Origin of the sequence: Pseudomonas sp. NY15364 (assembly GCF_048068235.1) — a bacterium.
Taxonomy (GTDB): Bacteria; Pseudomonadota; Gammaproteobacteria; order Pseudomonadales; family Pseudomonadaceae; genus Aquipseudomonas; species Aquipseudomonas mendocina_D.
In genome coordinates this window covers 1-55,928 of the sequence record NZ_JBLUPX010000023.1, presented here as the reverse complement: position 1 = coordinate 55,928, position 55,928 = coordinate 1, and the positions used below count along the sequence as shown (strand labels likewise).

Here is a 55,928-nt window from a genome sequence, read left to right as displayed (position 1 = left end):
AGGCCTGGTGTTTTACAAGCGTGGCAAGGACGACAGCCGGCCGCGCTTGCCGGTGGAAAAGCGCCTGACCAACAATCTGATCCTGAAGAAGCTGCGCGTGGCCTTCGAGCTGCGTGACGATGATATTCAGGCCATTCTGCAAGCGGCTGACCTGCCGATGACCAAGACCGAGCTCAGCGCATTGTTCAGGGCGCCGGGGCACAAGCATTTTCGCGAGTGCGGCGACCAGATTCTGCGCAATTTCCTGCGGGGTTTGACCTTGCGTGAGCGGGGCAAAGGCGCCTAACCGCTTCGCCCGCGAAGCGTGGGGCTCAGGCTGGTCGACCTGCCAGCTCGCGCATACGCTGCAGCACGGCATTGAGACCATTGCTGCGTGATGGCGACAGTTGTCTTTGCAGCCCTAATTGGTTGAACCAGTCGACCAGATCGACACTGGCCAGCTCCGCGCGAGGCAGACCGTCGACCCGCGCCAGCAATACGGCAAGCAGGCCGCGTAGCAGGCGGGCGTCGCTACTGGCGCGAAAGTGCAGATGTTCACCGCTGCGCTCGGCGATCAGCCAGACCAGGCTCTCGCAGCCATGCACACGGTGCTCGTCGACCCGCTCGGTGTCGCTCAATGGCGCCAGGCGTTCACCCCATTGCATCAGCAGGCGCGCGCGCTGTTCCCAGCCGGGGCAGGCGGCAAAGGCTGTCAGTGCTTCCTGAGCAGCGACTGGCAGGCTCATGGCGAGAGACTCCCGTAGCATGTAGGAGCGGCTGGGCGGCATTCCGTTTCAGCCGCGATGGTCCGGGTGCCGATATTCGCGGCTGAGGCCGCTCTTGCGACGAAGCATTGGCCGCGCTTCACCGCAGCAGCTCCAGGGCGTTATCCAGGGCGCTGAAGAAGCGCTGCAGGTCCTCGCCATCGTTGTACAGACCGAGCGAGACACGTATCGCACCACTCAGGCCCCGACTTTTCATCAGTGGCATGGCGCAGTGGTGACCAGCCCGTACGGCGATGCCCTGTTCGCTGAGCAGGTGCGCCAGGTCGGCGTTATGTACGCCGTCGACGCAAAAGCTGGCCAGGGCCAATTGAGGTTGGCCCAACAGGCGAACACCGTCACGCGCCTGCAGGCCGGCCAGCAGTTCGGCATGCAGGGCCGCCTCATGACGTGCCACGGCTGCGTGATCCAGGCCGTTCAGCCAGTCCAGTGCAGCGCCCAGTGCGATGACCGCAGAAACCGCTGGTGTGCCGGCCTCGAAACCCAGTGGAGCAGGGCGAAAGCGCGCCTCATGGTAGTCGGCGTCGAGCACCATCTCGCCGCCGAATTGCCAGTGCTGCAATTGGCCCAACGCTTCGCGGCGGCCATATAGCAGGCCGACGCCATCCGGGCCGTAGAGCTTGTGCGACGAGCAGACGTAGAAGTCGCAGCCCAGCGCTTGCAGGTCATGACGACCATGCACCGCGCCCTGAGCGCCGTCGACCACAGTGAGGGCGCCTTGCGTGCGCGCCAGTGCCAGCAGCTCGTCCAGCGGCTGCCAGCGACCCAGTACGTTGGACAGTTGCGAGACTGCCAGCAGGCGGGTGCGTGGGCTGATCAGTCGGGCCGCTTGATGCAGGTCGATGCTGCCGGCGTCATCGAGCGGAAGGACCACCAGTCCCAGGCCGCGACGCTTGGCCAGTTGCTGCCAGGGCAACAGGTTGGCGTGGTGTTCCAGTGCGCTGATGACGATCTGCTCGCCCGGCTGCAGCAAGTGCTCGAGGCCGTAGGCCAGCAGGTTCAATGATTCGGTGGTGCCGCGGGTAAAGATGATCTCCTCGGCGCTGGCCGCATTCAGCCGCTGCGCCGCCTGGCTGCGTGTCGCCTCGAAGGCACGGGTGGCGCGCTCGCCTGGCAGGTGCTGGGCGCGATGCACGTTGGCCACGCCGCTGGCCAGGAAGCCGAGCAAAGCGTCCAGCACCGCCTGCGGTTTTTGCGCAGTAGCAGCGCTGTCCAGATAGGTCTGGCCTTCGGCTGCGAGGGCGAGAATGCCGGGGAAATCGGCACGCCAGGGGGAGATCAGTGACATGATTGCTTCCAGAGATCATCTGGCAGTTAAAAGTTGGGTTTAACGTGTCGCGAGCGACGGCCAGACAAGGCGCGATAAGGCGAGGAACGGTCGGAGTCGCGGGCGACTTTACTGGTCTGATGACCGATCCGAGCCTTATTGCAACGCAGTATGGGCTAGCGCAGCAGCGTTAAACCAACTTTTCAGTTGTGGGCGTGCAGGGCTTCGTTCAGCTCGATGGCCGACTTGTGGGTCTTGCACTCCACGGCGCCGGTCAGCGAGTTGCGACGGAACAGCAGATCCGGCTGGCCAGCCAGGTCGCGTGCCTTGACCACCTTGACGAGGGCGTTGCCCTCGTCGAGCAGGTTCACCTTGGTGCCGGCAGTGATGTACAGGCCGGCTTCGACGGTGTTGCGGTCACCCAGCGGGATGCCGATACCGGCGTTGGCACCGATCAGGCAGCCTTCGCCGACGCTGATAATGATGTTGCCGCCACCGGACAGGGTGCCCATGGTCGAGCAGCCGCCGCCCAGGTCCGAACCCTTGCCGACGAATACGCCAGCGGAAACGCGGCCTTCGATCATGCCCGGGCCTTCGGTGCCGCCGTTGAAGTTGACGAAGCCTTCGTGCATCACGGTGGTGCCTTCGCCGATATAGGCGCCCAGACGCACACGGGCGCTGTCAGCGATACGCACGCCGGTCGGTACCACGTAGTCGGTCATTTTCGGGAACTTGTCCACCGAGAATACTTCCAGCAGCTCGCCCTTCAGGCGCGCTTCCAGTTGGCGTTCGGCTAGTTCGCCGAGGTCGACGGCGCCCTGGCTGGTCCAGGCGACGTTGGGCAGCAGCGGGAAGATGCCGGCCAGGCTCAGACCGTGCGGCTTGACCAGGCGATGCGACAGCAGGTGCAGCTTGAGGTAGGCCTCCGGGGTGCTGGTCAGGGCGACATCTTCAGCCAGGAAGGTGGCGACCAGCGGATTGTTGCTTTCGGCCAGGCGGGTCAGCAGCGCCGCTTGAGCAGCGTCCACGCCTTTCAGGGCTTCGGCTAGATCGGCGGCTTGCGCAGTGGTAAAGGTGATGGCCTGGTTGCCGCCTTGATAGCCGAGCTTTTCGGCGGCCTTGGCCACCAGCTCGCTGGCCGGGTTGAGCAGCGGCAGGGCGTAGAAGACTTCCAGCCAGTTGCCCTGGCGGTTCTGGGTGCCAACACCAAAGGCGATGCTGTAAAGGGAGGTGCTCATTAAGATGGGTTCCTTGCAACGAAATCGGGTGAGAGTGATCAGGCCAGCGCGGCTTGGTAGTTATCCGGCTTGAAGCCGACCAGGGTCTTGTCGCCCAGGTCGAGTACCGGACGCTTGATCATCGATGGCTGGGCCAGCATCAGTTCGATGGCCTTGGCCTGGTCGAGATCGGCTTTCTGCGCATCGTCCAGCTTGCGGAAGGTGGTGCCGGCACGGTTCAGGATGGTCTGCCAGCCATGCTCGTTGCACCACTTTTCCAGGTTTGCACGGTCGATTCCGGCGCTCTTGTAGTCGTGAAAGGCATAGTCGACCTGGTGTTCATCGAGCCAGGTTCTGGCCTTTTTCATCGTGTCGCAGGCCTTGATGCCATACAGGACGTAACTCATTGATCTTCCTCTGATGAGTGGCGTGCCGGAAGGTCCGGTAAATACGGCGGGCCATTATGCCACGTCGTGTCCTTGCATGGCGGTGGCTGTCGCTGCGATGTGTTACGGCGCTAGAATCATGGCCTCCCGCTCGTTCCCGCCGGTTCCACGCCATGCAATTGCTCTACACCATTCTGACCATGTTGCTGGTGGTCAGTGGCACCCGCATTACCGCCCAGTTCATTCCCCTGCCATTGCCGCTGCTGCAGATTCTGATCGGCGCGCTGCTGGCGATTCCCGTGCTGGGGCTGCATGTGCGCCTCGAGCCTGAGCTGTTTTTGCTGCTGTTCATCCCGCCGCTGCTGTTCGTCGATGGTTGGCGCATGCCCAAGGGGCAGTTTCGCCAGTTGCGCACGCCGATCCTGCTACTGGCCTTCGCCCTGGTGTTTTTCACCATCCTTGGCGCCGGACACTTCATTCACTGGCTGTTGCCTCAGGTGCCACTCGCTGCCTGCTTCGCGCTGGCCGCCGTGTTGTCGCCGACCGACGCCGTGGCGGTGTCGGCGATCACCCATGGGCGCCTGCCGAGCACTTTGAACAATTTGCTGCAGGGCGAGGCGCTGATGAACGACGCCTCGGGCCTGGTGGCGTTCAAGTTCGCCGTGGCAGCGACCCTGACCGGTGTGTTCTCGATTACCGACGCGAGCGTGCAATTCCTGCTGGTGGCCTTCGGTGGCCTGGCCGTTGGTGTGGCCCTGAGCTACCTGCTGGGGCGTTTGCGCGCCTGGATGATCGCCCGTGGCTGGGAAGACCCAGCGCCGCACGTACTGTTGCTGTTGTTGTTGCCATTCGCCGCCTATGTCGCCGCCGAGCATCTGGGGCTGTCCGGTATTCTTTCCGCAGTAGCAGCGGGGATGATGCAGAGCCGCCTCGATCTGCTGCCCAGGCAAACCTCCACGCGCCTGCTCAATCGCAGCGTCTGGACCTTGCTGGAGTTCACGTTCAACGGCCTGATCTTCCTGCTGCTCGGCTTGCAGTTGCCTGACATTCTCGATGCCGCGCTGGGCACGCATGAGGCGCCCTGGCTGTTCGGCCTCGAGGCGCTAGGCATGGTGGTGGCGATCTACGCGATTTTGATGCTGCTGCGTTTCGTCTGGGTCTACGGTTACTGGCGGGTTTCCGGGGCGGTGCGCCGCCTACGTGGCGAGCCGACGCGTTTCGCCGGGCAGTCCCGTATCGCGCTGAGCGCAGTGCTGACCTTGGGCGGCGTGCGTGGGGCGGTAACCCTGGCTGGGGTGATGTCGCTGCCGTTGCTGCTCAACAGTGGTCAGGCGTTTCCCCAGCGTGATCTGCTGATTCTGCTCGCCGCCGGGGTGATCCTGCTCTCGCTGCTGGTGGCCAGTGTGGCTTTACCGCGAATATTGCCGCGCCTGCCTCAGGACAATGCGGCTCTGCGTGAGCGTGAACTCAATCGTCATCGTGCAGTGATACTGGAGTCGGCAATTCGCTACCTCGAATCCGAGGACGAGCGCGCGGCCAATGCCGAGGGCGCGATTTCCTCGGCGGAGGTCAAGGCCCGGCTGATGAGCGAATACCGCGACCTGCTCGAGCGTGCCCGCGACGGAGAGGAGTCGCGGGAGCAGCAGCGTGAAGTGGATCGTCTGGAATACCGCCTGCGCCTGCAGGCACTGCGCACTCAGCGGCTGGAGCTGTACCGCATGCGTAAGGACAACGAACTGGATGACGACATGCTGACCGAGATTCTGCGCGATCTGGATATCGCCGAGGCGCGTCTACACAATAGCTGAGGCGCCTGCGTTCATTCGTAGGGCGGATTCAGGTACGAAGCGAACAATCCGCCGGGCCCTGCCTCGGCAGCGGGCAGGGGGGGCGGGTTGCACCCGCCCTGCGGGCTCAGGCCCCACCCGTAGTCAGGTTGCTGTGGGAGGGGCGTTAGCCGCGACTATAGAGCGCTTCAGGCGCCGCGAATGAAGCGAGCGATGCGCTCGGCGGCTTCGATGCATTCTGCCAGGGGCGCGACCAGCGCCATACGCACGCGTCCGGCGCCCGGATTGACGCCATCGACCTCACGCGACAGGTATGAGCCCGGCACCACGGTCACGTGTTCGCTGACGAACAGGTCGCGGGTGAACAGAGTGTCGTCACCCGGCGTGCGAGCCCACAGGTAGAAACCGCCGTCCGGGCGCTGAACGTCCATCACCGGGGCCAGAATTTTCAGCACTGCATCGAACTTCTCACGATACAGATCACGGTTGGCGCGCACATGCGCCTCGTCGTTCCAGGCCGCTACGCTGGCTAGCTGGGTCTGCACCGGCATGGCGCAGCCATGGTAGGTGCGGTACAGCAGGAAATCCTTGAGGATCCCGGCGTCGCCAGCGACGAAGCCCGAGCGCAGGCCCGGCAGGTTGGAGCGCTTGGACAGGCTATGGAATACCACGCAGCGTTTGAAGTCGCTGCGGCCCAGCTCGGCGCAGGCGCTGAGCAGGCCCGGAGGCGGAGTATCTTCGTCGAAGTACAGTTCGCTGTAGCACTCGTCAGCGGCGATGACGAAGTCGTGCTCATCAGCCAGGGCGATCAGTTTCTTCAGTGTCTCGACCGGGATCAGCGCGCCGGTGGGGTTGCCGGGTGAGCAGAGGAACAGGATCTGGCAGCGTTGCCAGACCTCTGTCGGCACTGCCTCGAAATCCGGGTTGAAGCCGTGAGCTTCCAGGCACGGCAGATAGTGCGGCTCGGCACCGGCAAGGAACGCGGCACCTTCGTAGATCTGATAGAACGGATTGGGGCTGACTACCAGGCCCTTGGCATCGCGGTCGACCACCGTCTGGGTGAAGGCGAACAGCGCCTCGCGCGTACCGTTGACCGGCAGCACGTGGCGCGCGGCATCCAGCCAGCCTGCCGGCACGCCGAAACGGCGTTCGCACCAGTTGGCAATGCTCTGGCGCAGTTCGGGCAGGCCCAGGGTGGTCGGATACACAGCCAGCTTGTCGAGGTTGGCGGTCAGGGCCTGGCCGACGAATTCCGGTGAGCGGTGCTTGGGCTCGCCGATCGACAGGGCGATGGGCGAGCGGTCGGCGGCAGGTTGCACGCCGGCAAGCAGGGCGCGGAGCTTCTCGAACGGGTAGGGCTGCAACTGGGCGAGGGCGTGGTTCATGATGATCCGACGGGTCCTTTGTGAGGCGGCGACAAAGCTGGCGACACTAGCACGGCAGGCTCTTTGGGGAAATTCCCTTTGTCAGTCCGTTTTCCATCCGTTTAGGTCGCCAAACCGATGCCGGTGCAGCTCAAGACGGCACACGCTCAGCCGATAATCCTCATGTCACCCGTTCATCCCTTCTTCTGGCGAGTTCTCTCCATGCGCACCCTCAAATTCAGTCACAAGATCATGCTGGCTGCTTCCCTGGTGGTCATCACGGCTTTCGCGTCATTTGCCTTGTATAACGATTACCTGCAGCGCAATGCGATCCGCGACAATCTGTCCCACTATCTGAACGACGTCGGAATCGTCTCCACTGGCAACATCCAGCACTGGCTCGATGGGCGCATGCAGTTGCTGGATAACCTCGCCGAATCCGTCCAGGACGACAGCTCGCCCGAACCACTGCGCCGCAACCTGCAGCATCGCAGCATCGCTTCGGCCTTCCTTTATGCCTACTTCGGCCAGGCTGACGGTACCTATACCCAGTTCCCGGCCAGCGAGTTGCCTGCTGGTTACGATCCGCGTCAGCGTCCCTGGTACAAGAGTGCGGTGGGCAGCAGCGGGCCAGGCCTTACCGAGCCTTACCTGGCGGCCGATCCGCGTGACGGTCTGCTGATCACCATCACCCGACCGGTCAGCGTTGGCGGTGCCCTGCAGGGTGTGGTCGGCGGCGACCTGAAATTGCAGACGGTCGATGACATCCTCAATTCCTTCGATCTCGGCGGCATGGGCTACGCCTTCCTGGTCGACGAGAAGGGCACGGTGCTGGTGCATCCGGACAAGAGCCTGGTGCTCAAGACCCTGGCGGACCTATTCCCCAGCGGTGCACCACGTCTGCAACCTGGCCTGCAGGATGCTTCGTCCATCGAGGGTAGCGCCCGCCTGGTCACTTTCCTGCCGGTGAAGGGGCTGTCGGGCGTGCGCTGGTACGTCGGTTTATCCGTCGATGAGGGCAAGGCGTTCGCCGCGCTCAGCGAGTTTCGCGTGTCTGCGCTGATGGTCACGATCATTGGCGTGGTTGCCATCCTGATCCTGCTCGGTGGGCTGATCCGTATCCTGCTGCGTCCGCTGCACGTGATGAGCCACGCTATGGGCGGCATCGCCGACGGTGAGGGGGATCTGACCCAGCGCCTGACGATCGCCTCCGGTGACGAGTTCGGTGAGTTGGCGGGGGCCTTCAATCGCTTCGTCGAGCGTATTCACGAATCCATCCGCGAAGTGGCCTCAGCGACCCGCGAGGTGCATGCACGGGTCAGCACCGTGGTGCAGGCGTCCAATGCCTCCATGGGTAACTCCAGCGAACAGGCTGCGCGCACCGACAGCGTCGCCGCCGCGATCAACGAGCTCGGTGCAGCCGCCCAGGAGATCGCGCGCAATGCTGCCGATGCTTCTGTGCAGGCCAGTGATGCGCGCCGTGACGCCGAGGAAGGCCAGGGCATGGTGGAACGTACCCTGAGTTCGATGGGGGAGCTGTCGGAGAAGATCCAGGCTTCCGGTCGGCATATCGAACTGCTCAGCGAGAAGAGCAACGACATCGGCCAGATTCTCGATGTGATCAAGGGTATTTCCGAGCAGACCAACCTGCTGGCGCTCAACGCCGCCATCGAGGCGGCGCGTGCCGGTGAGGCCGGGCGAGGTTTTGCCGTGGTCGCCGATGAGGTGCGCAACCTGGCGCAGCGCACGCAGAGCTCGGCGCTGGAGATCCAGCAGATGATCGAGCAACTGCAGGCTGGAGCCCGTGACGCCGTGGCGACCATGGCCGAGAGTCGTCGCTTCAGTGACGACAGTGTGCGCATCGGTGGGCAGGCCGGCGAGAACCTGCGCGGCGTGACCCGGCGCATCGGTGAGATCGACGGCATGAACCAGTCAGTGGCGACCGCTACCGAGGAGCAGACCTCGGTGATCGAGAGCCTGAACATGGACATCACCGAGATCAACACGTTGAACCAGGATGGTGTAAGCAACCTGCAGTCCAGCCTCAGTGCCTGTACCGAGCTGGATCAGCAGGTCCGTCGCCTCAAGCAACTGGTGGACAGCTTCAGGATCTGAACCTGGCCCTGGATGCGGCGCCCGCCGCATCCGGGTGCTCAGAAGGTGATCTGTGTCGTGCTCGGGGCACTTGGTTCGGCGAGCTTGGCGATGATCGCTTCCTGCAGGCGGGCGCAGAACTCGGGATCGGACAGCGGCTGGCCCTTGTCGTCGGTAATGAAAAATACGTCTTCGACGCGCTCGCCTAGGGTGGCGATCTTGGCGTTCTGCAGCGACAGGTCGTATTCGAGGAAGATGCGTCCGATCCGTGCCAGCAGTCCGGGGCGGTCCGGGGCGGTAAGCTCGAGGATGGTCACCGGCCGCTGCGCGTCATTATGAATAGTCACCTGCGGGGCGAAGGCGAAGTGCTTGAGCTGGCGCGGTACGCGGCGCTGGATGATGGTCGGGTAGTCATCGGGGTTCTTCAGCGCTTCGATCAGGCCTTCGCGAATCTGCTGGATACGTGCAGGATTGTTGCCGATCGAACTGCCGTCGGCCTCTAGCACCACATAGGTATCCAGGGTGAACTGGCTGGTGGAGGTGATGATCCGTGCATCGTGGATGTTCAGGTTGAGCTGGCTCATCGCGGCCACGGTCACGGCGAAGAAGTCGTGCTGATCCTGGGCGTAGATGAAAATCTGCGTGCCGCCTTCGAACTCCTGCTGAGAGGTTTCCTTGATCAGGACCAGCGTGCCGCCGTCGTCGGGGTGCTGGAGAATGGCGTCCGTGTGCCAGGCGACGTCGCCAGGTGTGTGGCGCAGGAAATAGTCGTCGCCGAGCTGGCTCCACAGCTGTTCGGCATCGTCCGGGTCGGTGCCGCCGCGTACCAGAATGTCCAGGGCCGTGCTCTGCGTTCTGCGAATCTGCTCTTCCCTGTCCAGCGGATTTTCCAGGCCCCGGCCCAGTGCGCGCTGGGTTTCGGTATAGAGCTGGCGCAGCAGGCTGGCACGCCAGGAGTTCCACAGGTTGGGGTTGGTGGCGTTGATATCGGCCACGGTCAGCACGTAGAGGTAATCCAGGTGCGTCTGGTCGCCGACGAACTGGGCAAAATCGTGGATCACCTGCGGGTCGGAGAGGTCCTTGCGCTGCGCGGTGGTGGACATCACCAGGTGGTGCTGCACCAGCCAGACGATCAGCGCGCTGTCCCAGGCCGGCAGATGATGGCGACGGGCGAAGGCTTCGGCGTCCACCGCGCCAAGCTCGGAGTGATCGCCGCCACGGCCCTTGCCGATATCGTGGTAAAGCCCGGCGAGGTAGATCAGCTCGGGCTTGGGCAGTTTCTCGATGAGCTTGCTGGCCAGCGGGAATTTCTCTGCCAGCTCCGGCCAGCGGAACTTGCGCAGGTGCTTGATCAGGTTGAGGGTGTGCGCATCGACCGTATAAATGTGGAACAGGTCGTGCTGCATCTGCCCGACGATATGGCCGAACTCCGGCAGATAGCGGCCGAGAATGCCGTAGCGGTTCATCCGGCGCAGGTTGCGGTGGATGCCTTCCTTGCACTTGAACAGCTCGATGAACAGGCTGGTGTTGCGGATGTCCTTGCGGAAGTCCTCATCAATCAGGTGGCGGCTGTCGCGTAGCAGGCGGATGCTGTCGGCACGCACGCCTTTGATCTCCGGGTGTTGCGCCATCAGCACGAAGATTTCGATGATGGCGAACGGCGTGCGCTTGAAAACGTTCGGGTGGGTCACCTCGATATAGCCGTCGCGCACCTGGAAGCGGCTGTTCAGTGGCGTGGCCGGGCCGCTTTCGCCGGCGCGCAGGATGACTTCCTCGAAATGCTGGTTGATCAGGTCCGACAGCTCGGAAATGCCCATGACCACGCGGTAGTACTTCTGCATAAAGTGCTCGATGCTGCGCTTGCCGTCGCCGTCCTGATAGCCGAACAGCGCGGCGATTCTGGCCTGGTAATCGAACAGCAGGCGGTCTTCGGCGCGCCCGGCGAGCATGTGCAGGGCATAACGCACCTTCCACAGGAACTCCTGGCTGGAGGAGAGCAGGGCGTATTCGCTCTCCAGCAGAAAGCCCTGGCCGACCAGAGCTTGCAGATTGAGGGTGTCGAACTGGCGGCGAGCGACCCAGAGCACGGTCTGGATGTCGCGCAGGCCGCCGGGCGAGCCTTTGACGTTGGGCTCGAGGTTGTATTCGGTGTCGTTGTACTTGGCGTGGCGCGCTCTGCGCTCGTCACGTTTGGCCTGATAGAAGTGCTTGCTCGGCCACATCTGGTCTGTGCTGGTGACCTGCTGCATGCGCTGGCGCAGGCGCTCCGGGCCGGCGATGGTGCGGCTTTCCATCAGGTTGGTGATCACTGTCAGGTCGGCACGTGCCTCCTCGGCGCATTCGTCGACCGAGCGCACGCTCTGGCCGACCTCCAGGCCGATGTCCCAGAGCAGGGTGAGAAAGCCCTCGATGGGCTCGCGGAAGATTTCGTGGTCGCTGCTGTCGAGCAGGATCAGCAGGTCGATATCCGAATAGGGGTGCAGCTCGCCACGGCCGTAGCCGCCGACCGCGAGCAGGGCGATGTCGGCGTCCTCGCTCCAGGTGAAGCGCTTCCAGGCTTCCTGCAGGATCTGATCGACGAACCAGGCGCGATCTTCGACCAGGCGGCGAATGTCGCGGCCGTCGCGAAAGCGCGCATCGAGTACCTCATGCGCGCCGCGGATGGCCTTCTTGAATGCGGCGATGGGGCTGGATTTTAACGCCAGCTCGGCCTGGAACTGACCGCGGTCAAACAGTTCGGGGTCCATCTGCGGCATGCAGTTGCCTTCCTTATATAAGGGGTCGCAGGGTGCGCCGTGCGCACCGCTTCGGTTCATGGTGCGCATGGCGCACCCTACGAGTCAGTGGCCAGCCGAGGTGCGTGCGATGGTGTCATCACTGCGCAGGGTGAAAATCTCGTAGCCATCGGCGGTGACCAGCACGGTGTGCTCCCATTGCGCCGAGAGCTTGCGGTCCTTGGTGATGGCGGTCCAGCCGTCGCCGAGCAGGCGGGTTTCCGGGCGACCCTGGTTGATCATCGGCTCGATGGTGAAGGTCATGCCTTCCTTGAGCTCCATGCCGGTGCCGGCCTTGCCGTAATGCAGCACCTGCGGCTCCTCGTGGAACACGGCGCCAATGCCATGGCCGCAGTATTCGCGGACCACGGAGAAACCGTTCTTTTCCGCGTGCTTCTGGATCACTTCGCCGATATCGCCCAGGCGGGTGCCCGGCTTGACCAGTTCGATGCCTTTATACATGCACTCCTGGGTAACCTTGGCCAGGCGCTCAGCCCATTCGGCGACCTTGCCGACCATGAACATCTTGCTGGTATCGCCGTGGTAGCCGTCCTTGATCACGGTCACGTCGATGTTCAGCACGTCACCGTCTTTCAGCGGCTTGTCGTTAGGGATGCCGTGGCACACCACGTGGTTGATCGAGGTGCAGATCGACTTGGGAAAGCCCTTGTAGTTGAGCGGGGCGGGAATCGCCTGCTGCACGTTGACGATATAGTCATGGCAGATGCGATCCAGTTCTTCGGTGGTGACGCCCGGCTTGACGTGCTCGCCGATCATCTCCAGCACTTCGGCGGCCAGGCGACCAGCGACGCGCATTTTCTCGATTTCTTCGGCGGATTTGATGGTGACGGTCATATGAAGCTCTCGGGCACGAACGGAAAGGGCGATATAGTAGCAGCTTCGCCGTGCCAGCCCCAAAGGGCGGCGCAACCGCTGCAGGGCGTTACTGCGCTATTTGCCGGCTTTTGTAGCCTGAGCCGGCTTTGTGTGGTATAAAACGCGCCGCTTTACGGGCACTAAGCCCGAAAGCTTAAACCCACACACGTATCGACACGGTTTCCTGGGTGCCTTTCGACAAGTTCGAGGGTTGGAGGCTGGGATACGTGGAGGCCTAACCCGACTTATCAAGGAACTATCATGTCCCAAGTCAACATGCGCGATATGCTGAAGGCCGGTGTGCACTTCGGCCACCAGACCCGTTACTGGAACCCGAAAATGGGTAAGTACATTTTCGGCGCGCGCAACAAGATTCACATCATCAACCTCGAAAAAACCCTGCCGATGTTCAACGACGCCCTGTCGTTCGTTGAAAAGCTGGCTGCTGGCAAGAACAAGATTCTGTTTGTCGGCACCAAGCGTTCCGCTGGCAAGATCGTTCGCGAAGAAGCTGCTCGTTGCAACTCGCCGTTCGTCGATCACCGCTGGTTGGGCGGCATGTTGACCAACTACAAAACCATCCGCGCCTCGATCAAGCGTCTGCGTGAGCTGGAAGTTCAGTCCCAGGACGGTACTTTCGCCAAACTGACCAAGAAAGAAGCCCTGATGCGTTCGCGTGATCTGGAAAAACTGGATCGCAGCCTGGGCGGTATCAAGGACATGGGCGGCCTGCCGGACGCTCTGTTCGTGATCGACGTTGATCACGAGCGCATCGCTATCACCGAAGCCAACAAACTGGGCATCCCGGTTATCGGTATCGTCGATACCAACAGCAGTCCGGAAGGCGTTGACTACATCATCCCGGGTAACGACGACGCCATCCGCGCCATTCAGCTGTACATGGGTGCCATGGCTGACGCCGTGATCCGTGGTCGCAGCAACGCTGGCGGCGCGACTGAAGAGTTCGTCGAAGAAGCTGCAGCCGAGAGCGCCGAAGGCTGAGCGGTAACGCCAAGCATTTAGCGTTATGCGCTGTGCAAGAAGGGGGCTAGGCCCCCTTTTTGCCACTCAAAGATTTGATTTGGTTGAAGACCTACCGAGAGGATTTTCAAGATGGCAGAAATTACTGCAGCCCTGGTTAAAGAACTGCGCGAGCGTACCGGCCAAGGCATGATGGAATGCAAGAAGGCTCTGGTTGCCGCTGGTGGCGACATCGAGAAAGCCATTGATGACATGCGCGCTTCCGGTGCCATCAAGGCTGCAAAAAAGGCTGGCAACATCGCCGCTGAAGGCTCCATCGCAGTTCGCGTCGAGGGTGGCCGTGGCGTGATCATCGAAGTCAACTCGCAGACCGACTTCCTGGCTCTGCAGGACGACTTCAAGGCCTTCGTCAAGGAAAGCATCGACGAAGCCTTCGAAAAGAACCTGACCGACGCTGCTCCGCTGATCGCTTCCCGCGAGTCGGCTCGTGAGGCGCTGGTTGCCAAGTGCGGCGAGAATGTCAACATCCGTCGTCTGACCGCTGTTTCCGGTGAAACCGTTGGTGCCTACCTGCACGGCCACCGCATCGGTGTTCTGGTTGTCCTGAAAGGCGGCAACGACGAGCTGGCCAAGCACGTTGCCATGCACGTTGCCGCTTCCAACCCGGCTGTTGTTTCCCCGGACCAGGTTTCCGAGGAGCTGGTTGCCAAGGAAAAAGAAATCTTCCTGCAGCTGAACGCCGAGAAGATCGCCGGCAAGCCGGAAAACATCGTCGAGAACATGGTCAAAGGCCGTATCGCCAAGTTCCTGGCCGAAGCCAGCCTGGTTGAGCAAGCCTTCATCATGGATCCGGAAGTCAAGGTCGGTGATCTGGTCAAGAAAGCCGGTGCAGAAGTCGTTTCCTTCGTTCGTTACGAAGTGGGCGAGGGCATCGAGAAGGCCGAGACCGACTTCGCTGCCGAAGTTGCCGCTCAGGTTGCTGCCAGCAAGCAGTAATCGGCGGTTAGGCCAGTTGTCCCAGAGAGGCTGCCCGCTTGCGCGTGCAGCCTCTTTGCCGAATAAGGGGCGACAAATGTACAAACGGCCGTGCAACCTACGGTCGCCGGCAGGTTCGAAGTGCCGGATAATTGCAGCGCCTAGATGCGTTGCCCAAGAATTTCATATCGCCGCAGGAGAGACTTGCAATGGCTCAGCAGACAACTGGTCGCCAACCTCGCTACAAACGCATTCTGCTCAAACTTAGCGGCGAAGCCCTGATGGGCTCGGAAGATTTCGGTATCGACCCTAAGGTGCTCGACCGCATGGCGCTGGAAGTCGGCCAACTGGTCGGTATCGGCGTGCAGGTCGGCCTGGTGATCGGTGGCGGTAACCTGTTCCGCGGTGCGGCGCTTTCCGCTGCCGGCATGGATCGCGTTACCGGTGACCACATGGGCATGCTGGCGACCGTGATGAACGCGCTGGCCATGCGTGATGCGCTGGAGCGCTCGAACATCCCGGCCATCGTCATGTCGGCGATTTCCATGGTCGGCGTGACCGATCATTACGATCGCCGCAAGGCCATGCGTCACCTGAAGACGGGTGAAGTGGTGATCTTCGCCGCGGGCACCGGCAACCCCTTCTTTACCACCGATTCGGCTGCCTGCCTGCGCGCCATCGAGATCGATGCCGACGTGGTTCTGAAGGCGACCAAGGTCGATGGCGTGTACACTGCCGACCCGTTCAAGGACCCGCATGCCGAGAAGTTCGAGCGCCTGACCTATGACGAAGTGCTCGATCGCAAGCTGGGCGTGATGGATCTGACCGCCATCTGCCTGTGCCGCGATCACAACATGCCGCTGCGGGTCTTCAACATGAACAAGCCCGGCGCCCTGCTGAACGTTGTAGTGGGTGGCGCCGAAGGAACTCTGATCGAGGAGGATGCACAATGATCAACGACATCAAGAAAGACGCTCAGGAGCGCATGAGCAAGTCCCTGGAGGCTCTGGGCCGTAACCTGGCTTCCATTCGTACCGGTCGTGCCCATCCGAGCATTCTCGACAGCATCAAGGTCCCGGCATGGGGCAGCGACATGCCGCTCAATCAGGTAGCCGCGATCACCGTCGAAGATGCGCGCACCCTGAAGATCGTCGCTCACGACAAGAACCTTAGTGCCGCCATCGAGAAGGCCATCCTGACTTCCGACCTGGGCCTGAACCCGAGCAGCGCCGGCACTACCATTCGCGTGCCGATGCCAGCCCTGACCGAGGAAACCCGCAAGGGCTACACCAAGCAAGCGCGTGGGGTTGCTGAGGATGCCAAGGTCGCGGTGCGCAATGTGCGTCGTGATGCCCTGGCCGAGCTGAAGAAACTGTCCAAGGCCAAGGAAATCAGCGAAGACGAAGAGCGTCGTGCCGCTGACGAGCTGCAGAAAATCACCGACAAGTTCATCGGTGATGTAGATAAGGCGCTCGAGGTTAAAGAAGCGGACCTGATGGCCGTTTGACGGCTGGGCGCCCATACATGGACAAGAACAAGCAGGGGGCGGTGCCGCGGCATGTCGCCATTATTATGGATGGCAACAACCGCTGGGCGAAGAAGCGCCTGTTGCCTGGTGTGGCAGGGCACAAGGCCGGGGTCGATGCGGTTCGCGCGGTAATCGAAGTCTGTGCCGAGTCGGGTGTCGAGGTGCTAACCCTGTTCGCCTTTTCCAGTGAAAACTGGCAGCGCCCGGCCGAAGAGGTCGGCGCGCTGATGGAGTTGTTCCTCGGTGCGCTGCGTCGTGAGGCTAAGCGCCTATTGGATAACGACATCAGTCTGCGCATCATCGGCGACCGTTCGCGTTTCCATCCCGAGCTGCAGGCTGCCATGCGCGAAGCCGAGCTGATGACTGCCGGCAGTCGCCGTTTCATCCTGCAGGTCGCGGCCAATTATGGTGGTCAGTGGGATATCGCTCAGGCCGCTCAGCGCCTGGCGCGCGAGGTGCAGGCGGGGCATCTGCAGCCAGAGGATATCACTCCGCACTTGCTCCAGGGCTGCCTGGCTACCGGTGATCTGCCTTTGCCTGACTTGTGTATTCGCACGGGGGGCGAGCACCGCATAAGCAATTTCCTTCTGTGGCAGTTGGCTTACAGCGAACTGTACTTTTCCGACCTCTATTGGCCGGACTTCAAGCATGAGGCCATGCGCAAGGCGCTGGCCGATTTCGCTACCCGCCAGCGTCGCTTCGGCAAGACCAGCGAGCAGGTGGAAGCTGAGGCGCGCTCTTAATGCTCAAACAACGAATCATCACGGCTTTGGTGCTGTTGCCCATCGCCCTGGGCGGTTTTTTTCTGCTCGATGGCGGTGCCTTTGCCCTGTTCATCGGTGCGGTGGTCACGCTGGGTGCCTGGGAATGGGCGCGTCTGGCGGGGTTCGAGGCGCAGTCGCTGCGTGTGACCTACGCGGCTGCAGTGGCCGTTTTGCTCGGCTTGCTATACATGGTGCCAGTCGTTGCCCCTCTGCTGCTGGTGGTGGCTGTGCTGTGGTGGTTGGTCGCGACCTTTCTGGTAATGACCTACCCCGATAGCAGTCGTTTCTGGGGTGGGGTGCCGGGGCGTTTGCTGATTGGTTTGCTGATTCTGCTGCCGGCTTGGCAGGGGCTGGTTCTGCTCAAGCAGTGGCCGCAAGCCAATTCGCTGATCATCGCGGTGATGGTGCTGGTCTGGGGCGCGGATATCGGTGCTTATTTTTCCGGCAAGAATTTTGGCAAGCGCAAACTGGCGCCCAAAGTCAGCCCGGGCAAGAGCTGGGAAGGCCTCTATGGTGGTCTCGCGGCCAGTCTGTTGATCACCCTGTCGGTCGGGCTGCAACAGGGGTGGTCCGCTGTTGGGCTGCTGCTGGCTCTTGCCGGTGCTGCCGTGGTGGTGCTGATTTCCGTGGTTGGCGACCTGACCGAAAGCATGTTCAAGCGTCAGTCCGGGATCAAGGACAGCAGCAATCTGCTGCCGGGGCATGGTGGTGTGCTGGATCGCATCGACAGCCTGACGGCGGCCATTCCGCTGTTCGCTGCATTGCTCTGGCTCGCGGGTTGGGGCGCGCTGTGAGTGCAGTGCAGCAGATCACCGTACTGGGGGCAACTGGCTCCATCGGTCTCAGTACGCTGGATGTGATCGCGCGCCATCCTGAGCGCTACAGCGTCTTCGCGCTGACGGGCTTCTCGCGTCTGGCAGAGCTGCAGGTGCTGTGCGTGCAGCATCGCCCGCGCTACGCGGTGGTGTCTGATACCGATTCAGCGTTCGAACTGCAGAACAATCTGCGCGCTGCCGGGCTGGCGACCGAAGTGTTGGTCGGTGAAGCTGGGTTGAGCGCCGTATCGTCCGACGCTGCTGTCGATTGCGTGATGGCGGCCATTGTTGGCGCAGCGGGCCTCAAGCCGACCCTGGCAGCTGTGCAGGCCGGCAAGAAAGTGCTGCTGGCCAACAAGGAAGCGTTGGTGATGTCCGGCGCCTTGTTCATGCAGGCGGTCAAGCAGAGCGGGGCGGTGCTGCTGCCCATCGATAGCGAGCACAACGCGATTTTCCAATGCTTGCCGGGCGACTATTCGCGCGGTCTGCAGGCGGTTGGTGTGCGTCGCGTACTGTTGACGGCTTCCGGTGGACCTTTTCGCGAAACGCCGCTGGCCGATCTGGAGCGTGTCACGCCGGAGCAGGCGTGCGCGCATCCGAACTGGTCGATGGGGCGCAAGATCTCGGTCGATTCGGCCAGCATGATGAACAAGGGGCTCGAGTCGATCGAAGCTTGCTGGCTATTCGATGCCCGTCCCGAGCAGATCGAGGTGGTCATCCACCGGCAGAGCGTGATTCATTCGCTGGTCGATTACATCGACGGTTCAGTACTGGCCCAGCTGGGTAATCCGGACATGCGCACGCCCATCGCGCATGCGTTGGCCTGGCCGGAGCGTATCGACTCGGGCGTATCGCCTCTGGATCTGTTTACCGTCGGTCGACTGGATTTCGAACGTCCCGACGAGCAGCGTTTCCCCTGTTTGCGCCTGGCGCGTGAGGCAGCGCAGGTCGGCGGCAGTGCGCCGGCGATGCTCAACGCGGTCAATGAGGTGGCGGTCGAGGCTTTCCTGCAGCGGCGCATCCGTTTCACTGATATCGCGCTTATGATTGAGTCCGTGTTGAACGCCCAGCCTGTGCAGGCTGTCGAAGCGCTCGACGCAGTATTCGAAGCCGATGCCCGTGCGCGTGAACTGGCTGGGCAGTGGCTCGTTGGTCGTTGATCACGCCGGTGTTGGTCTTGTACTTGAGCGGCTCGTAGGGCTGGAGAAGTGAAATGAGTGGGTTGTACATGCTGGTTGGCACCCTGATCGCACTGGGTGTCCTGGTCACCTTTCACGAGTACGGACACTTCTGGGTGGCTCGCCGCTGCGGCGTCAAGGTGCTGCGCTTTTCCGTCGGCTTCGGTACGCCATTGTTGCGCTGGCACGACCGCCAGGGCACTGAGTTCGTCGTAGCAGCCATTCCTCTGGGCGGCTACGTCAAGATGCTCGATGAGCGCGAGGGCGATGTACCGCCCGAACTGGTCGAGCAATCCTTCAATCGCAAGAGTGTACGCCAGCGCATCGCCATTGTTGCCGCTGGCCCGCTGGCCAATTTCCTGCTGGCGCTGCTGTTCTTCTGGTTCGTCGCCATGCTCGGCAGTCAGCAGGTTAGGCCGGTGATCGGTGGCGTGCAGCCGGACAGCCTGGCGGAAGTGGCCGGGCTGCGTGCTGGGCAGGAGATCGTTGCAGTCAACGGCGAGGCCACCAGTGGTTGGGCGGCGGTTAATCTGCAGCTGGTAAGGCGTCTGGGCGAGAGCGGTACGCTCGATCTGCGCGTGCTCGAGCCGGGCTCCACGGTTGAAGCGCCCAAGCAGGTGCAATTGGATAACTGGTTGCGCGGCGTCGACGAGCCGGACCCGATTGGCTCGCTGGGGATTCGCCCCTGGCGGCCGGTGCTGGAGCCGGTTCTGGCTGAGGTTGACTCCAAGGGGCCTGCCTATGCAGCAGGCCTGCAAGCAGGAGACCGACTGCTGGCTCTCGATGGTGAGCCGCTTGCTGACTGGCAGGGTTTGGTTGATCGTGTAAGGGCATTGCCAGGTGAGGCGGTCACGCTGCGCTTCGAGCGAGCAGGACAGGAGCGGGACGTGCAGCTGACACTGGCGTCGCGCGGTGAAGGGGAAGCTCGCAGCGGTTACCTTGGCGCGGGTGTGCAGGGTGTCGAGTGGCCGCCAGAGATGCTCCGCGAGGTGCGCTACGGTCCGCTCGATGGCGTCGTCGAGGGCATGCGTCAAACCTGGTCCATGAGCCTGCTGACCCTCGATTCCCTCAAGAAAATGCTGTTCGGTGAGCTCTCGGTAAAAAACTTGAGTGGGCCGATAACCATTGCTAAAGTGGCGGGCGCTTCAGCTGAGTCAGGGCTGGGGGATTTCCTGAAATTCCTTGCATATCTGAGTATTAGCCTGGGGGTTCTCAATCTGCTGCCCATTCCTGTACTGGATGGTGGGCATCTGCTGTTTTATCTGGTCGAGTGGGTGCGTGGTCGCCCCTTGTCTGAGCGGGTTCAGGGTTGGGGGATGCAGATCGGCATCAGTCTGGTTATCGGGGTCATGTTGCTTGCCCTGGTCAACGACCTCAGCCGCCTGTGAGCACTGCTGAATACGTTCTTGAGATTTAAAAGAAGTGTCGCCTAAGCGGCAGTTTTTATCGTCAGTTGGAATAAGAAAGGACTTCATGAAACGTCTGCTGCTACCTGCGGTACTGTCCGCATTGATGATCGCCGAAGTTCACGCCGAGTCCTTCACTATCTCCGATATACGCGTCAACGGCCTGCAGCGGGTTTCCGCTGGTAGCGTATTCGGCGCGTTGCCGCTCAATGTGGGCGAGCGGATAGATGATCGCCAACTGGTCGATGCCACCCGTTCCCTGTTCCGTACCGGCTTCTTCCAGGATATTCAGCTTGGTCGCGATGGCGACGTGCTGGTCGTTACTGTGGTCGAGCGTCCCTCCATCTCCGGCATCGAGATCGAAGGCAACAAGGCCATCAGCACTGAAGACCTGCTCAAGGGCCTGAACCAGTCTGGTCTGGCCGAGGGCGAGATCTTCCAGCGCGCCACCCTCGAAGGCGTGCGTAACGAGCTGCAGCGCCAGTATGTCGCTCAGGGCCGTTATTCGGCCGAGATCGAAGCCGAGGTGATTCCGCAGCCGCGTAACCGCGTGGCGCTGAAGATCACCATCAACGAAGGCACCGTAGCCGCTATCTCCCACATCAACGTGGTCGGCAATACCGTGTTCTCCGATGAAGATCTTGTCGATCTGTTCGAGCTGAAGACCACCAACTGGCTGTCCTTCTTCAAGAACGACGACAAGTACGCCCGCGAAAAGCTGTCCGGTGACCTCGAGCGTCTGCGCTCTTACTACCTGGACCGCGGCTACATCAACATGGATATCAGCTCCACGCAGGTTTCCATCACCCCGGACAAGAAGCACGTCTACATCACCGTCAACGTCGAAGAAGGCGAGAAATACAGCGTTCGCGACGTGAAACTGTCCGGTGACCTCAAGGTCCCGGAAGACGATGTGCGCGCACTGCTGCTGGTCAAGGAAGGTCAGGTCTTCTCGCGCAAGATCATGACCACTACCAGTGAGCTGATCACCCGTCGTCTGGGTAACGAGGGTTACACCTTCGCCAACGTCAACGGCGTGCCGGAAGCGCACGACGAAGACAACACCGTTTCGATCACCTTCTTCGTCGATCCGGGCAAGCGTGCCTACGTCAACCGTATCAACTTCCGCGGCAACACCAAGTCCGAAGACGAAGTGCTGCGTCGCGAAATGCGTCAGATGGAAGGTGGCTGGGCATCGACCTACCTGATCGACCAGTCCAAGACTCGCCTGGAGCGCCTGGGCTTCTTCAAGGAAGTCAACGTCGAAACTCCGCAAGTGCCAGGCACTGATGACCAGATCGACGTCAACTACAGCGTCGAAGAGCAGCCGTCCGGCTCCATCACTGCCAGCGTCGGTTTTGCCCAGAACGCTGGCCTGATCCTTGGTGGTTCGATCAGCCAGAACAACTTCCTGGGTACCGGTAACCGAGTCAGCATCGGTCTGACCCGCAGTGAGTACCAGACCCGATACAGCTTTGGCTTCGTTGATCCCTACTGGACCGTCGACGGTGTCAGCCTGGGTTACAACGCCTTCTATCGCACCACCGACTACGATGAGCTCGAAGTCGACGTATCCAGCTATTCGGTAGACAGCCTGGGCGCCGGTATCAATATCGGTTACCCAATCAGCGAGACCTCGCGCCTGACCTACGGCCTGACCGTGCAGCAGGACAGCATCGATACCGGTCGTTATACCGTCGACGAGATCTTCGATTTCATCGACTCTGAGGGCGATAACTACCTGAACTTCAAGGGTTCCATCGGCTGGTCCGAGTCGACCCTGAACCGTGGTGTACTGGCCAACCGTGGTCATTCGCAGAGCCTGGTGCTGGAAACCACCATTCCAGGCAGTGACCTGTCGTTCTACAAGCTCGACTACCGTGGTCAGGTCTTCACCCCGCTCAGTGACAACTACACCCTGCGCTTCCATACCCAGCTGGGTTATGGCGACAGCTACGGTTCCACGGCTGAGCTGCCGTTCTACGAGCACTACTACGCGGGTGGTTTCAATTCGGTACGTGGCTTCGAGGACAGCAGCCTGGGGCCGCGCAGTACTCCTAGTCGAGGGGTAGCTGTGACCGGAAACCAAGGGACTGATTACGATCAGGATCAGGACCCGCTGCCGTTCGGTGGTAACGTGCTGGTGCAGGGTGGCGTCGAGATGCTCTTCCCGCTGCCGTTCGTCAAGGATCAACGCTCGTTGCGTACCGCATTGTTCTGGGATGTGGGTAACGTCTTCGACACCAACTGCTCTTCCAGCCAGAAGAAGCTGAGTGACAGCTGCGACATCGATTTCAGCAACCTGGCAAGCTCCGTAGGTGTTGGTCTGACCTGGATTACTGCGCTCGGTCCGCTGAGTTTCAGCCTGGCCATGCCGATCAAGAAGCCGGATGATGCCGATACTCAGGTATTCCAGTTCTCCCTGGGTCAAACCTTCTAAGTTCGTTTCACAGAAAGCCAACAGTTTTGTTGCAGGAGTGCATTGTGCGTAAGTTGACTCAACTGGTTCTGTTCACCGCCGCCCTGATCGCCACTCCGGCGTTCGCCGAGATGAAGGTGGCCGTGCTGAACTATCAGATGGCGCTGCTCGAGTCGGATGCAGCCAAGCGCTACGCCGTCGATGCCGAGAAGAAGTTTGGTCCGCAACTGAACAAGCTCAAGACTCTGGAAAGCGACGCCAAGCGCATCCAGGATCGTATGGTCAAAGATGGCGACAAGATGCAGCAGGCTGAGCGCGAGCGTCTCGAGCTCGAATTCAAGCAGAAGGCCCGTGACTTCCAGTTCCAATCCAAGGAACTGAACGAAGCCAAGGCCATCGCTGACCGCGAGATGCTCGCCAAGCTCAAGCCGAACCTGGATAAGGCCGTCGAGGAAGTGATCAAGAACGGCAACTTCGACCTGGTGCTCGAGCGCGGTGCGGTGATCGATGTCAAGCCTCAGTACGACATCACTCGCCAAGTCATCGAGCGCATGAACCAGATGCGTTAAACATGACTGTTACAGTTACTCTCGGCCAATTGGCCGAGCGCCTGGGCGCCACCTTGCGTGGCGCTGAAGCTAAGGTCATCACGGGCCTGGCCACCTTGCAGGAGGCCAGGCCCGAACAGTTGAGCTTCCTGGCCAATGCCCAGTATCGCAAATACCTGACGCAGACCCAGGCCGGTGCCGTGCTGCTGACGGCAGCTGATGCAGAAGGCTACGCTGGCGATGCCCTGATCGTCGCCAATCCTTATCTGGCCTACGCCCAGCTCTCGCATCTGTTCGATCGCAAGCCCAAGGCTGCTCCCGGAATTCATGCTACTGCGCAGGTCGCCGCTGACGCAGAGGTCGATCCAACTGCCAGCATTGGCCCTTATGCCGTTATCGAAAGCGGTGCACGTATCGGTGCCGACGTCAGCGTCGGTGCCCATTGCGTGGTCGGTGCTCGTAGTGTGGTTGGTGACGGTGGCTGGCTGGCACCACGCGTGACGCTGTACCACGACGTACAGATCGGCAAGCGTGTAGTCATCCAGTCCGGCGCGGTAATCGGTGGCGAGGGCTTTGGTTTCGCTAACGAGAAGGGCGTCTGGCAGAAGATCGCGCAGATCGGTGGCGTGACCATCGGTGATGATGTCGAGATCGGCGCCAACACCACGGTGGATCGCGGCGCGATTTCCGACACCCTGATCGGCAATGGCGTGAAACTGGATAACCAGATCATGATCGCGCACAACGTACAGGTCGGTGACAACACGGCCATGGCCGGTTGCTGCGGGATTTCCGGCAGCACCAAGATCGGCAAGAACTGCATGATCGCTGGTGGTGTGGGGATGGTCGGTCATATCGAGGTATGCGACAACGTGTTCGTCACCGGCATGACCATGGTGACCCGTTCGATCACCGAGCCGGGCGCCTATTCTTCCGGTACTGCCATGCAGCCGGCCGGCGAATGGAAGAAGAGTGCGGCCCGTATTCGTCAGTTGGACGAGATGGCCAAGCGTCTGCGCGAGCTGGAAAAACAGCTGGCCGCCGTGACCCAGACGGCAAACGTCTCATCTGATGCCTGAGCACGGCGCGACCGTGCTCTTTTCTTTTCTTACAGGCTTAACCGGACATGATGGACATCAACGAAATTCGTGAATATTTGCCGCACCGCTATCCGTTCCTGCTGGTGGATCGTGTGGTGGACCTGGACGTCGAAGGCAAGACTGTTCGCGCCTACAAGAATGTCAGCATCAACGAGCCGTTCTTCAACGGTCACTTCCCCGAGCATCCGATCATGCCGGGCGTGCTGATCATCGAGGCCATGGCTCAGGCCGCCGGTATCCTCGGTTTCAAGATGATGGGCGTGAAGCCGGCCGATGGCACCCTGTACTATTTTGTCGGTTCCGACAAACTGCGCTTCCGCTCTCCTGTCACTCCCGGCGATCAGCTTGTGCTGGAGGCGAAGTACCTGAGCGATCGTCGCAGCATCTGGAAATTCGAGTGCCGTGCCACTGTCGATGGCAAGGAAGTCTGCTCCGCTGAAATCATCTGTGCGGAACGCAAGCTATGAGTTTGATTGACCCTCGCGCCATCATCGACCCCAGTGCCAGACTGGCCGACGACGTCGTCGTCGGCCCGTGGAGCATTGTCGGGCCCGATGTGGAAATCGGCGAGGGTACAGTCATCGGTCCGCACGTGGTGCTCAAGGGGCCGACCGTCATTGGCAAGCACAACCGCATCTACCAGTTTTCCTCGGTGGGTGAAGATACGCCCGACCTGAAGTACAAGGGTGAGCCGACGCGCCTGGTGATCGGCGATCACAACACCATCCGCGAAGGCGTCACCATTCACCGTGGTACGGTGCAGGATCGTAGCGAAACCACCATCGGTGATCACAACCTGATCATGGCCTATGCCCATATCGGCCACGACAGCGTGATCGGCAACCACTGCATTCTGGTCAACAACACGGCACTGGCTGGCCATGTCTGGGTCGATGACTGGGCGATCTTGTCCGGTTACACCCTGGTGCACCAGTTCTGCCGCATCGGTGCGCACAGCTTTTCTGGCATGGGCACCGCCATTGGCAAGGATGTGCCGGCCTTTGTCACCGTATTCGGTAATCCGGCCGAGGCGCGCAGCATGAACTTCGAGGGCATGCGTCGGCGAGGTTTCTCCGCTGAGGCCATCGCCGCGCTGCGCAAGGGCTACAAGCTGGTTTACCGCCAGGGGCTGACCGTCGAGCAGGCACTGGCCGAGCTGGCCGAGTCTGCTGCGCAGTTCCCGGAAGTGGCGATCTTCCGTGATTCCATCCAGGCCTCCACGCGCGGCATCACGCGCTGATACCTATGAGCAGACCTCTTCGCGTCGCACTGGTCGCCGGTGAGGCGTCCGGTGACATTCTCGGTTCCGGCCTGATGCAGGCCATCAAGGCGCGCCATCCCGATGCCGAGTTCATCGGTGTTGGCGGTGCTCGCATGGAAGCCGAGGGCCTGAAATCCTACTTTCCCATGGAGCGCCTGGCGGTCATGGGCCTAGTCGAGGTGCTCGGCCGTCTGTTCGAGTTGCTTGGCCGTCGCCGCCAGCTGGCCCGCGATCTGATCGCGGCGCAGCCGGACGTGTTCATCGGCATCGATGCCCCCGACTTCAATCTGGGCCTGGAGCTCAAGCTGCGCCGAGCCGGGATCAAGACCGTGCATTACGTCAGCCCGTCGGTCTGGGCCTGGCGGCAGAAGCGCGTGCTGAAGATTCGCGAAGCCTGCGATCTGATGCTCACTCTGTTCCCGTTCGAGGCGCAGTTCTACGACGCTCATCAGGTGCCGGTGCGTTTCGTCGGTCATCCGCTGGCTGACGCCATTCCTCAACAGGCTGATCGTGCTGCTGCGCGCGAGGCGCTGGATTTGCCGCAAGACGGGCCGGTGGTGGCCTTGATGCCGGGGAGTCGCGGCGGTGAGGTCGCGCGTCTCGGCGAGCTGTTTCTCGACGCGGCGATTCGCCTGCGCTCACTTCGCCCGGGTGTTCGCTTCCTTCTGCCTTGCGCCACGCCTGAGCGTCGCGAGCAGCTGGAGCAGATGCTGGCCGGGCGTGATCTGCCGTTGACCTTGCTCAACGGTCGTTCCCATGAAGCGCTGGCTGCCTGCGATGCGGTTCTGATTGCCTCCGGTACTGCGACCCTGGAGGCGCTGCTGTACAAGCGGCCGATGGTAGTGGCCTACCGTGTGGCGCCCATGACCTATCGCATTCTCAAACGGTTGGTGAAGAGTCCGTATATCTCGCTACCCAATCTGCTGGCCGAGCGCCTGCTGGTGCCCGAGCTGATTCAGGAGGCGGCCACGCCAGAAGCCCTCGCGCAGACCGTGGCGCCGCTGATCGATGGTGGGCAGGTGCAGACCGAAGGCTTCGATGTGATTCATCGCGCGCTGCGTCGAGATGCTTCGGTGTCGGCTGCGGACGCCGTGCTCAAGCTGGCTGGGCGCGGCTGATGCAGCTGGGTCTCGACTTCACCCTGGTCGAAGAGCTGGTCGCCGGCGTCGATGAAGTCGGCCGTGGCCCGCTTTGCGGCGCGGTGGTCACGGCGGCGGTGATTCTCGATCCGGCCCGGCCGATCATCGGGCTGAACGACTCGAAGAAGCTCACCGAGGCGCGTCGCGAAGTGCTGTTCGACGAGATTCGCGAGAAGGCCCTGGCCTGGTGCATCGCCCGCGCCGAGGTTGAGGAAATCGACCGCCTGAACATCCTGCATGCCACCATGCTGGCCATGCAGCGGGCTGTCGAAGGCCTGAGCGTGACGCCGAAACTTGCACTGATCGATGGCAATCGCTGCCCCCGGCTGGCAGTGCCCAGTGCGCCGGTGGTCAAGGGGGACAGTCGAGTACCGGCGATTGCTGCAGCTTCGATCCTGGCCAAGGTCAGCCGCGACCGCGAGATGCTCGAGATGGATCGCCTCTATCCCGGCTACGGCATTGCCGGTCACAAGGGCTATCCGACGCCCGTTCATCTCGAGGCGCTGCAGCGCCTGGGGCCGACCCCCATCCATCGGCGTTCCTTCGCCCCGGTGCGCGCGTTGCTCGAGCCTGTAGCCGTCGATTGCATCGCTGCCACGATCTGAACCTCTGGCCCTCAGCCAGACGCGCTTAGGCTACAATCGCCGCTTTGTCGTTTTCACCTGCAAGGCCGCCCATGACTCAAGCTTTCGTCCACCTGCGTCTGCACACCGAATACTCCCTGGTCGATGGCCTGGTGCGGGTCAAACCGCTGATCAAGGCCGTTGCCGGGGCCGGCATGCCAGCGGTGGCGGTCACCGACATGAGCAACATGTGCTCGCTGGTGAAGTTCTACAAGACGGCCATGGGCGCCGGGGTCAAGCCAATCTGCGGCGCCGATATCTGGCTGGCCAGCGCCGAGGAGGACGGCCCGCTGACGCGCCTGACCCTGCTGGCGATGAACCCCAAGGGCTATCGCAATCTCACCGAGTTGATTTCCCGCGGCTGGGCCGAGGGGCAGAGCAACGACCTGGTGATCATTCAGCGTGACTGGGTCAAGGAGGCCGCTGAGGGCCTGATCGCGTTGTCCGGTGCACGTGAAGGCGAAGTCGGCCAGGCGTTGCTGGGGGGGGACGAAGTGCTGGCGGAAGCGCGCCTGCGCGAGTGGATGTCTGTGTTCCCGGATCGTTTCTATCTCGAAGTGCAGCGCACCAGCCGGGTGGGTGATGAGGAATACCTGCACGCCGCCGTAGCGCTGGCTGATCGTGTCGAGGCGCCACTGGTGGCCACCAACGACGTGCGGTTCATCAAGCAGGACGACTTCGAGGCGCACGAAACGCGCGTCTGCATCGGCGAGGGTCGTACCCTGGATGACCCGCGTAGGCCGCGCAATTACTCTGATCAGCAGTACCTGAAAAGCGCTGAGGAAATGTGGGAGCTGTTCTCCGATCTGCCGGAAGCCCTGGAAAACACCGTCGAGATCGCCAAGCGCTGCAATATCGAGGTGCAGCTCGGCAAGTACTTCCTGCCGGACTTCCCTACGCCTAACGGCATGGGCATCGACGACTACCTGCGCCATGCCTCCTTCGAGGGGCTGGAAGAGCGTCTTGCCGTGCTGTTGCCCAAGGACACGCCGGATTACGAGGCGAAGAAGCAGGTCTATATCGACCGCCTCAACTTCGAGCTCGACATCATCATTCAGATGGGTTTCCCCGGTTACTTCCTGATCGTGATGGACTTCATCCAGTGGGCCAAGAACAACGGCGTGCCGGTCGGCCCGGGCCGTGGTTCGGGTGCCGGCTCGCTGGTGGCCTACGTGCTGAAGATCACCGACCTGGATCCCCTGGCCTACGACCTGCTGTTCGAGCGCTTCCTCAACCCCGAGCGGATTTCCATGCCCGACTTCGACGTCGACTTCTGCATGGACGGCCGCGATCGGGTGATCGACTACGTGGCTGAGAAGTACGGGCGCAACGCGGTCAGCCAGATCATCACCTTCGGCTCGATGGCGGCCAAGGCAGTGGTGCGTGACGTGGCGCGGGCGCAGGGCAAGTCCTACGGCCTGGCCGACCGTCTGTCGAAGATGATCCCCTTCGAAGTGGGCATGACTCTGGAGAAGGCCTACGAGATGGAGGAGCCGCTGCGTGAGTTCCTCAAGAACGACGAGGAAGCCCAGGAAATCTGGGACATGTCGCTCAAGCTCGAAGGCGTGGTGCGTGGCACCGGCAAGCACGCCGGGGGCGTGGTGATCGCGCCGACCAAGCTCACCGACTTCTCGCCGATTGCCTGTGACGAGGAGGGCGGTGGCCTGGTGACCCAGTTCGACAAGGACGACGTCGAGCAGGCCGGCCTGGTCAAGTTCGACTTCCTCGGCCTGCGAACCCTGACCATCATCAAGTGGGCGATGGAGACCATCCACCGCATCCAGAAGCGCGACGGTGCCTCGGATGAGGAGTTGGTCAACATCGACTTTATCCCGCTGGATGACAAGAAGACCTACGACATGCTGCAGAAGGCCGAGACCACCGCGGTCTTCCAGCTCGAATCGCGCGGCATGAAGGAGCTGATCAAGAAGCTCAAGCCCGACTGCCTGGAAGACATGATCGCACTGGTGGCGCTGTTCCGCCCCGGCCCGCTGCAGTCCGGCATGGTGGACGACTTCATCAACCGTAAGCACGGTCGTGCCGAGCTGTCCTACCCGCACCCCGATTACCAGTACGCTGGCCTGGAACCGGTGCTCAAGCCGACCTACGGCATCATCCTGTATCAGGAGCAGGTGATGCAGATCGCCCAGGTGATGGGCGGTTATACCCTGGGTCAGGCGGACATGCTGCGCCGCGCCATGGGCAAGAAGAAGCCCGAGGAAATGGCCAAGCAGCGCGGCGGCTTCATCGAGGGCTGCGCCAACAACGGCATCGATGCCGAGCTGGCGGGTAACATCTTCGACCTGGTGGAAAAGTTCGCCGGTTACGGCTTCAACAAGTCGCACTCCGCTGCCTACGGCCTGGTGTCTTACCAGACGGCCTGGCTCAAGGCGCATTATCCGGCGCCGTTCATGGCGGCCGTGCTCTCGGCGGATATGCACAACACCGATAAGGTGGTGATCCTGGTGGAAGAGTGTCGCAACATGAAGTTGCGCATCGATCCGCCGGACGTGAACGTCTCCGAGTTCAAGTTCACCGTCAACGACGACGGTCGTATCGTCTACGGTCTCGGTGCGGTCAAGGGCGTGGGCGAGGGGCCGGTGGAGGCCATCGTCGAATGTCGCGCCGAGGGCGGGCCGTTCAAGGATCTGTTCGACTTCTGCAACCGCGTCGACCTCAAACGCATCAATAAACGCACTCTGGAGGCGTTGATCCGCAGCGGCGCGCTGGATCGTCTCGGTCCGTACTATCAGGACGAGCTCAAGGCCTACCAGGCCAGCGTGGACAAGAACCGCGCGGTGCTGCTGGCGTCCATGGAAGAAGCGGTACAGTCCGCCGAGCAGACCGCGCGTAGCGCCGAGAGCGGCCACATGGATCTATTCGGCGGCCTGTTCGCCGAGCCCGAGGCGGATGTCTACGCCAACCACCGCAAGGCGCGCGAACTGCCGATCAAGGAGCGTCTGAAAGGCGAGAAGGACACCTTGGGTATCTACCTGTCCGGCCACCCCATCGATGAATACGAAGGTGAGATTCGTCGTTTCGCCCGTCAGCGCATCGTCGAGCTCAAGCCGGCGCGCGATACCCAGACCATCGCCGGGATGATCGTCAACCTGCGGGTGATGAAGAACAAGAAGGGCGACAAGATGGGCTTCATTACCCTCGATGACCGCTCCGGGCGCATCGAGGCTTCGCTGTTCGCCGACGCCTTCGCCAGCAACCAGGCGCTGCTGCAGAACGATGCGCTGGTGGTGGTCGAAGGTGAAGTCAGCAACGACGACTTCTCCGGCGGTTTGCGTCTGCGCGCCAAGCGCGTGATGAGCCTGGAAGAGGCGCGCACCGGCCTGGCCGACAGCCTGCGGGTGAAGGTCGCCAGCGAAGCGCTCAAGGGTGATCGCCTGCGCTGGCTGGCCGAGTTGTGCAGCAAGCACAAGGGCGCCTGCCCGGTGACCGTCGACTACAGTGGCGAGGAGGCACGCGCCTTGCTTCAATTCGGCGATGCCTGGCGAATCGACCCGGCCGACACTTTGATTCAGGCATTGCGTGACCAGTTCGGGCGCGACAACGTCTTTTTGCACTACCGCTGATGCAAGAGGGGAAAATACCCCTTTGTGTTGGCATCGACACCTGCGGGTGTCGACCCGTTGCGTCCTATCCCTTAAGGTAGGGCGCCTAGAAAACCGCTGAAAAACTACCTGCGTTGCCGCTGCTGCGTTAAAAACATGCTCAGAATGCTCATTTACAGCTCGTAAACTCCGCTTCTTCGCCTGTTTTTGCCTTGCATCGGCTGCCTCGCCTACGTTTTTCAGCGGTTCCCTAATGGATCAGCTCCCCGGCCACTTGGCCGTCGACGCAAGACGGATGACTATGAACCCGAATTTCCTCGATTTCGAACAGCCGATCGCCGACCTGCAAGCCAAGATCGAAGAGCTACGCCTGGTTGGCAATGACAACGCGCTGAATATCGGCGACGAGATTGCCCGCCTGCAGGACAAGAGCAGCGCCCTGACCGAAAGCATCTTCGGCAACCTGACCAGCTGGCAGATCGCGCAGCTCGCGCGCCACCCGCGCCGCCCCTACACCCTGGACTACATCCAGCACATCTTTACCGAGTTCGATGAACTGCATGGCGACCGTCACTTCTCCGACGACGCCGCCATCGTTGGTGGTGTGGCGCGCCTGGGTGATCAGCCGGTGATGATCATCGGTCACCAGAAGGGCCGTGAGGTGCGCGAGAAGGTGCGCCGCAACTTCGGCATGCCGCGCCCGGAAGGCTACCGCAAGGCCTGCCGTCTGATGGAGATGGCCGAGCGCTTCAAGATGCCGATCCTCACGTTCATCGACACCCCCGGTGCCTACCCGGGTATCGACGCTGAAGAGCGGGGCCAGAGCGAGGCCATCGCCTGGAACCTGCGCGTGATGGCGCGCCTGAAAACCCCGATCATCGCCACCGTTATCGGTGAAGGTGGCTCCGGCGGTGCGCTGGCCATCGGTGTCTGCGACCAGCTGAACATGCTGCAATACTCCACCTACTCGGTGATCTCGCCGGAAGGTTGCGCCTCGATCCTCTGGCGCACTGCCGAGAAGGCGCCGGATGCTGCCGAAGCCATGGGCATCACCGCCGAACGCCTGAAGGATCTGGGTATCGTCGATCAGGTGATCGCCGAGCCTCTCGGCGGCGCGCACCGTGATCCGGTCGCGGCATCCGAGTCTATCCGTCAGGAGCTGACCAAGCAGCTCGCCAGCCTGCAGAAGCACGATACCGACGCGCTGCTCAAGCGTCGTTACGATCGCCTGATGAGCTACGGCATCGCCTGAGTTCACTCAGTGCATATCTCAATGGGCCTTCGGGCCCATTGTTGTTTAAGCTTGGCCGATGACCGATTTCACCATTCGCCTGCGCCAGGCCATGCAGCCCTGGCGCACAGCTCCTGCCTGGCGTATCGCCTTCTCCGGTGGCCTGGATTCCAGCGTGCTGCTGCATCTGCTCGCCGCCTGGGCGAGGGACGAGGAGTTGCCAGCGCTGTCCGCCATTCATGTCCATCATGGGCTGCAGCCGGCGGCTGATGGCTGGCCTGAGCATTGCGCGGAGATTTGTGCGCGGCTGGATATTCCCTTGGAGGTCGTCAGGGTGCAGGTGGCGCCGGGGGCAAGCCTGGAGCAGGCTGCCCGCCGTTCGCGTTATGCGGCATTCAGTGAGCGGCTGGGGCCGGGTGAAGCATTACTCAGTGCCCAGCATCGCGACGATCAGGCCGAAACCCTGCTGTTTCGTCTGTTGCGGGGCGCAGGCGTGCGCGGGCTGGCGGCGATGCCGGCCAGTCGGCCGTTGGGGCAGGGCAGCCTGGTTCGGCCGCTGATCGACTGCTCACGGGCTGAGTTGCAGGCCTATGCGCAGAGTCATGGGCTTGCCTGGGTCGAGGATCCGAGCAATGCCGACGAGCACTTCAGCCGCAATTTCCTGCGCAGGCAGGTGATGCCGCTGCTGGCCGAACGCTGGCCGCAGATGACGGCAAGCCTTGCGCGCAGCGCCAGCCATTTGAGCGAGGCCCAGCAATTGCTGGACGAACTGGCCGAGATGGACCTGCTGGCTGCGCGTGGCGTTTGCGCTTTACCCTGGCTGCCGTTGCCTTCTCTAGATTTGTCGGCCGTGACCGCGCTGAGCGATGCGCGTCAGCGCAATCTGCTGCGCCACTGGCTGGCGCCGCTGACGCGCCTGCCCGATAGCGATCACTGGGCCGGCTGGTGTGACCTGCGTGATGCCGCCACGGATGCGACGCCGATCTGGAAGCTGGTCGATGGTGAACTGCACCGTGCCGATGGTCGGCTGTGGTGGCTCAATGGTGAGTGGCTGCGGCCGCTGGATCCACTCGATCTAGCCTGCGACTCGTTTTCCGAATCGGTCGAACTTCCCGACAATGGTCATGTGCATCTACAGGGCGAACTGCCTCAAGGTCGCTGGCATCTGCGTTACCGCGTGGGCGGCGAGTCGCTGCAGGTGCCGGGACGTGGGCGGCGTGACCTCAAACGCTTGCTGAACGAGATGCGCGTGCCTGCATTCGTGCGCTCGCGCCTGCCGCTGTTGTTCGATGGCGATGAGCTGATGGCGGTGGCGAACCTGACGCAAGCGCCAGGAATCGAGGCCAGCCGGGTGCGTCTGCACTGGTCGCCGCCTATCGGCGCGCAAGGTTTGAGCTGGTAAGGCCTTTCGGGTAGACTACGCTCCCGTCTTAATACAGCTTTTGCCGACTCCCTCAGGGAGCTTGGCGAGCTTGCCATTGTGTTGTCGATGGCGCTCCTTCGCTTTCCCCGGCGGCACTGACCGCTTAAACGCAGACTTCTAGGGTTTTTCATGACGCGCTACATCTTCGTCACGGGTGGTGTTGTTTCTTCATTGGGGAAAGGCATCGCCTCGGCTTCACTGGCGGCCATCCTGGAGGCGCGGGGCCTGAAGGTCACCATGCTCAAGCTGGACCCCTACATCAACGTCGATCCGGGCACCATGAGCCCGTTCCAGCACGGTGAAGTATTCGTCACCCAGGACGGCGCCGAGACCGACCTCGACCTGGGTCACTACGAGCGGTTCATCCGCACCACGATGACCAAGAGCAACAACTTCACCACCGGCCGTGTGTACGAAGACGTACTGCGCAAGGAGCGCCGTGGTGACTACCTGGGCGCGACCATCCAGGTCATTCCGCACATCACCGACGAAATCAAGCGTCGCATCATCAAGGGTGCCGGCGATGCCGACGTGGCCCTGGTGGAAATCGGCGGCACCGTTGGCGACATCGAGTCGCAGCCGTTCCTCGAAGCCATTCGCCAGCTGCGCGTGGAAGTGGGCGCCAAGCGTGCCATGCTGATGCACCTGACCCTGGTGCCCTACATCGCCACCGCCGGCGAGACCAAGACCAAGCCGACCCAGCACTCGGTCAAGGAGCTGCGTTCCATCGGTCTGCAGCCTGACGTGCTGGTGTGCCGCTCCGACCATCCGATCGATGTGTCTTCGCGGCGCAAGATCGCCCTGTTCACCAACGTCGAAGAGCGTGCGGTGATCAGCCTGGAAGACGTCGATACCATCTACAAGATCCCGGGCGTGCTGCATGCCCAGGGCCTGGATGACTTCGTCGTCGAGCGTTTCGGTCTGGAGTGCGGCGGTGCCGACCTGTCCGAGTGGGATCGCGTGGTCGATGCCAAGCTCAACCCGGAGAAAGAAGTCACCATCGCCATGGTCGGCAAGTACATGGAGCTGCTCGATGCGTACAAGTCGCTGATCGAGGCGATGAGCCACGCCGGCATCCAGAACCGTACCAAGGTCAACCTGCGCTATATCGACTCCGAAGACATCGAGAACCAGGGCACCGGCCTGCTCGAAGGCGTCGATGCCATCCTGGTCCCGGGCGGCTTCGGTCTGCGCGGCGTGGAAGGCAAGATCAAGACCGTGCAGTACGCTCGTGAGAACAAGATCCCTTACCTGGGCATCTGCCTCGGCATGCAGGTCGCGGTGATTGAATATGCCCGCAATGTGGTGGGCTGGACCGATGCCAACTCCACCGAATTCGACATGGCCAGTCAGCACCCGGTGGTCGGCCTGATCACCGAATGGCAGGACGCTGCAGGCAGCGTCGAGCAGCGCAGCGAGAACTCCGACCTGGGCGGCACCATGCGCCTGGGTGCGCAGGACTGCCAGCTGCAGGCCGGCTCCAAGGTGCACGACTGCTATCGCAAGGACGTGATCGTCGAGCGTCACCGTCACCGTTACGAAGTGAACAACAACCTGTTGCCGAAGCTGACCGAGGCAGGCCTGAAGGTTACTGGCCGTTCTGGCGACGGCGCGCTGGTGGAAGTGGTCGAGGCACCGGATCATCCGTGGTTCGTCGCTTGCCAGTTCCACCCGGAATTCACCTCCACGCCGCGTGACGGTCACCCGCTGTTCAGCGGTTTCGTCAACGCCGCGCTGGCGCAGAAAGCGAAGAAGGTCTGACCCATGGCGCAGAAGATCATCAAGGTTCGCGATATCGAGATCGCCAACGACAAGCCTTTCGTGCTGTTCGGCGGCATCAACGTGCTCGAGTCGCGCGACTTGGCCATGCAGGCCTGCGAGGAATACGTGCGGGTGACCGAGAAGCTCGGCATCCCCTACGTGTTCAAGGCCAGCTTCGACAAGGCCAACCGTTCCTCCATTAACTCCTTCCGCGGCCCGGGCCTGGAAGAGGGCATGAAGATCTTCGAGGAAGTGAAGAAGACCTTCGGCGTGCCGGTGATCACCGACGTTCACGAGCCGCATCAGGCCGCTGCCGTGGCCGAGGTGTGCGACATCATCCAGTTGCCGGCCTTCCTCTCGCGGCAGACCGACCTGGTGGTGGCCATGGCCAAGACCGGTGCGGTGATCAACATCAAGAAAGCGCAGTTCCTCGCCCCACAGGAAATGAAGCACATCCTGACCAAGTGCGAAGAGGCCGGTAACGATCAACTGATCCTTTGCGAGCGCGGCAGCTCCTTCGGTTACAACAACCTGGTGGTGGACATGCTCGGCTTCGGCATCATGAAGCAGTTCGAGTACCCGGTGTTCTTCGACGTGACCCACGCCCTGCAGATGCCGGGTGGTCGCGCCGACTCCGCTGGCGGTCGTCGTGCCCAGGTCACCGACCTGGCCAAGGCCGGCATGAGCCAGGGGCTGGCTGGTCTGTTCCTCGAAGCGCATCCGGACCCGGAAAACGCCAAGTGCGATGGCCCGTGCGCCTTGCGCCTGAACAAGCTGGAGCCTTTCCTCGGCCAGCTCAAGCAGCTTGACGATCTGGTGAAGAGTTTTCCGCCAATCGAGACTGCCTGAAGCCGACGCAATCCGGTAAAGTGCCGCCCGAGAAAAATCCCCCTGACCCGTGAGTCAGACTGTGCCGCCAGCCTTGCCCGTTTGGGTGGCGGCGGCCCTGCGCAGCCCGCTGCTGCAGTCTTATCGTCAACCTTTGGAGCGTTAACAACAATGGCAAAGATCGTCGACATCAAGGGTCGTGAGGTTCTCGACTCCCGTGGCAACCCCACCGTGGAAGCCGATGTAATTCTGGAAGGTGGCATTGTCGGCAGCGCGTGTGCTCCGTCTGGCGCCTCCACTGGCTCGCGCGAAGCGCTTGAGCTGCGTGATGGCGACAAGAGCCGTTACCTGGGCAAAGGCGTGCTGAAAGCCGTCGCCAATATCAACGGCCCGATTCGCGACCTGCTGCTGGGCAAGGACGCTGCCGATCAGAAAGCGCTTGACCGCGCGATGATCGAACTCGACGGTACCGAGAACAAGGCCAAGCTGGGCGCCAACGCCATCCTCGCCGTGTCTCTGGCCGCTGCCAAGGCTGCTGCTCAGGCCAAGGGCGTGCCGCTGTACGCGCACATCGCCGACCTGAATGGCACCCCGGGCGTCTACTCCATGCCGGTGCCGATGATGAACATCATCAACGGCGGCGAGCATGCCGATAACAACGTCGACATCCAGGAATTCATGGTACAGCCGGTCGGCGCCAAGAATTTCGCCGACGCCCTGCGCATGGGCGCCGAGATCTTCCATCACCTGAAAGCCGTGCTGAAGGCCCGTGGCCTGAACACTGCCGTGGGTGACGAAGGTGGCTTCGCGCCGAACCTGGCCTCCAACGAAGATGCTCTGGCCGCCATCGCCGAGGCCGTGGCCAACGCCGGCTACAAGCTGGGCGACGACGTGACCCTGGCCCTGGACTGCGCTTCCAGCGAGTTCTTCAAGGACGGCAAGTACGATCTGGAAGGCGAGGGCAAGGTCTTCGACGCCGCCGGTTTCGCCGACTACCTGGCTGGCCTGACCCAGCGTTACCCGATCATCTCCATCGAAGACGGCATGGACGAGTCCGACTGGGCCGGCTGGAAGGTGCTGACCGACAAGATCGGCGAGAAGGTACAGCTGGTTGGCGACGATCTGTTCGTCACTAATACCAAGATCCTCAAGCGCGGCATCGACGAGAAGATCGGCAACTCGATCCTGATCAAGTTCAACCAGATCGGCTCGCTGACCGAAACCCTGGAGGCCATTCAGATGGCCAAGGCCGCCGGCTTCACCGCGGTGATCTCGCACCGCAGCGGCGAAACCGAAGACAGCACCATCGCCGATCTGGCCGTGGGTACTGCCGCGGGTCAGATCAAGACCGGTTCGCTGTGCCGTTCCGACCGTGTGTCCAAGTACAACCAGCTGCTGCGCATCGAAGAGCAGCTGGGCGGCAAGGCGCCCTATAAAGGTCGTGCCGAGTTCCGCGGCTGATCACTGCGTGGTAGAAAAGGGCGACGCAAGTCGCCCTTTTTTGTGGCGGCCTAGCGCTGGTGCCGGCATGTAGGAGCGGATTTATTCGCGAATTTTCGCGGCTGAAGCCGCTCCTACAAGGGCTGTGCCATTGCTGATATGACCTTTTTCGTCGGCGTTTCGTCGATTTCCGGGAACCCTTGCACGGATGCAGAACCTTAAACCCCATGTCACTCATCAGTCGGCTTCTTTTCAAGCATGAACGCAGCCCCTACCATGCCGATGACTCAATCTGCGAGCCGCTCCATGCGTAGTCCGTACTGGCTGTTCATCGTGCTGATCCTGCTGCTTGCCGGTCTGCAGTATCGTCTGTGGGTCGGCGAGGGCAGTCTTGCCCAGGTAAGCCGCCTGCAGCAGCAGATCGCCGAGCAGCAGGGCGAGAACGAGCGTCTGTTGGAGCGTAACCGCATCCTCGAGGCCGAGGTGATGGAGCTCAAGCGCGGTATGGAGACCGTTGAAGAGCGCGCACGGCAGGAGCTGGGCATGCTCAAAGAGGGTGAAACCCTCTACCTGCTGACCGAATGACAGTCCCATTCTGGCTGGTGATTCCAGCAGCTGGCGTCGGTGCACGGATGGCTGCCGACCGCCCCAAGCAGTACCTGCAGATTGCCGGTCGCAGCATTCTCGAACACAGCCTGCTTTGCTTTCTCGATCATCCTGGCTTGCTGGGAGCAGTCGTATGCGTGGCGGTGGATGATCCGTTCTGGCCGCAACTCCCGGTTGCCAGCGATCCGCGTGTGCGTCGCGCGCCAGGCGGGCGTGAGCGGGCCGATTCGGTACTGGCCGGGTTGCAGGCGCTGCTTGCCGAAGGCGCGGGGGCCGAGGACTGGGTGCTGGTGCATGACGCCGCGCGCCCCAATCTGGCCAGACAGGATCTGGACCGTTTGCTGGCAGAGTTGGCCGATGATCCGGTGGGCGGCCTGCTGGCCGTGCCGGCGCGCGATACGCTCAAGCGTGCCAGTGCAGACGGGCGAGTGGTGCAGACCGTGGATCGCAGTGTGATCTGGCAGGCCTATACGCCGCAGATGTTCCGCCTGGGGGCATTGCATGGCGCGCTGAGCCAGGCGCTGCAGGCGCAGGTGGCGATTACCGATGAGGCCTCTGCCATGGAGTGGGCGGGGCAGGCGCCGCGTCTGATCGAAGGCCGGGCGGACAATCTCAAGGTCACCCGCCCGGAAGATCTGCACTATCTGCAGTCACTCTGGCCAAGCGGCCATTGATTGCATCGTTGCCTCAGTGCGTCCAGTTCCTGGCGTCCTTGCCCAGGTTGCGATCCAGCGCGTTGGTCAGCTTGTTCATGGCGCCGTCGATGGCCTGATGCATTTCCTCTGCATCGTGGGATACCGTCAGCGGGTCACGTCCTTTCATCCGTGCCTCGACCTTGCAGCGCTTGTCCTGGGGGCCGCTCTTGAGCGCGTTCTCGTCGGAAAGGTGGACTTCGATCCGGGTGAGGTGATCCTCGTAGCGTTGCAGCTTGTTGCGCACGCGACTGCTGATGTCTTCCTTGAAGGCCATCGACGAGGCGACGTGCTTACCGCTGTTGACCAGTACCTGCATAACCATGTCCTCATGCTGCTGAATTCGTGAGGCCCCGTTAGCCGGGGACATTGGTTGTGACGCGGTCGCCTCGTCCAAGTTTCGCCCCAGCTTGTGACATTCCATGACGGTTCAGCTGAGCGACAAGGTTGTTGCAGGGCTCAGGCGGGGGCGGCGTACTCGGCGCATTGACTGAGCCCCAGGCGCAACGAGTCGATTAGCTGGCGGATCTTCGGTGAGAGGTGGCGTTGCTGCGGATAGAGCGCCCAGACCGCAGTATTCGGTGGACGGTGCTGTTCCAGCAGGGAGATCAGCCGCCCGCTGCGCAGGTATTCCAGCACGTAGTAGTCCGGTAGTTGGCACAAGCCGAACCCACGTAGCGCCGCATCAAGCACGGCCTGGCCGCTGTTGCAGCGCCAGTTGCCTTGTACTCGCACCTGGGTTTCCCGGCCGTTCTCGGCAAAGCTCCAGTGATCGCTGCTGCCGATCAGGCAGTTGTGGCGGGCCAGTTCCGACAACGAGTGTGGCCGGCCATAGCGCTGGAGGTATTCCGGCGCAGCGCACAGGTACATTTCCCGAGGCGCCAGGCGTGCCGCCATCAGTCGTGAGTCCTGCAGACGCCCCAGGCGAATGGCCAGGTCCAGGCCTTCGTGCAGCAGGTCCAACTGGCGGTTGGATAATTCGATTTCCACCCGCAACTGCGGGTGACGAGCCATGAAGTCATTCACCAGCGGCACGATGAAGCGCTCGCCATAGGCCACCGCGCAGGTCATGCGCAGCAGCCCCTTGGGCTCCGCTCCGAGGTCGCCGACTGCCCGCAGCGCTTCTTCGCGCGCATCCTGCAGGCGCTGGCAATGCTGCAGGAACAGTTGCCCGGCCTCGGTCAGCGCCACGCGACGCGTGCTGCGGTAGAACAGGCGACTCTGCAGGCGGTCCTCCAGGCGCGCCACCTGGCGGCTGACTTGCGAAGTGGACAGTCCCAGTCGCTCAGCGGCGGCGCTGAACTGGCCACATTCGGCGACTGCGACGAACTCGTCGAGTCCTTCCCAGCGACTCATGGTTTGCTCCAGTGTCATTGATGGATGAGCATATTATCCCTGTGTGGCAATAATGTTTTTATATCTGTTGAATTATCTCTTCAAGCCGTTGTTCTAGACTGCTCGGCACTTTCGCAACGCTCAGGAGAGCTTTCATGATCAAGTCCCGTGCTGCCGTCGCTTTCGCGCCCAACGAGCCGCTGAAGATCGTCGAGATCGATGTCGAGCCGCCGAAGGCCGGTGAAGTGCTGGTGCGCATCGTCGCCACTGGCGTTTGCCATACCGATGCTTACACCCTGTCCGGTCAGGACTCCGAAGGCGTGTTCCCCTGCGTGCTGGGCCACGAGGGCGGTGGCATCGTCGAGGCGGTAGGTGAGGGTGTGACGTCGGTGAAGGTCGGCGACCATGTGATTCCGCTGTACACCGCCGAGTGCGGGGAGTGCAAATTCTGCAAGTCGCAGAAAACCAACCTGTGCAGCTCGGTGCGTGCCACCCAGGGCAAGGGCCTGATGCCGGACGGCACCACCCGTTTCAGCTACAACGGTGAGCCGATCTACCACTACATGGGCTGTTCGACCTTCTCCGAATACACCGTATTGCCGGAAGTCTCGGTTGCGGTGATCCCGAAGGAGGCGCCGCTGGACAAGGTCTGCCTGCTCGGTTGCGGCGTGACCACCGGTATCGGTGCCGTGCTCAATACTGCCAAGGTCACCGAAGGCTCCACCGTGGCCATCTTCGGTCTGGGCGGCATCGGTCTGGCGGCGATCATCGGCGCCAAGATGGCCAAGGCTTCGCGCATCATCGGTATCGACATCAACCCGGCGAAGGAAGCCGTGGCACGTGAGCTGGGCATCACCGATTTCGTCAACCCGAAGGAGCACAGCAAGCCGATCCAGGAAGTCATCGTCGAGATGACCGACGGTGGCGTCGATTACAGCTTCGAGTGCATCGGCAACGTGCAACTGATGCGCGCTGCGCTGGAGTGCTGCCACAAGGGCTGGGGCGAGTCGACCATCATCGGCGTCGCGCCGGCCGGTGCCGAGATCAGCACCCGCCCATTCCAGCTGGTGACCGGTCGCGTCTGGCGCGGCAGTGCCTTCGGTGGCGTCAAGGGTCGCAGCGAGCTGCCGAGCTATGTCGAGAAGTCGCAGAAAGGCGAAATCCCGCTGGATACCTTCATCACGCACAACATGGGGCTGGATCAGATCAACGAAGCGTTCGAGCTGATGCACGAGGGCAAGAGCATTCGTACCGTCATCCATTTCTGATGGCGTGCCGCACGGCTGATGGTCGTGCGGATTCTTTCGTAGGGTGCGTGGGGCCTCCTAGGCTGCGCGCACCGCTAATCCCTGGTGCGCATGGCGCACCCTACGGAGTGGCCATGACCCTCGAAATCGTTTCCAGCAACAAGAGCTTCGGCGGCTGGCACAAGCGCTACCGCCATCGCTCCAGTAGCCTCAACTGCGACATGGTGTTCGCTGTCTACCTGCCGCCTCAGGCCGAGCAGGGCGCCAAGCTGCCGGTGCTGTACTGGCTGAGCGGGTTGACCTGCACCGACGAGAACTTCATGCAGAAGGCTGGCGCTCAGCGCATGGCAGCCGAACTGGGGTTGATCATCATCGCGCCGGACACCAGCCCGCGTGGCGAGGGCGTGGCCGATGACGCCAACGGCGCCTATGACTTCGGTCTGGGTGCAGGCTTTTATGTCAATGCCACCCAGGAGCCCTTCGCGCGGCACTACCGCATGTACGACTACGTGGTGCAGGAGTTGCCGGCGCTGATCGAGGCCAACTTCCCCGTCTCGGACAAGCGTGGCATCGCCGGCCATTCCATGGGCGGTCACGGTGCGCTGATCTGTGCGTTGAAGAATCCGGGGCGTTACCAGTCGGTATCGGCGTTCTCACCGATCAGCAATCCGATGAACTGTCCCTGGGGCGAGAAGGCCTTTTCCCTGTATCTGGGCGAGGAGCGTTCGCGCTGGCGTGAGTGGGATGCCAGCGTGCTGATCGCCGAGGCCAGCGAGAAGCTGCCGATCCTGGTCGATCAGGGCGATCGTGACGATTTTCTCGAAGGCCAGCTCAAGCCGCAGGCGTTGCAGGCTGCGGCCAAGGCGGCCGCTCATCCGCTGACGCTGCGCATGCAGCCGGGCTATGACCACAGCTACTACTTCATCGCCAGCTTCATCGACGATCACCTGCGTCATCACGCTGCTGCTTTGCGGTAGTCGTAGCCCGGATGAAATCCGAGAAATTCGCCCCCCGGATTTCATCCGGGCTACGGGGCAATGCGGTTAGAATCACGCCCTGACTTTTTCAGGGCGTTGTTCTTTATGCGTATCGGTCATGGCTATGACGTACACCGCTTCGGCGAAGGCGATTTCATCACCCTCGGCGGCGTACGGATTCCCCATAAATTCGGTCTTGTCGCTCATTCCGACGGTGACGTGCTGCTGCACGCGCTGAGTGATGCCCTGCTCGGTGCAGTAGCGCTGGGCGATATCGGCAAACATTTCCCCGATACCGATCCGACTTTCAAAGGCGCCGATAGCCGTGCGCTGCTGCGCCATGTGATGGGCCTGGTGCGTGGCAAGGGCTACGCGGTGGGTAACGTCGACGCCACCATCATCGCCCAGGCGCCGAAGATGGCTCCGCACATTCAGAGTATGCGCGAGGGCATTGCCGAGGATCTGGGCATCGAGCTGGATCAGGTCAACGTCAAGGCCACCACCACCGAGAAGCTGGGTTTCACCGGGCGTGAGGAAGGTATCGCGGTGCACGCCGTCGCCCTGCTGGTCAAGGCATGAACGAGCTGCAGCTGCTCGGGCCGCGCGCCCATGGTGAGGCCTGTGGTCGGGCGGTGCTCAAGGCCACTGCCGAGGATTTTCAGGTCGATGAAGTGCTGGATATCCCGCTCACTGGGCAGGGTGAGCACCTCTGGCTATGGGTGGAAAAGCGTGGCCTGAATACCGAGGAGGCCGCCCGGCGGATCGCCCGCGCTGCCGGTCTGCCGCTCAAGACGGTCAGTTACGCGGGACTCAAGGATCGTCAGGCGCTGACCCGGCAGTGGTTCAGTCTGCACCTGCCGGGCAAGGCCGACCCCGATCTGGCCGCTGCGCAGGGCGATGATATGGTCATCCTGCGCAGCCAGCGACACAACCGCAAATTGCAGCGCGGTGCCCATGCCGCCAACGGATTCACCTTGCGCCTGACTGCCCTGGAGGCGGACCGCGATGCGCTGGAGCAGCGTCTGCAGCGTATCGCCGAACAAGGCGTGCCCAACTATTTCGGCTTGCAGCGCTTTGGCTTCGATGGCGGCAATGTCGAGCAGGCGCGTGATTTCGCCTCGCGTCAGGAGTTGCCGGTGCAGCGCAACCTGCGCTCGCGCCTGCTGTCTTCGGCGCGCAGTTACCTGTTCAACCAGGTGCTGGCCAAGCGTGTGGCTGCCGGTACCTGGAACCAGGCGCAGGTCGGCGATGTGCTGGCGTTCACCACCAGTCGCAGTTTTTTTGTCGCGGGGGAGGCCGAATGCAGCGATCCGCGGCTTGCCGCGCTCGACGTGCATCCGACAGGCCCACTCTGGGGCGATGGTGCGCTGCCGAGCGTCGCTACGGTGCAGGCGCTGGAGCAGTCGGTGGCTGAAGAGTGCGCGGAGCTGGTGCAATGGCTGATCAAGGCGGACATGGCGCACGAACGGCGAATTCTGCGCCTCCCCATCGGCGGCCTGTCATGGCATTATCCCGAACCCGATATTCTGCAACTTGCATTCGTCCTGCCGGCCGGGTGTTTCGCCACCGTGGTGGTGCGCGAATTGCTCGATCTGGTGCCAGCAGGGCAGACGGATACTCCATGCGAATTCTGATTTCCAACGACGACGGGGTGAACGCACCCGGTATCGCTGCGTTGCACCAAGCGCTGGCCGACTATGCCGAGTGCGTAGTGATCGCGCCTGCCGAAGACAAGAGCGGCGCCAGCAGCGCACTGACGCTCGATCGTCCGCTACATCCCATGGCCTTGGCCAATGGCTACATCAGCCTTAATGGCACGCCGACCGATTGCGTGCACCTGGGGCTCAATGGCTTGTTCGAGCAGACGCCGGACATGGTCGTCTCTGGCATCAATCTGGGGGCCAACCTGGGTGATGACGTGCTCTATTCCGGGACCGTCGCCGCCGCGCTCGAAGGACGTTTCCTGAGCAAGCCAGCGTTCGCTTTCTCGCTGCTGTCGCGTCTTCCCGACAACCTGCCGACCGCTGCCTATTTCGCCCGTAAACTGGTCGAGGCGCACGAGCAGCTCGAACTGCCGCCGCGCACCGTGCTCAATGTCAACGTGCCGAATCTGCCGCTGGAACATATTCGTGGCGTGCAGCTGACCCGACTTGGCCATCGCGCGCGCGCGGCGGCTCCGGTCAAGGTGGTCAACCCGCGTGGCAAGGAAGGTTACTGGATTGCGGCTGCCGGTGATGTCGAGGATGGCAGTCAGGGCACCGATTTCCATGCCGTGATGCAAGGTTATGTATCGATCACGCCGCTACGGCTTGATCGCACGTTCAATGAGGCTCTCGAAACTATGGATGGCTGGTTGGAGGGCATCTTCTGATGCGTGGCCAGGACGACATGCAGCGCAGCGGGATCGGCATGACCTCGCAGCGCACCCGTGAGCGATTGATCCAGCGCCTCTATGAGGAAGGGCTGTCGAACGCTCGGGTACTGGAAGTGATCCGCCGTACGCCGCGTCATCTGTTCGTCGATGAGGCCCTGGCGCACCGTGCCTACGAAGACACGGCGCTGCCCATCGGGCATAACCAGACGATTTCCCAGCCTTACATGGTCGGTCGCATGACCGAACTGCTGCTGGCCGCTGGCCCGCTGGACAAGGTGCTGGAGATCGGTACCGGTTCCGGTTACCAGACCGCCGTGCTGGCACAGCTGGTCGAGCGGGTGTTCTCTGTGGAGCGCATTCAGGTGCTGCAGGATCGCGCCAAGGAGCGTCTGGTCGAACTCAAGCTGCGCAACGTGGTCTTTCGCTGGGGTGATGGCTGGGAAGGTTGGAACGCGCTCGGCCCGTACAACGGCATTATCGTCACCGCCGCTGCCGCGCAAGTGCCGCAGGCCTTGCTAGATCAGCTGGCTCCAGGTGGACGGCTGGTCATCCCGGTCGGCAGTGGCGATGTGCAGCAGTTGTTGCTGATCGTACGTGAAGAGCAGGGCTTTTCCCGGCATGTGCTCGATGCGGTGCGTTTCGTGCCATTACTCAACGGGCCGCTGGCCTGATCGCTTTTTCGCTCCGGAAGGATCCATGAAGAAACATTTTCTGCTCTATGCCAAGGGCTTGGCCATGGGCGCTGCAGATGTCGTGCCCGGCGTTTCCGGCGGCACCATCGCTTTCATCAGTGGCATTTATGACGAGCTGCTGCGCTCCATCGCCAGCATTCCCGAAGCGCTCCTGCTTCTGCTGCGTGGTCGCATCAAGGACGCCTGGCAGATGGCCAACGCGACCTTTCTGCTGGTGCTGCTGTGCGGCATCCTCACCAGTGTCCTGACACTCGCGCGCTTGATCACCTATTTGCTACACCATCATCCAATTCCGGTGTGGTCGTTCTTCTTCGGATTGATTCTGGTGTCCACCTATTTGGTGGGGCGCGAGATCGGGCGGTGGAACTGGAGCAGGGTGGTGAGTTTTGTGCTCGGTCTGGCTTTCGCCTACTGGATCACCGTCGCGGCGCCCATGCAGTGGGGCAGTGACCTGCCGACTCTGTTTCTGGCTGGTGCCATCGCTATCTGCGCAATGATCCTGCCGGGTATTTCGGGCAGTTTCATCCTGCTTCTGCTGGGTCTTTACTCGGTGGTATTGGGGGCGGTGAAAGAGCTCGATCTTATGGTCTTGGCGGTGTTTGCCAGCGGTTGTCTGGTTGGCATTCTCAGTTTCGCTCGCCTGCTCAGTTGGCTGCTTTCACGTTGGCGTGACCTCAGTCTGGCGTTTCTCGCTGGTCTGATGCTGGGTTCGCTGAACAAGGTCTGGCCCTGGAAGGAGACCCTGAGCTGGCGTATCGACAGCAAGGGCGAGCAGGTGCCGTTGCTGGAGAGCAATCTGCTGCCAGGGAAATTTGCCGAAATTAGTGGTCAGGATCCGCAGTTGCTGTTTGCCGTTGCACTGGCAATCGGCGGCATCGTTCTAGTGCTCGGTTTGGAGTGGCTGGCGAGTCGTCGGCCAGTCGATACTGGTCGCGCCGAATAAATACGGCACAATAGGCGTCGTACTCGGAATCATTCAGGGAGCTGTTGGGTGAGTTGGACCGTCCTTCACGTGCTAGTCCGCGCAGTAGCAGCCATTCGCCTGCCTCTGGCCATGCTTGCTGCCTCCGCGTTGGTCGGCTGTGCCAGCTCGCCCCCAGGTGGTGTGCAGGTAGTCGACCGTGGACAGAACCAGGGGCGTGCTCCAGTAGTACAGCGTCAGCCCGTGCGCAGCGGCCACTATGTGGTGCAGCGTGGCGACACGCTCTATTCCATTGCCTTTCGTTTCGGCTGGGACTGGAAGGCGCTGGCTGCCCATAACGGCCTGCGTGATCCTTACGTGATCCGCGTTGGCCAGACGATCCGTTTCGACAGCCGCCCGGTAGGTAACAGTCAGCCGGTCGCTTCGGCACCGCCTCCAACCACCTCGACGGTTATCACCCAACCAGTGCCCAGTCGTCCGCCGGTTGCCGTTACTGCGCCGCCTGCAACTCAGCCCGCTCGCCCGCCGGTAGCTAATACACCAGCGACGACGCCAGTCACTCCAGTGAGTCGTTCTGCCAGCGGTTGGTCCTGGCCAACCGACGGCACAGTAATCAGCCGTTTTTCCTCAAACGGTAGTTTGAATAAAGGCATTGATATCGCAGGGCAATTAGGCCAGCCTGTTTTAGCTGCGTCTGATGGATCAGTGGTGTACGCCGGGAGTGGTTTGCGGGGCTACGGCGAGTTGATCATCATCAAGCACAGCGATACCTACGTAAGTGCTTACGGTCATAACCGCAGGTTGTTGGTACGGGAGGGGCAGCAGGTCAAAGCCGGGCAAAGTATTGCCGAAATGGGGTCCACAGGGGCCGACCGGGTGAAGCTGCACTTCGAGATTCGCCGCCAAGGTAAACCTGTCGATCCGCTGCAATATCTGCCACGTCGTTGATCCGTCGCTGACCCGTTCCATCACGTAGGAGGGACGGGCTCAGGTGTGGCCAGGACGGTTCCGCCAGAGTCTGTTGTCGAACTCAGCTAGGGACAACAACAATGGCTCTCATCAAAAAAGAAGCGCCGGAGTTTGACGTCGACGATGAACTGCTCCTCATGGAGCCAGGCATCGTTTTCGGCGAGGTTCAGGGCGATGAGGTGGAAGCACCGGTCGCACGTACCAAGGCGAAGAACGCCACCCCCTCCAAGCAGCACAAATACATCGACTACACCCGAGCGCTAGACGCCACTCAGCTTTACCTCAACGAAATCGGTTTCTCTCCCTTGCTCACTCCCGAAGAGGAAGTGCACTTCGCGCGTCTGGCGCAGAAGGGCGATCCTGCTGGGCGCAAACGCATGATCGAGAGCAACCTGCGCCTGGTCGTGAAGATCGCTCGGCGTTACGTCAACCGTGGTCTCTCTCTGCTCGATCTGATCGAGGAGGGCAATCTCGGCTTGATTCGCGCCGTGGAAAAATTCGATCCGGAGCGGGGGTTCCGTTTCTCGACCTATGCAACCTGGTGGATCCGCCAGACCATCGAACGCGCCATCATGAACCAGACGCGAACCATCCGTTTGCCGATTCATGTGGTCAAGGAGCTCAACGTCTATCTGCGTGCAGCTCGTGAACTGACCCAGAAGCTTGACCATGAGCCTTCTGCGGAAGAAATTGCCAACCTGCTGGAAAAACCGGTGGGCGAGGTCAAGCGGATGCTCGGCCTCAACGAGCGGGTGTCCTCGGTGGACGTCTCGCTCGGTCCGGACTCGGACAAGACACTGCTCGATACCCTGACCGATGATCGTCCGACCGATCCGTGCGAGCTATTGCAGGACGATGATCTGTCGCAGAGCATCGATCAGTGGCTTTCCGACCTGACCGACAAACAACGGGAAGTCGTTGTGCGCCGCTTCGGTCTGCGCGGCCATGAAAGCTGTACCCTTGAAGAAGTAGGGCAGGAGATCGGCCTGACCCGCGAGCGAGTGCGGCAGATTCAGGTCGAGGCGCTAAAGCGCCTGCGGGAGATTCTCGAGAAGAACGGCTTGTCCAGCGACGCCTTGTTTCAGTGAGGTTTCGCCTCGATCACGAACCCGGCTCCGGCCGGGTTTTTTATGTGCGCTTATGTAAGCCATCGCTTACAGGTATTGTCAGTATATGTTCTGAAAGTCCATGGTTTTTACTGATTCTTTACTTAACTGTTTGTTTTTTAAGGATTTTAAAAAATCATGAACAGACTGGGTCAATCTGAGTCGGGTTGTGCGGTTGCCTGAAGCGGCTAATATCACACCCGTGCTCAGGGACAAGCACAGGCCGTCAGGATGAGGGTCAGGAACATCGCAAGACGCGATTCATCAGGACGATGAGTTGGGAAACAAAGGGACTAGGGAATAAAAGTGGGCGGCGCAAGCCGCCCCTTTTTTTTGCGCGTTATTCGTAGTGCCAGCCTGACGCTCCGTCGCTCCGGTGTTTGAAAGTAAAAGACCCGCACTTGGCGGGTCTTTGTGTTTCTGGGCGAACTCAGCGCTCCAGATGTTGCAGCTTGTCCTTCACGCCATCCCACTCTTCGGCGTCCGGCAGTGCTTCTTTCTTCTCGGTGATGTTCGGCCACACTTCAGCCAGGTCGGCGTTCAGTTCGATGAACTCCTGCTGATCTTCGGGCACTTCATCTTCCGAGAAGATCGCCTGCGCTGGGCACTCCGGCTCGCACAGGGCACAATCGATGCATTCATCCGGGTGAATGACCAGGAAGTTCGGGCCTTCGTAGAAGCAATCCACCGGGCAGACTTCCACGCAGTCGGTGTATTTGCACTTGATGCAGTTGTCGGTGACGACGAAGGTCATTCTGATTCTCTCCTCGGGCGGCGGCCTGGGCTCTTTCTGCGAAGGGCTGCCAGGCGCTCTGTCTGTGGCCGCGGCTCAGGCTGTAAACCGGGCGGTCGTAAAATTGCGCGCGATTCTAGCAGTTTGTTGTATTGAGCGTTAGATCTGCGTCTTCCATGTATATAACAGCTCCAGCGCCTTGCGCGGAGTCAGATCATCCGGATTGATCTTGTGCAATTGCTCCAGCAGCGGGTGCGGCACGCTGGCGAACAGATCGCTTTGCATCGGCGCCTGCGGCTGGCCGGCTTCCTGGCGTGGCAGGTCGTGTGGCAGGCTGGTGGCTTCCAGGCGCGCCAGGTGCTCGCGTGCGCGGCTGATTACCGTGCCGGGTACACCAGCCAGTTGCGCTACAGCCAGGCCGTAACTCTGGCTCGCAGGGCCTGGCTGAACGTGGTGGAGGAAGACGATGCGCTCGTTGTGCTCGGTGGCCGAGAGGTGCACGTTGGCCACCACCGGCTCGCTTTCCGGCAACACGGTCAGCTCGAAATAGTGTGTGGCGAACAGGGTGAAGGCGCGTAGGCGCGCCAGGTGCTCGGCGGCTGACCAGGCCAGCGACAGGCCGTCGAAGGTACTGGTGCCTCGGCCGACCTCGTCCATCAGCACCAGGCTGCGTTCACTGGCGTTGTGCAGGATGTTGGCAGTTTCGCTCATCTCCACCATGAAGGTGGAACGGCCGCCAGCCAGGTCATCGCTCGAGCCGATACGGGTGAAGATACGGTCGACCAGCGATAGCTCGCAGGCCGCCGCCGGCACGAAGCTGCCGATATGGGCCAGCAGCACGATCAGCGCAGTCTGGCGCATGTAAGTCGATTTACCGCCCATGTTCGGCCCGGTGATGACCAGCATGCGGCGGCTGTCGTCGAGATCCAGATCGTTGGCCACGAAGGGCGTGGTCAGCACCTGCTCGACCACCGGGTGGCGGCCCTGTTCGATACGCATGCATGGTTCGTCGACGAAGCGCGGGCGGTTCAGGTCAAGGTTCAGCGAGCGCTCGGCCAGGTTGCTCAGTACGTCCAGTTCGGCGAGGGCTGCGGCACTATCCTGCAGCGGCGCCAGATGGCCGATCAGGCGTTCGAGCAACTCGTCGTAGAGCATCTTTTCCCGTGCCAGGGCGCGGCTCTTGGCCGACAAGGCCTTGTCTTCGAATTCCTTCAGCTCGGGGGTGATGAAGCGCTCGGCGCCTTTGAGCGTCTGCCGGCGGATATAGTCAGCTGGCGCCGACTCGGCCTGCTTGGTCGGCAGTTCGATGAAATAGCCGTGCACGCGGTTGTAGCCGACCTTGAGGTTGGCTAGGCCGGTGCGCTCCTTCTCCCGGGCTTCCAGATCCATGAGGAACTGGCCGGCGTTCTCGCTCATCGCCTGCAGCTCGTCCAGCTCGGCGTCGTAGCCGGTTTTCAGCACGCCGCCGTCACGGATCACCGCCGGCGGGTTGTCGATGATGGCGCGGGCCAGCAGGTCGGCCAGTTCCGGGTAGGTGGAGATGCTGCTGGCGAGCTGTTGCAGGTGTGGGGTGTCCAGCGTGGTCATCGCCATCTGCAATTCGGGCAGTGCCGCCAGAGCGTCGCGCAGGCGGGCGAGGTCGCGTGGGCGGGCGTTGCGCAGGCCGATGCGGGCAAGAATGCGTTCCAGATCGCCAATTTCCTTGAGCTGCGGCTGCAGCATTTCGAAGCGATAGCCATCGAGCAGGCGGGCGATGGCGTCCTGGCGCGCCTCCAGGACCGTGCGATCACGTAGCGGACGGTTCAGCCAACGACCCAGCAGACGGCTGGCCATGGCGGTCTGGCAGCGATCCATCACCGACTGCAGAGTGTTGTCGCGGCCGCCGGCGAGGTTGATGTCCAGCTCCAGGTTGCGGCGGCTGGCACTGTCGAGAATCACCGTGTCGTCCAGACGCTCGTGACGCAGGCTGCGCAGGTGGGGCAGGGCGGTGCGCTGGGTTTCTTTGGCATAGCCAAGCAGGCAGCCGGCGGCGCCGATGGCCAGGGTCAGGTTCTCGCAGCCGAAGCCTTTCAGGTCCTGAGTGCTGAATTGCTGGCACAGGCTCTTGAAGGCACTGTCGCGGTCGAAATCCCACGGCGCGCGGCGGCGCGAGCCTTTGCGTTTCTCGGCGGGCAGACCTTGCGGCCAGTCATCCGGGATCAGCAGCTCGGCGGGGCTCAGGCGTTCCAGTTCGGCCAGCAGGTTTTCCCAGCCTTTGATCTCCTGCACGCTGAAGCGGCCGCTGGTGATATCCAGCACGGCCAGGCCGAACAGACGTTCGTCGCCTAGTACCGCGGCCAGCAGGTTGTCACGGTGCTCATCGAGCAGCGCTTCGTCGCTGATGGTGCCGGGGGTGATGATGCGTACCACCTGGCGCTCCACCGGGCCTTTACTGGTGGCCGGGTCGCCGATTTGCTCGCAGATCACCACAGACTCGCCGAGCTTGACCAGCTTGGCCAGATAGCCTTCGAGCGAATGGAAAGGAATGCCGCACATGGGGATCGATTGGCCGGCCGACTGGCCGCGTGCGGTCAGGGTGATGTCGAGCAGCTTGGCTGCTTTCTTCGCGTCTTCGTAGAAAATCTCGTAGAAGTCACCCATACGATAGAACATCAACTGATCCGGGTGCTGGTTCTTCAGCTTCCAGTACTGCTGCATCATCGGGGTGTGGGCGGAAATGTCCATTTCACGGGGCTTCGGCGTGTCCTGTCTTTTTGACATATGTGGTTCTGTCTAATACTCAGCTTGCTTTGGTGGGCATTGTCGGGGCCTGGGCGATCTTCGGCAACCGGCCTCGCAGGTATCTTGCGGTCATTCTCGCGTCTGTGTGGCCGCCCAGGGTTTGGGCGTTCTTGCCCTCTTTGTCGGCGTCGGTGAGCGACTTCGCCCGAATGTCGTGGATGGTCACCGTCTCGATACCGGTTTTCTTGCGCAACTCGCGGAACGCCATTTTCACGGTGTCGTATGAGACCGGCTTACCGGTACGGGAGCAGAACAGCGTCAGCGCGCGGATCTTGCGAGGCAGTGCCTTTGCTCGAGCGATTACGTCCTGCAGGTCTGGCGTCATGGCCACGATGAGCTTGGCGCCAGTTTTCTCCTGGGTGAACGCCACGCCTTCCTCGGTGATATCGGCCAGGCGGATTGCGATGACGTCGCCGATGCGCTGGCCGGTCAGGTAGCACATCTCGAGGATGCAGCGGATGTATGGGCTGGCGGCGACGAGTAGCGCGGCGAACTCGGCGTCGGTGATGTAGCGATCCCGGCGCGCCTCCTGGTGGCGCCGGATGCCGATGCACGGGTTGCTGTCGACTTCCTGCCACTCCAGGGCATAACTGAACACGATGCGCAGAAACGACAGGATGCGGTTGCACATGTTCGGTGTGTCGGCCAGTTCCATTTTCACAGCAGCAACATGCTTCGGCAGCACCTGGCGCGGCTCGAACTCGGCGAAGATCGTTTTCAGGCGCTCGGCTGCCGCCTCGTACTGCTTTGCTGTGTTGTCGCTGATGTTCTTGCGGTGGTGCGCCAGGGCTCTGGTGATCAGGTCTGGCATTCCTCCTGCAGCAGCCTCTGACGTTTTCTTGGCATAGGCGAGCAGGGCGGCCTGATAGTCCGTATCGAGCCGCTCCCACTTCCCCTTGCGCACCAGATAGTACGCGCCGTGCTTGTGATACATGCAGGCCGGCAGGTGCCGATCCTTCTTCCTCGGTCGCATGCGTGCGCCCTCATCCTGTAAGCCTTAGCTGTGGCTCTCTCTTCGATGACTTGGTTGCCCCAAGGCGTGACAATACAACGTCGCGCAGCACCTTGGGATGCCCGTCGCCGCCTACCACGTAGCCGAATTTTTCGGCCTCCAGCCATTTGATCTGGGCTGACGGCTTCTTGTAGCCGGTCAGTTCGGCCACCTCTTGCGGTGTCATGAACATGGCACCACCCCCGCCCACTTCTCAAGCGTGATCAGTTTCATGCGGCGTTACTCCTCTGTGCGGCCAATATCACGACATCAACACTGGTGCCGGCGAACTGGTTTTCCATGATCGTCGACCACTGCAGGTCAAAGCCTTCCAGCACTGGCTTGCCCTTGGCGCTGGCCGGCAGGATGGCGACCAGGCGTCCATCAGCAGCCAGCATGCTTGCTGCGTGCTGCAGGTGGGCATGCCAGCGGCCCTCGCTAAATGGCGGGTTCATGCAGATACGGTCGAACGGCTTGTCGCTGGTGAACTTCAAGAAGTCCGCCTGCACCGTGGCATAGCCCTTTGCCTTCAGGATTTGGCAGTGCAGGTCGCTGATCTCGACGCAGATGGTGCGAGTGCTCGGCATCATGTCGGCTAGGCCGCCCTGGCCGGCGCTCGGCTCCAGGCAGGTGTGCTCCGGCCCGATCTGCGCCAGTTCGACAGCCAGCGCCGCAACGCTCTCCGGCGTCGGGTAGAACTGGTGCGACTTGTGGTCAGGTATGCAGCCTGAGCACACAACCTGATCCAGCACCTCGGTCGGGTCGTAGTCGAACTGCCAATGCCTGCCGGCCTTCACGGCGCCGATGGCCATCAGCACTTTCTCGGCCTCGGCCACGGCGGCTTTGTCCTTCTCTCCGTAGCCGAACTCGCGTGCGTTCGGAACGGCGCGATAGCGCTCTGGCCATGCTGGTTCAATCCGCTCGCGCACCTCGCGCATTTCCGCCAGCAGCTGCACCACGGCGAACGGCAGCGGCCGGTCGAACAGTTCGAAGTCCTTCACCTTCCTGGCGCGCTTCGGCTTGGTGCGAAACTCGGCCGGGATGGCGAGCGGGTACAGGCTGGCCAGGATGGCGTTCAGGCGCCAGGCCATGTCAGGGTGCACCTCGAGGTGTGCGGTGCCGACGCCGCCATAGACGCGGATGCGCAGCGCCCCTCCGTCGACCGGCATCCACTCACCGTTCTGGCGCCGTGCTGCCTTGATCACCGGGTCGGTCGCGCCGTGCTTCGGCTCGTCGCGGCCCATGAACTTGGCGATTACACAGCGCAGGTCGTTGATGTGCCCGTGCGTCTGGTAGCCGAACACGTTGGCGATGATCATGCGCTTGCCGAACCCCTGGGGCTGATTGGTCACGTGCTGGCGGCTCAGGGCGCGGAAGATGCCGTCGACACGCTCGGCCAGAAACTGAGAGCGGTTGTGCAGCAGGCCGGCGATGGTTGAGCGCACGGTGGCCTCCTCGAACTCCGGCAGCGGCGGCAGCTCCGTCTCGCTAGTGTGCCGGCCAGCCTTGCGCCCTTCCGGGTTGCGGATCTGCTCGTGCCACTCGTCGCGGCGCACCTGCGGCATGTAATCCATCACGTCAGTCAGGCGCAGCGCGCGGCTCCAGAAGTCTGCGTTGAGCTGGGCGATAGCGCCCTCGACGCGGAATAGCGATTCAACCGTGGTCGGCATGCTGTGGCGCTGCTCTTTGACGTTGCCCTCGACGAAGTAGTGCAGCACCGAGGCGTTCTGGCCAGCGCGAACGGCAGCGGCCAGGGCTTCGACGTTGGCGCGGGCAGCGTTGTACTGGCCGATCAGGCTGTCCACTAGGTCGGCGGACATCGGCGCGAAGAATGGTTCGATTTCCTCTATCAGCTCTGAATGGCTGACCTGTTGAATAGCGGACACAGCAAATCCTCCCGCCCTACGTTGTGGGCAGATAGAAAAAGGGGGTGGGGTGGTGGTTAGAGCAGGTGCTTCTGCGCTTCCGTCCAGCGCTTGCGCTCTGCATTGCGCAGGGCTTTTGCTTCGGCCTTGTCTTCTTTCAGCCTGGCCAGGTAAACGTCGCGGCGGATCAGCCTGTCCTGGCCGGCGTCGTAGATGTAAGTCTGCCCCATGTAGGTGCAGCCGCCGAAGTGACGTGCGACGCTGAACTGGCCTTGACTGACGTTGTGGATTTCCTCGGGGGCGGTCATTGGCGTTGCGCCTGGCGGCGGGCGATCTGTGCCAGCAGCACTTCGCGCATGTACTCGGCCACTTCGCGGCACTGGTCGGCGTTCACCTCTTCGGCGAAAACCGATACGGCATTGGCGCAGGCGTCACGCACATCGTCGGCGCTCAACAGCGCCCGCACGTCCTGGCCTGGCTGCGGTGTGGCGTAGAGCGCAGTAGGCTTACGCAAATCGTTGATGTTTCGCAGGTATCGCTGCGCAGCATCCTCGGTCGGGAATAGAAATCCGAAGTCAGGAACGATCCACGCCACCGCCTCCTGCCGCTCTCCCTGCTCGGCCTGCTCTTCCGGCGCATGGGTGGTGGTGAGTGCTGAATCCAGCTTGCGTGTCTGGATTTCCACCTTTCGGAACCAGTCTTTCAGCTTGCGATAGCCTTGCTGATCGTGGCAGCCGTGAAGCTCAAGGTCTTCCAGTGCATCGTCCAGTTCCGGCAGGAGCTTTTGTAGGTCAGCTACCAGCAATCCCCGCGCCGCCTCCAGCTGACTGCTAAGCGCAGCCACATTCTCAGCATTCACGCCAGCATGGCGCCACGCCTTGTCGTGATCCTCACGCAATCGACCATTCTCAGCCCGCAGCGCCTCGGCCTCTGCGTGCAGGGCGTCGTAGTCGGTGGCGAGAACATACGGCAAACCATCGCCGGAATACTCGACAACTTCAAGCCGCCCGCCCAAGACTTCGGATAGCTGCGACAGGCGGAACGCGTACCGCTTCACTTCGGTGCTCATTTGCCATGCCTCTCTGTAAACCCTAGCTCTCTTTCAAGCCGGTATCTTGTTGAAACGGCG

At 61.8% G+C, this 55,928-nt stretch carries 51 protein-coding genes and 1 pseudogene (1 of these 52 running past the window's edge); 36 read left to right on the top strand and 16 right to left on the bottom strand.

Annotation, left to right across the window (positions count from 1 at the left end):
* A protein-coding gene (locus ACNFCJ_RS17910) for a DUF1456 family protein (protein WP_416772799.1) crosses the window boundary here: on the top strand, positions 1–286 show its 3' portion. 185 nt of this gene lie to the left of the window's left edge; the window shows 286 of its 471 coding nt (coding positions 186–471); its start codon lies off the left edge, out of view; it ends in the stop codon at positions 284–286.
* Positions 287–311: 25 nt separating this feature from the next.
* Here ACNFCJ_RS17910 and ACNFCJ_RS17905 read toward each other — a convergent pair whose 3' ends face one another.
* From ACNFCJ_RS17905 to ACNFCJ_RS17890, 4 genes are all read right to left on the bottom strand, one after another.
* The gene (locus ACNFCJ_RS17905) at positions 312–725 is read right to left on the bottom strand and encodes a SufE family protein (RefSeq protein WP_416772797.1); all 414 of its coding nucleotides are present in this window, start codon (positions 723–725) and stop codon (positions 312–314) included.
* A gap of 118 nt (positions 726–843) precedes the next feature.
* Positions 844–2,049, bottom strand: coding sequence for an aminotransferase class V-fold PLP-dependent enzyme (locus tag ACNFCJ_RS17900; RefSeq protein WP_416772795.1), 1,206 nt, complete (start codon positions 2,047–2,049; stop codon positions 844–846).
* Between the two features lie 182 nt (positions 2,050–2,231).
* Positions 2,232–3,266, bottom strand: coding sequence for a 2,3,4,5-tetrahydropyridine-2,6-dicarboxylate N-succinyltransferase (dapD, locus tag ACNFCJ_RS17895; protein WP_416772794.1), 1,035 nt, complete (start codon positions 3,264–3,266; stop codon positions 2,232–2,234).
* Between the two features lie 38 nt (positions 3,267–3,304).
* Positions 3,305–3,652: an ArsC family reductase gene (locus ACNFCJ_RS17890; protein WP_143505237.1), complete on the bottom strand. Its 348-nt coding sequence runs from the start codon at positions 3,650–3,652 to the stop codon at positions 3,305–3,307.
* A gap of 152 nt (positions 3,653–3,804) precedes the next feature.
* Here ACNFCJ_RS17890 and ACNFCJ_RS17885 point away from each other — a divergent pair, with 152 nt between their 5' ends.
* Positions 3,805–5,439: a Na+/H+ antiporter gene (locus tag ACNFCJ_RS17885; protein ID WP_143505238.1), complete on the top strand. Its 1,635-nt coding sequence runs from the start codon at positions 3,805–3,807 to the stop codon at positions 5,437–5,439.
* A gap of 167 nt (positions 5,440–5,606) precedes the next feature.
* On the opposite strand, the gene dapC is transcribed toward ACNFCJ_RS17885, so the two are convergent.
* Entirely contained in the window at positions 5,607–6,803 is a 1,197-nt protein-coding gene (gene dapC, locus ACNFCJ_RS17880; protein ID WP_416772791.1) for a succinyldiaminopimelate transaminase, read from the bottom strand.
* Between the two features lie 117 nt (positions 6,804–6,920).
* On the opposite strand from dapC, the pseudogene ACNFCJ_RS17875 reads away from it, so the two are divergent.
* Both ACNFCJ_RS17875 and ACNFCJ_RS17870 read left to right on the top strand, forming a co-directional pair.
* A pseudogene (locus ACNFCJ_RS17875) lies at positions 6,921–8,042 on the top strand (cache domain-containing protein); the annotation flags it as partial.
* A 90-nt stretch (positions 8,043–8,132) separates the two neighbouring features.
* Positions 8,133–8,897 carry a methyl-accepting chemotaxis protein gene (locus ACNFCJ_RS17870; RefSeq protein ID WP_372857471.1) on the top strand — a complete coding sequence of 255 codons (765 nt, stop codon included), beginning with the start codon at positions 8,133–8,135 and terminating at the stop codon, positions 8,895–8,897.
* Between the two features lie 38 nt (positions 8,898–8,935).
* Here ACNFCJ_RS17870 and ACNFCJ_RS17865 read toward each other — a convergent pair whose 3' ends face one another.
* Complete coding sequence (locus ACNFCJ_RS17865; RefSeq protein ID WP_416772790.1) at positions 8,936–11,632, bottom strand: [protein-PII] uridylyltransferase; 2,697 nt, start codon at positions 11,630–11,632, stop codon at positions 8,936–8,938.
* 84 nt (positions 11,633–11,716) lie between these two features.
* The gene (gene map / locus ACNFCJ_RS17860) at positions 11,717–12,505 is read right to left on the bottom strand and encodes a type I methionyl aminopeptidase (protein ID WP_143505242.1); all 789 of its coding nucleotides are present in this window, start codon (positions 12,503–12,505) and stop codon (positions 11,717–11,719) included.
* Positions 12,506–12,787: 282 nt separating this feature from the next.
* Here map and rpsB point away from each other — a divergent pair, with 282 nt between their 5' ends.
* The 23 genes from rpsB to ispD all read left to right on the top strand — a co-directional run bounded on the left by rpsB (position 12,788) and on the right by ispD (position 38,789).
* The gene (gene rpsB, locus ACNFCJ_RS17855) at positions 12,788–13,528 is read left to right on the top strand and encodes a 30S ribosomal protein S2 (RefSeq protein ID WP_256833096.1); all 741 of its coding nucleotides are present in this window, start codon (positions 12,788–12,790) and stop codon (positions 13,526–13,528) included.
* 111 nt (positions 13,529–13,639) lie between these two features.
* Positions 13,640–14,503: a translation elongation factor Ts gene (gene tsf / locus ACNFCJ_RS17850; RefSeq protein WP_013716423.1), complete on the top strand. Its 864-nt coding sequence runs from the start codon at positions 13,640–13,642 to the stop codon at positions 14,501–14,503.
* A gap of 188 nt (positions 14,504–14,691) precedes the next feature.
* Positions 14,692–15,435: a UMP kinase gene (gene pyrH, locus ACNFCJ_RS17845; protein WP_004424012.1), complete on the top strand. Its 744-nt coding sequence runs from the start codon at positions 14,692–14,694 to the stop codon at positions 15,433–15,435.
* The gene (frr, locus tag ACNFCJ_RS17840) at positions 15,432–15,989 is read left to right on the top strand and encodes a ribosome recycling factor (RefSeq protein WP_013716422.1); all 558 of its coding nucleotides are present in this window, start codon (positions 15,432–15,434) and stop codon (positions 15,987–15,989) included. The genes pyrH and frr overlap by 4 nt, the downstream gene beginning before the upstream one ends.
* A gap of 17 nt (positions 15,990–16,006) precedes the next feature.
* Entirely contained in the window at positions 16,007–16,753 is a 747-nt protein-coding gene (uppS, locus tag ACNFCJ_RS17835; RefSeq protein WP_179577006.1) for a polyprenyl diphosphate synthase, read from the top strand.
* Complete coding sequence (locus ACNFCJ_RS17830; protein WP_416772787.1) at positions 16,753–17,568, top strand: phosphatidate cytidylyltransferase; 816 nt, start codon at positions 16,753–16,755, stop codon at positions 17,566–17,568. Before uppS ends, ACNFCJ_RS17830 begins: the two co-directional genes overlap by 1 nt.
* Entirely contained in the window at positions 17,565–18,749 is a 1,185-nt protein-coding gene (gene ispC / locus ACNFCJ_RS17825; protein ID WP_416772785.1) for a 1-deoxy-D-xylulose-5-phosphate reductoisomerase, read from the top strand. Before ACNFCJ_RS17830 ends, ispC begins: the two co-directional genes overlap by 4 nt.
* 53 nt (positions 18,750–18,802) lie before the next feature.
* Positions 18,803–20,155 (top strand): sigma E protease regulator RseP, encoded by a 1,353-nt coding sequence (rseP, locus tag ACNFCJ_RS17820; protein ID WP_179544449.1) that lies wholly within the window; start codon positions 18,803–18,805, stop codon positions 20,153–20,155.
* A gap of 85 nt (positions 20,156–20,240) precedes the next feature.
* Positions 20,241–22,613 (top strand): outer membrane protein assembly factor BamA, encoded by a 2,373-nt coding sequence (gene bamA / locus ACNFCJ_RS17815; protein ID WP_416772783.1) that lies wholly within the window; start codon positions 20,241–20,243, stop codon positions 22,611–22,613.
* A gap of 44 nt (positions 22,614–22,657) precedes the next feature.
* On the top strand, positions 22,658–23,161 hold the full coding sequence (locus ACNFCJ_RS17810; RefSeq protein ID WP_416772781.1) for an OmpH family outer membrane protein: 504 nt from the start codon (positions 22,658–22,660) through the stop codon (positions 23,159–23,161).
* A 2-nt stretch (positions 23,162–23,163) separates the two neighbouring features.
* Positions 23,164–24,219, top strand: a complete 1,056-nt coding sequence (lpxD, locus tag ACNFCJ_RS17805) for a UDP-3-O-(3-hydroxymyristoyl)glucosamine N-acyltransferase (RefSeq protein ID WP_416772779.1) — start codon at positions 23,164–23,166, stop codon at positions 24,217–24,219.
* A gap of 47 nt (positions 24,220–24,266) precedes the next feature.
* Entirely contained in the window at positions 24,267–24,707 is a 441-nt protein-coding gene (gene fabZ / locus ACNFCJ_RS17800; protein ID WP_017363778.1) for a 3-hydroxyacyl-ACP dehydratase FabZ, read from the top strand.
* A complete protein-coding gene (gene lpxA, locus ACNFCJ_RS17795) occupies positions 24,704–25,480 on the top strand; it encodes an acyl-ACP--UDP-N-acetylglucosamine O-acyltransferase (RefSeq protein ID WP_416772777.1) in 777 nt (258 codons plus the stop codon). The genes fabZ and lpxA overlap by 4 nt, the downstream gene beginning before the upstream one ends.
* Positions 25,481–25,485: 5 nt before the next feature.
* Positions 25,486–26,619 (top strand): lipid-A-disaccharide synthase, encoded by a 1,134-nt coding sequence (gene lpxB / locus ACNFCJ_RS17790; RefSeq protein WP_416772775.1) that lies wholly within the window; start codon positions 25,486–25,488, stop codon positions 26,617–26,619.
* The gene (rnhB, locus tag ACNFCJ_RS17785) at positions 26,619–27,245 is read left to right on the top strand and encodes a ribonuclease HII (protein WP_416772774.1); all 627 of its coding nucleotides are present in this window, start codon (positions 26,619–26,621) and stop codon (positions 27,243–27,245) included. The genes lpxB and rnhB overlap by 1 nt, the downstream gene beginning before the upstream one ends.
* Positions 27,246–27,316: 71 nt before the next feature.
* Positions 27,317–30,847, top strand: a complete 3,531-nt coding sequence (gene dnaE, locus ACNFCJ_RS17780) for a DNA polymerase III subunit alpha (RefSeq protein ID WP_416772772.1) — start codon at positions 27,317–27,319, stop codon at positions 30,845–30,847.
* 280 nt (positions 30,848–31,127) lie between these two features.
* Positions 31,128–32,078 carry an acetyl-CoA carboxylase carboxyltransferase subunit alpha gene (locus ACNFCJ_RS17775; RefSeq protein ID WP_024308897.1) on the top strand — a complete coding sequence of 317 codons (951 nt, stop codon included), beginning with the start codon at positions 31,128–31,130 and terminating at the stop codon, positions 32,076–32,078.
* A gap of 58 nt (positions 32,079–32,136) precedes the next feature.
* The gene (gene tilS / locus ACNFCJ_RS17770; protein ID WP_416772769.1) at positions 32,137–33,459 is read left to right on the top strand and encodes a tRNA lysidine(34) synthetase TilS; all 1,323 of its coding nucleotides are present in this window, start codon (positions 32,137–32,139) and stop codon (positions 33,457–33,459) included.
* Between the two features lie 150 nt (positions 33,460–33,609).
* Positions 33,610–35,241 (top strand): CTP synthase, encoded by a 1,632-nt coding sequence (locus ACNFCJ_RS17765; protein ID WP_416772767.1) that lies wholly within the window; start codon positions 33,610–33,612, stop codon positions 35,239–35,241.
* 3 nt (positions 35,242–35,244) lie between these two features.
* Positions 35,245–36,090, top strand: coding sequence for a 3-deoxy-8-phosphooctulonate synthase (kdsA, locus tag ACNFCJ_RS17760; protein ID WP_181564881.1), 846 nt, complete (start codon positions 35,245–35,247; stop codon positions 36,088–36,090).
* Between the two features lie 150 nt (positions 36,091–36,240).
* Positions 36,241–37,530: a phosphopyruvate hydratase gene (gene eno, locus ACNFCJ_RS17755; RefSeq protein ID WP_275547326.1), complete on the top strand. Its 1,290-nt coding sequence runs from the start codon at positions 36,241–36,243 to the stop codon at positions 37,528–37,530.
* Positions 37,531–37,815: 285 nt separating this feature from the next.
* A complete protein-coding gene (gene ftsB / locus ACNFCJ_RS17750; RefSeq protein WP_017363771.1) occupies positions 37,816–38,094 on the top strand; it encodes a cell division protein FtsB in 279 nt (92 codons plus the stop codon).
* Positions 38,091–38,789, top strand: coding sequence for a 2-C-methyl-D-erythritol 4-phosphate cytidylyltransferase (gene ispD, locus ACNFCJ_RS17745; protein WP_181564879.1), 699 nt, complete (start codon positions 38,091–38,093; stop codon positions 38,787–38,789). The genes ftsB and ispD overlap by 4 nt, the downstream gene beginning before the upstream one ends.
* 13 nt (positions 38,790–38,802) lie before the next feature.
* On the opposite strand, the gene hpf is transcribed toward ispD, so the two are convergent.
* Positions 38,803–39,126 (bottom strand): ribosome hibernation-promoting factor, HPF/YfiA family, encoded by a 324-nt coding sequence (hpf, locus tag ACNFCJ_RS17740; protein WP_181564878.1) that lies wholly within the window; start codon positions 39,124–39,126, stop codon positions 38,803–38,805.
* Positions 39,127–39,266: 140 nt separating this feature from the next.
* Complete coding sequence (locus ACNFCJ_RS17735) at positions 39,267–40,163, bottom strand: LysR substrate-binding domain-containing protein (RefSeq protein ID WP_181564877.1); 897 nt, start codon at positions 40,161–40,163, stop codon at positions 39,267–39,269.
* 134 nt (positions 40,164–40,297) lie between these two features.
* Between ACNFCJ_RS17735 and ACNFCJ_RS17730 the strand changes: the two genes are divergently transcribed.
* From ACNFCJ_RS17730 to rpoS, 9 genes are all read left to right on the top strand, one after another.
* Positions 40,298–41,410: an S-(hydroxymethyl)glutathione dehydrogenase/class III alcohol dehydrogenase gene (locus ACNFCJ_RS17730; protein WP_013716401.1), complete on the top strand. Its 1,113-nt coding sequence runs from the start codon at positions 40,298–40,300 to the stop codon at positions 41,408–41,410.
* Between the two features lie 113 nt (positions 41,411–41,523).
* On the top strand, positions 41,524–42,366 hold the full coding sequence (gene fghA, locus ACNFCJ_RS17725; RefSeq protein ID WP_064495835.1) for an S-formylglutathione hydrolase: 843 nt from the start codon (positions 41,524–41,526) through the stop codon (positions 42,364–42,366).
* A gap of 105 nt (positions 42,367–42,471) precedes the next feature.
* Positions 42,472–42,945 (top strand): 2-C-methyl-D-erythritol 2,4-cyclodiphosphate synthase, encoded by a 474-nt coding sequence (gene ispF / locus ACNFCJ_RS17720; RefSeq protein WP_416772761.1) that lies wholly within the window; start codon positions 42,472–42,474, stop codon positions 42,943–42,945.
* Complete coding sequence (truD, locus tag ACNFCJ_RS17715) at positions 42,942–44,000, top strand: tRNA pseudouridine(13) synthase TruD (RefSeq protein WP_416772760.1); 1,059 nt, start codon at positions 42,942–42,944, stop codon at positions 43,998–44,000. The genes ispF and truD overlap by 4 nt, the downstream gene beginning before the upstream one ends.
* Positions 43,988–44,737 carry a 5'/3'-nucleotidase SurE gene (gene surE, locus ACNFCJ_RS17710; protein ID WP_416772758.1) on the top strand — a complete coding sequence of 250 codons (750 nt, stop codon included), beginning with the start codon at positions 43,988–43,990 and terminating at the stop codon, positions 44,735–44,737. The genes truD and surE overlap by 13 nt, the downstream gene beginning before the upstream one ends.
* Before the next feature lie 38 nt (positions 44,738–44,775).
* Entirely contained in the window at positions 44,776–45,411 is a 636-nt protein-coding gene (locus tag ACNFCJ_RS17705) for a protein-L-isoaspartate(D-aspartate) O-methyltransferase (protein WP_177429695.1), read from the top strand.
* Positions 45,412–45,436: 25 nt separating this feature from the next.
* The gene (locus tag ACNFCJ_RS17700) at positions 45,437–46,375 is read left to right on the top strand and encodes a DUF368 domain-containing protein (protein WP_125835728.1); all 939 of its coding nucleotides are present in this window, start codon (positions 45,437–45,439) and stop codon (positions 46,373–46,375) included.
* A gap of 48 nt (positions 46,376–46,423) precedes the next feature.
* Positions 46,424–47,302: a peptidoglycan DD-metalloendopeptidase family protein gene (locus ACNFCJ_RS17695; protein WP_416772756.1), complete on the top strand. Its 879-nt coding sequence runs from the start codon at positions 46,424–46,426 to the stop codon at positions 47,300–47,302.
* A 101-nt stretch (positions 47,303–47,403) separates the two neighbouring features.
* Positions 47,404–48,411 carry an RNA polymerase sigma factor RpoS gene (gene rpoS / locus ACNFCJ_RS17690; protein ID WP_004424060.1) on the top strand — a complete coding sequence of 336 codons (1,008 nt, stop codon included), beginning with the start codon at positions 47,404–47,406 and terminating at the stop codon, positions 48,409–48,411.
* Positions 48,412–48,859: 448 nt separating this feature from the next.
* On the opposite strand, the gene fdxA is transcribed toward rpoS, so the two are convergent.
* The 7 genes from fdxA to ACNFCJ_RS17655 form a co-directional block, all read right to left on the bottom strand.
* Positions 48,860–49,183 carry a ferredoxin FdxA gene (gene fdxA / locus ACNFCJ_RS17685; protein ID WP_017678218.1) on the bottom strand — a complete coding sequence of 108 codons (324 nt, stop codon included), beginning with the start codon at positions 49,181–49,183 and terminating at the stop codon, positions 48,860–48,862.
* Between the two features lie 138 nt (positions 49,184–49,321).
* Complete coding sequence (gene mutS, locus ACNFCJ_RS17680; protein WP_416772752.1) at positions 49,322–51,886, bottom strand: DNA mismatch repair protein MutS; 2,565 nt, start codon at positions 51,884–51,886, stop codon at positions 49,322–49,324.
* 55 nt (positions 51,887–51,941) lie between these two features.
* The gene (locus ACNFCJ_RS17675; RefSeq protein WP_416772750.1) at positions 51,942–52,916 is read right to left on the bottom strand and encodes a tyrosine-type recombinase/integrase; all 975 of its coding nucleotides are present in this window, start codon (positions 52,914–52,916) and stop codon (positions 51,942–51,944) included.
* Between the two features lie 10 nt (positions 52,917–52,926).
* On the bottom strand, positions 52,927–53,127 hold the full coding sequence (locus ACNFCJ_RS17670; protein ID WP_416772749.1) for a DUF4224 domain-containing protein: 201 nt from the start codon (positions 53,125–53,127) through the stop codon (positions 52,927–52,929).
* 37 nt (positions 53,128–53,164) lie between these two features.
* On the bottom strand, positions 53,165–54,820 hold the full coding sequence (locus ACNFCJ_RS17665; RefSeq protein ID WP_416772747.1) for a DUF4942 domain-containing protein: 1,656 nt from the start codon (positions 54,818–54,820) through the stop codon (positions 53,165–53,167).
* Positions 54,821–54,876: 56 nt separating this feature from the next.
* The gene (locus ACNFCJ_RS17660) at positions 54,877–55,107 is read right to left on the bottom strand and encodes a hypothetical protein (protein ID WP_416772745.1); all 231 of its coding nucleotides are present in this window, start codon (positions 55,105–55,107) and stop codon (positions 54,877–54,879) included.
* On the bottom strand, positions 55,104–55,868 hold the full coding sequence (locus ACNFCJ_RS17655) for a hypothetical protein (protein WP_416772743.1): 765 nt from the start codon (positions 55,866–55,868) through the stop codon (positions 55,104–55,106). Before ACNFCJ_RS17655 ends, ACNFCJ_RS17660 begins: the two co-directional genes overlap by 4 nt.
* Between the last annotated feature and the right edge of the window lie 60 nt (positions 55,869–55,928).

What these genes read in the sequence shown, in the direction of transcription:
- ACNFCJ_RS17905 (WP_416772797.1), bottom strand. Translation starts at nt 725, where the DNA reads ATGAGCCTGCCAGTCGCTGCTCAGGAAGCACTGACAGCCTTTGCCGCC.
- ACNFCJ_RS17900 (WP_416772795.1), bottom strand. Translation starts at nt 2,049, where the DNA reads ATGTCACTGATCTCCCCCTGGCGTGCCGATTTCCCCGGCATTCTCGCC.
- dapD (WP_416772794.1), bottom strand. Translation starts at nt 3,266, where the DNA reads ATGAGCACCTCCCTTTACAGCATCGCCTTTGGTGTTGGCACCCAGAAC.
- ACNFCJ_RS17890 (WP_143505237.1), bottom strand. Translation starts at nt 3,652, where the DNA reads ATGAGTTACGTCCTGTATGGCATCAAGGCCTGCGACACGATGAAAAAG.
- ACNFCJ_RS17885 (WP_143505238.1), top strand. Translation starts at nt 3,805, where the DNA reads ATGCAATTGCTCTACACCATTCTGACCATGTTGCTGGTGGTCAGTGGC.
- dapC (WP_416772791.1), bottom strand. Translation starts at nt 6,803, where the DNA reads ATGAACCACGCCCTCGCCCAGTTGCAGCCCTACCCGTTCGAGAAGCTC.
- ACNFCJ_RS17870 (WP_372857471.1), top strand. Translation starts at nt 8,133, where the DNA reads ATGGGTAACTCCAGCGAACAGGCTGCGCGCACCGACAGCGTCGCCGCC.
- ACNFCJ_RS17865 (WP_416772790.1), bottom strand. Translation starts at nt 11,632, where the DNA reads ATGCCGCAGATGGACCCCGAACTGTTTGACCGCGGTCAGTTCCAGGCC.
- map (WP_143505242.1), bottom strand. Translation starts at nt 12,505, where the DNA reads ATGACCGTCACCATCAAATCCGCCGAAGAAATCGAGAAAATGCGCGTC.
- rpsB (WP_256833096.1), top strand. Translation starts at nt 12,788, where the DNA reads ATGTCCCAAGTCAACATGCGCGATATGCTGAAGGCCGGTGTGCACTTC.
- tsf (WP_013716423.1), top strand. Translation starts at nt 13,640, where the DNA reads ATGGCAGAAATTACTGCAGCCCTGGTTAAAGAACTGCGCGAGCGTACC.
- pyrH (WP_004424012.1), top strand. Translation starts at nt 14,692, where the DNA reads ATGGCTCAGCAGACAACTGGTCGCCAACCTCGCTACAAACGCATTCTG.
- frr (WP_013716422.1), top strand. Translation starts at nt 15,432, where the DNA reads ATGATCAACGACATCAAGAAAGACGCTCAGGAGCGCATGAGCAAGTCC.
- uppS (WP_179577006.1), top strand. Translation starts at nt 16,007, where the DNA reads ATGGACAAGAACAAGCAGGGGGCGGTGCCGCGGCATGTCGCCATTATT.
- ACNFCJ_RS17830 (WP_416772787.1), top strand. Translation starts at nt 16,753, where the DNA reads ATGCTCAAACAACGAATCATCACGGCTTTGGTGCTGTTGCCCATCGCC.
- rseP (WP_179544449.1), top strand. Translation starts at nt 18,803, where the DNA reads ATGAGTGGGTTGTACATGCTGGTTGGCACCCTGATCGCACTGGGTGTC.
- bamA (WP_416772783.1), top strand. Translation starts at nt 20,241, where the DNA reads ATGAAACGTCTGCTGCTACCTGCGGTACTGTCCGCATTGATGATCGCC.
- lpxD (WP_416772779.1), top strand. Translation starts at nt 23,164, where the DNA reads ATGACTGTTACAGTTACTCTCGGCCAATTGGCCGAGCGCCTGGGCGCC.
- fabZ (WP_017363778.1), top strand. Translation starts at nt 24,267, where the DNA reads ATGATGGACATCAACGAAATTCGTGAATATTTGCCGCACCGCTATCCG.
- lpxA (WP_416772777.1), top strand. Translation starts at nt 24,704, where the DNA reads ATGAGTTTGATTGACCCTCGCGCCATCATCGACCCCAGTGCCAGACTG.
- lpxB (WP_416772775.1), top strand. Translation starts at nt 25,486, where the DNA reads ATGAGCAGACCTCTTCGCGTCGCACTGGTCGCCGGTGAGGCGTCCGGT.
- rnhB (WP_416772774.1), top strand. Translation starts at nt 26,619, where the DNA reads ATGCAGCTGGGTCTCGACTTCACCCTGGTCGAAGAGCTGGTCGCCGGC.
- dnaE (WP_416772772.1), top strand. Translation starts at nt 27,317, where the DNA reads ATGACTCAAGCTTTCGTCCACCTGCGTCTGCACACCGAATACTCCCTG.
- ACNFCJ_RS17775 (WP_024308897.1), top strand. Translation starts at nt 31,128, where the DNA reads ATGAACCCGAATTTCCTCGATTTCGAACAGCCGATCGCCGACCTGCAA.
- tilS (WP_416772769.1), top strand. Translation starts at nt 32,137, where the DNA reads ATGACCGATTTCACCATTCGCCTGCGCCAGGCCATGCAGCCCTGGCGC.
- ACNFCJ_RS17765 (WP_416772767.1), top strand. Translation starts at nt 33,610, where the DNA reads ATGACGCGCTACATCTTCGTCACGGGTGGTGTTGTTTCTTCATTGGGG.
- kdsA (WP_181564881.1), top strand. Translation starts at nt 35,245, where the DNA reads ATGGCGCAGAAGATCATCAAGGTTCGCGATATCGAGATCGCCAACGAC.
- eno (WP_275547326.1), top strand. Translation starts at nt 36,241, where the DNA reads ATGGCAAAGATCGTCGACATCAAGGGTCGTGAGGTTCTCGACTCCCGT.
- ftsB (WP_017363771.1), top strand. Translation starts at nt 37,816, where the DNA reads ATGCGTAGTCCGTACTGGCTGTTCATCGTGCTGATCCTGCTGCTTGCC.
- ispD (WP_181564879.1), top strand. Translation starts at nt 38,091, where the DNA reads ATGACAGTCCCATTCTGGCTGGTGATTCCAGCAGCTGGCGTCGGTGCA.
- hpf (WP_181564878.1), bottom strand. Translation starts at nt 39,126, where the DNA reads ATGCAGGTACTGGTCAACAGCGGTAAGCACGTCGCCTCGTCGATGGCC.
- ACNFCJ_RS17735 (WP_181564877.1), bottom strand. Translation starts at nt 40,163, where the DNA reads ATGAGTCGCTGGGAAGGACTCGACGAGTTCGTCGCAGTCGCCGAATGT.
- ACNFCJ_RS17730 (WP_013716401.1), top strand. Translation starts at nt 40,298, where the DNA reads ATGATCAAGTCCCGTGCTGCCGTCGCTTTCGCGCCCAACGAGCCGCTG.
- fghA (WP_064495835.1), top strand. Translation starts at nt 41,524, where the DNA reads ATGACCCTCGAAATCGTTTCCAGCAACAAGAGCTTCGGCGGCTGGCAC.
- ispF (WP_416772761.1), top strand. Translation starts at nt 42,472, where the DNA reads ATGCGTATCGGTCATGGCTATGACGTACACCGCTTCGGCGAAGGCGAT.
- truD (WP_416772760.1), top strand. Translation starts at nt 42,942, where the DNA reads ATGAACGAGCTGCAGCTGCTCGGGCCGCGCGCCCATGGTGAGGCCTGT.
- surE (WP_416772758.1), top strand. Translation starts at nt 43,988, where the DNA reads ATGCGAATTCTGATTTCCAACGACGACGGGGTGAACGCACCCGGTATC.
- ACNFCJ_RS17705 (WP_177429695.1), top strand. Translation starts at nt 44,776, where the DNA reads ATGACCTCGCAGCGCACCCGTGAGCGATTGATCCAGCGCCTCTATGAG.
- ACNFCJ_RS17700 (WP_125835728.1), top strand. Translation starts at nt 45,437, where the DNA reads ATGAAGAAACATTTTCTGCTCTATGCCAAGGGCTTGGCCATGGGCGCT.
- rpoS (WP_004424060.1), top strand. Translation starts at nt 47,404, where the DNA reads ATGGCTCTCATCAAAAAAGAAGCGCCGGAGTTTGACGTCGACGATGAA.
- fdxA (WP_017678218.1), bottom strand. Translation starts at nt 49,183, where the DNA reads ATGACCTTCGTCGTCACCGACAACTGCATCAAGTGCAAATACACCGAC.
- mutS (WP_416772752.1), bottom strand. Translation starts at nt 51,886, where the DNA reads ATGGACATTTCCGCCCACACCCCGATGATGCAGCAGTACTGGAAGCTG.
- ACNFCJ_RS17675 (WP_416772750.1), bottom strand. Translation starts at nt 52,916, where the DNA reads ATGCGACCGAGGAAGAAGGATCGGCACCTGCCGGCCTGCATGTATCAC.
- ACNFCJ_RS17670 (WP_416772749.1), bottom strand. Translation starts at nt 53,127, where the DNA reads ATGTTCATGACACCGCAAGAGGTGGCCGAACTGACCGGCTACAAGAAG.
- ACNFCJ_RS17660 (WP_416772745.1), bottom strand. Translation starts at nt 55,107, where the DNA reads ATGACCGCCCCCGAGGAAATCCACAACGTCAGTCAAGGCCAGTTCAGC.
- ACNFCJ_RS17655 (WP_416772743.1), bottom strand. Translation starts at nt 55,868, where the DNA reads ATGAGCACCGAAGTGAAGCGGTACGCGTTCCGCCTGTCGCAGCTATCC.